General features: G+C 62.3%; 50 protein-coding genes (2 of these 50 cut by a window edge). 32 read left to right on the top strand and 18 right to left on the bottom strand.

Annotated elements, in window-relative coordinates; genetic code table 11:
- Positions 1-2313 carry the 5' portion of a cation-translocating P-type ATPase gene (locus LQ249_RS18865; RefSeq protein WP_232565763.1) on the bottom strand. The gene continues 291 nt to the left of window position 1, outside the view, so only the first 2313 of its 2604 coding nucleotides appear in the window; its start codon is at positions 2311-2313; its stop codon lies off the left edge, out of view.
- A 684-nt stretch (positions 2314-2997) separates the two neighbouring features.
- On the opposite strand from LQ249_RS18865, the gene LQ249_RS18860 reads away from it, so the two are divergent.
- From LQ249_RS18860 to LQ249_RS18845, 4 genes are all read left to right on the top strand, one after another.
- A complete protein-coding gene (locus LQ249_RS18860; protein ID WP_057004399.1) occupies positions 2998-4323 on the top strand; it encodes an OprD family porin in 1326 nt (441 codons plus the stop codon).
- Between the two features lie 1232 nt (positions 4324-5555).
- Entirely contained in the window at positions 5556-6269 is a 714-nt protein-coding gene (locus LQ249_RS18855) for a hypothetical protein (RefSeq protein ID WP_017846714.1), read from the top strand.
- A gap of 127 nt (positions 6270-6396) precedes the next feature.
- On the top strand, positions 6397-6666 hold the full coding sequence (locus tag LQ249_RS18850; RefSeq protein WP_017846713.1) for a hypothetical protein: 270 nt from the start codon (positions 6397-6399) through the stop codon (positions 6664-6666).
- 138 nt (positions 6667-6804) lie between these two features.
- Entirely contained in the window at positions 6805-8922 is a 2118-nt protein-coding gene (locus LQ249_RS18845; protein WP_057004398.1) for a TonB-dependent receptor family protein, read from the top strand.
- On the opposite strand, the gene LQ249_RS18840 is transcribed toward LQ249_RS18845, so the two are convergent.
- Positions 8892-9221 carry a DUF7693 family protein gene (locus LQ249_RS18840; protein ID WP_046383018.1) on the bottom strand — a complete coding sequence of 110 codons (330 nt, stop codon included), beginning with the start codon at positions 9219-9221 and terminating at the stop codon, positions 8892-8894. The genes LQ249_RS18845 and LQ249_RS18840 overlap by 31 nt on opposite strands.
- A 90-nt stretch (positions 9222-9311) precedes the next feature.
- Positions 9312-11129, bottom strand: coding sequence for a sigma-54-dependent Fis family transcriptional regulator (locus LQ249_RS18835; RefSeq protein WP_232565762.1), 1818 nt, complete (start codon positions 11127-11129; stop codon positions 9312-9314).
- Positions 11130-11456: 327 nt separating this feature from the next.
- On the opposite strand from LQ249_RS18835, the gene LQ249_RS18830 reads away from it, so the two are divergent.
- The 6 genes from LQ249_RS18830 (at position 11457) to LQ249_RS18805 (ending at position 17517) form a co-directional block, all read left to right on the top strand.
- Complete coding sequence (locus tag LQ249_RS18830; protein WP_017846710.1) at positions 11457-12551, top strand: ABC transporter ATP-binding protein; 1095 nt, start codon at positions 11457-11459, stop codon at positions 12549-12551.
- The gene (locus tag LQ249_RS18825; RefSeq protein WP_017846709.1) at positions 12551-13648 is read left to right on the top strand and encodes an ABC transporter ATP-binding protein; all 1098 of its coding nucleotides are present in this window, start codon (positions 12551-12553) and stop codon (positions 13646-13648) included. Before LQ249_RS18830 ends, LQ249_RS18825 begins: the two co-directional genes overlap by 1 nt.
- On the top strand, positions 13645-14511 hold the full coding sequence (locus LQ249_RS18820) for a carbohydrate ABC transporter permease (protein ID WP_005789024.1): 867 nt from the start codon (positions 13645-13647) through the stop codon (positions 14509-14511). The genes LQ249_RS18825 and LQ249_RS18820 overlap by 4 nt, the downstream gene beginning before the upstream one ends.
- Before the next feature lie 10 nt (positions 14512-14521).
- Positions 14522-15322: a carbohydrate ABC transporter permease gene (locus LQ249_RS18815; protein WP_017846707.1), complete on the top strand. Its 801-nt coding sequence runs from the start codon at positions 14522-14524 to the stop codon at positions 15320-15322.
- A gap of 10 nt (positions 15323-15332) precedes the next feature.
- Entirely contained in the window at positions 15333-15605 is a 273-nt protein-coding gene (locus LQ249_RS18810; protein ID WP_010567825.1) for a DUF2160 domain-containing protein, read from the top strand.
- A 169-nt stretch (positions 15606-15774) separates the two neighbouring features.
- Positions 15775-17517, top strand: coding sequence for an ABC transporter substrate-binding protein (locus LQ249_RS18805; protein ID WP_057004393.1), 1743 nt, complete (start codon positions 15775-15777; stop codon positions 17515-17517).
- Between the two features lie 120 nt (positions 17518-17637).
- Here LQ249_RS18805 and potE read toward each other — a convergent pair whose 3' ends face one another.
- The 3 genes from potE to LQ249_RS18790 form a co-directional block, all read right to left on the bottom strand.
- The gene (gene potE / locus LQ249_RS18800) at positions 17638-18966 is read right to left on the bottom strand and encodes a putrescine-ornithine antiporter (RefSeq protein WP_046487170.1); all 1329 of its coding nucleotides are present in this window, start codon (positions 18964-18966) and stop codon (positions 17638-17640) included.
- A 342-nt stretch (positions 18967-19308) separates the two neighbouring features.
- Positions 19309-19740 carry a hypothetical protein gene (locus LQ249_RS18795; protein WP_017846703.1) on the bottom strand — a complete coding sequence of 144 codons (432 nt, stop codon included), beginning with the start codon at positions 19738-19740 and terminating at the stop codon, positions 19309-19311.
- 147 nt (positions 19741-19887) lie between these two features.
- Positions 19888-21036: an aldose epimerase family protein gene (locus tag LQ249_RS18790; protein ID WP_046383025.1), complete on the bottom strand. Its 1149-nt coding sequence runs from the start codon at positions 21034-21036 to the stop codon at positions 19888-19890.
- 138 nt (positions 21037-21174) lie between these two features.
- Between LQ249_RS18790 and LQ249_RS18785 the strand changes: the two genes are divergently transcribed.
- Positions 21175-21942, top strand: a complete 768-nt coding sequence (locus LQ249_RS18785; protein ID WP_017846701.1) for an SDR family NAD(P)-dependent oxidoreductase — start codon at positions 21175-21177, stop codon at positions 21940-21942.
- A gap of 6 nt (positions 21943-21948) precedes the next feature.
- On the opposite strand, the gene LQ249_RS18780 is transcribed toward LQ249_RS18785, so the two are convergent.
- The gene (locus LQ249_RS18780; protein WP_046383026.1) at positions 21949-22551 is read right to left on the bottom strand and encodes a glutathione S-transferase family protein; all 603 of its coding nucleotides are present in this window, start codon (positions 22549-22551) and stop codon (positions 21949-21951) included.
- A 114-nt stretch (positions 22552-22665) separates the two neighbouring features.
- Here LQ249_RS18780 and LQ249_RS18775 point away from each other — a divergent pair, with 114 nt between their 5' ends.
- Together LQ249_RS18775 and yghU are read left to right on the top strand one after the other, a co-directional pair.
- On the top strand, positions 22666-23592 hold the full coding sequence (locus LQ249_RS18775; RefSeq protein WP_057004387.1) for a LysR substrate-binding domain-containing protein: 927 nt from the start codon (positions 22666-22668) through the stop codon (positions 23590-23592).
- Between the two features lie 81 nt (positions 23593-23673).
- Positions 23674-24510, top strand: coding sequence for a glutathione-dependent disulfide-bond oxidoreductase (yghU, locus tag LQ249_RS18770; protein ID WP_046383028.1), 837 nt, complete (start codon positions 23674-23676; stop codon positions 24508-24510).
- 12 nt (positions 24511-24522) lie between these two features.
- Here the strand turns inward: yghU and LQ249_RS18765 are convergent, their stop codons facing one another.
- Positions 24523-25395, bottom strand: a complete 873-nt coding sequence (locus LQ249_RS18765) for an undecaprenyl-diphosphate phosphatase (RefSeq protein ID WP_017846697.1) — start codon at positions 25393-25395, stop codon at positions 24523-24525.
- 179 nt (positions 25396-25574) lie between these two features.
- Between LQ249_RS18765 and LQ249_RS18760 the strand changes: the two genes are divergently transcribed.
- Positions 25575-26081 (top strand): GNAT family N-acetyltransferase, encoded by a 507-nt coding sequence (locus LQ249_RS18760; RefSeq protein ID WP_026139989.1) that lies wholly within the window; start codon positions 25575-25577, stop codon positions 26079-26081.
- Here the strand turns inward: LQ249_RS18760 and LQ249_RS18755 are convergent.
- Entirely contained in the window at positions 26078-27022 is a 945-nt protein-coding gene (locus LQ249_RS18755) for a GlxA family transcriptional regulator (protein WP_108525135.1), read from the bottom strand. The genes LQ249_RS18760 and LQ249_RS18755 overlap by 4 nt on opposite strands.
- Positions 27023-27195: 173 nt before the next feature.
- On the opposite strand from LQ249_RS18755, the gene LQ249_RS18750 reads away from it, so the two are divergent.
- The 3 genes from LQ249_RS18750 (at position 27196) to LQ249_RS18740 (ending at position 29711) form a co-directional block, all read left to right on the top strand.
- Positions 27196-27795, top strand: a complete 600-nt coding sequence (locus tag LQ249_RS18750) for a TetR/AcrR family transcriptional regulator (protein ID WP_128191867.1) — start codon at positions 27196-27198, stop codon at positions 27793-27795.
- 26 nt (positions 27796-27821) lie between these two features.
- A complete protein-coding gene (locus LQ249_RS18745; protein WP_177030094.1) occupies positions 27822-28499 on the top strand; it encodes a type 1 glutamine amidotransferase domain-containing protein in 678 nt (225 codons plus the stop codon).
- Between the two features lie 87 nt (positions 28500-28586).
- Positions 28587-29711, top strand: a complete 1125-nt coding sequence (locus tag LQ249_RS18740) for an alkene reductase (protein WP_126587229.1) — start codon at positions 28587-28589, stop codon at positions 29709-29711.
- Between the two features lie 59 nt (positions 29712-29770).
- On the opposite strand, the gene LQ249_RS18735 is transcribed toward LQ249_RS18740, so the two are convergent.
- Entirely contained in the window at positions 29771-30769 is a 999-nt protein-coding gene (locus tag LQ249_RS18735) for an NAD(P)H-quinone oxidoreductase (protein ID WP_232565761.1), read from the bottom strand.
- Positions 30766-31998 carry a YbfB/YjiJ family MFS transporter gene (locus tag LQ249_RS18730; protein WP_232565760.1) on the bottom strand — a complete coding sequence of 411 codons (1233 nt, stop codon included), beginning with the start codon at positions 31996-31998 and terminating at the stop codon, positions 30766-30768. Before LQ249_RS18730 ends, LQ249_RS18735 begins: the two co-directional genes overlap by 4 nt.
- Before the next feature lie 111 nt (positions 31999-32109).
- Here LQ249_RS18730 and LQ249_RS18725 point away from each other — a divergent pair, with 111 nt between their 5' ends.
- Complete coding sequence (locus tag LQ249_RS18725) at positions 32110-32985, top strand: LysR family transcriptional regulator (protein ID WP_057004381.1); 876 nt, start codon at positions 32110-32112, stop codon at positions 32983-32985.
- A gap of 77 nt (positions 32986-33062) precedes the next feature.
- Complete coding sequence (locus LQ249_RS18720; RefSeq protein ID WP_026139987.1) at positions 33063-33449, top strand: DoxX family protein; 387 nt, start codon at positions 33063-33065, stop codon at positions 33447-33449.
- Between the two features lie 54 nt (positions 33450-33503).
- Here the strand turns inward: LQ249_RS18720 and LQ249_RS18715 are convergent, their stop codons facing one another.
- The 4 genes from LQ249_RS18715 to LQ249_RS18700 all read right to left on the bottom strand — a co-directional run bounded on the left by LQ249_RS18715 (position 33504) and on the right by LQ249_RS18700 (position 37134).
- Positions 33504-34322 carry an alpha/beta fold hydrolase gene (locus LQ249_RS18715; RefSeq protein WP_232565759.1) on the bottom strand — a complete coding sequence of 273 codons (819 nt, stop codon included), beginning with the start codon at positions 34320-34322 and terminating at the stop codon, positions 33504-33506.
- 90 nt (positions 34323-34412) lie between these two features.
- Positions 34413-35804, bottom strand: coding sequence for an alginate export family protein (locus LQ249_RS18710; protein ID WP_026139986.1), 1392 nt, complete (start codon positions 35802-35804; stop codon positions 34413-34415).
- Between the two features lie 10 nt (positions 35805-35814).
- The gene (locus LQ249_RS18705) at positions 35815-36711 is read right to left on the bottom strand and encodes a hypothetical protein (protein ID WP_057004379.1); all 897 of its coding nucleotides are present in this window, start codon (positions 36709-36711) and stop codon (positions 35815-35817) included.
- A gap of 111 nt (positions 36712-36822) precedes the next feature.
- Positions 36823-37134, bottom strand: coding sequence for a hypothetical protein (locus LQ249_RS18700; RefSeq protein WP_046383038.1), 312 nt, complete (start codon positions 37132-37134; stop codon positions 36823-36825).
- A 216-nt stretch (positions 37135-37350) separates the two neighbouring features.
- Between LQ249_RS18700 and LQ249_RS18695 the strand changes: the two genes are divergently transcribed.
- From LQ249_RS18695 to LQ249_RS18685, 3 genes are read left to right on the top strand one after another with little or no spacing between them, the layout of a single operon-like run.
- Complete coding sequence (locus tag LQ249_RS18695; RefSeq protein ID WP_126588347.1) at positions 37351-37995, top strand: secretin and TonB N-terminal domain-containing protein; 645 nt, start codon at positions 37351-37353, stop codon at positions 37993-37995.
- A complete protein-coding gene (locus LQ249_RS18690; RefSeq protein WP_017846682.1) occupies positions 37992-38537 on the top strand; it encodes an RNA polymerase sigma factor in 546 nt (181 codons plus the stop codon). The genes LQ249_RS18695 and LQ249_RS18690 overlap by 4 nt, the downstream gene beginning before the upstream one ends.
- 37 nt (positions 38538-38574) lie before the next feature.
- The gene (locus tag LQ249_RS18685; RefSeq protein WP_232565758.1) at positions 38575-39501 is read left to right on the top strand and encodes a FecR family protein; all 927 of its coding nucleotides are present in this window, start codon (positions 38575-38577) and stop codon (positions 39499-39501) included.
- Between the two features lie 1238 nt (positions 39502-40739).
- Here the strand turns inward: LQ249_RS18685 and LQ249_RS18680 are convergent.
- Together LQ249_RS18680 and gspH are read right to left on the bottom strand one after the other, a co-directional pair.
- Positions 40740-41351 (bottom strand): type II secretion system protein GspJ, encoded by a 612-nt coding sequence (locus tag LQ249_RS18680; protein ID WP_046383039.1) that lies wholly within the window; start codon positions 41349-41351, stop codon positions 40740-40742.
- Positions 41348-41800, bottom strand: coding sequence for a type II secretion system minor pseudopilin GspH (gspH, locus tag LQ249_RS18675; RefSeq protein ID WP_057004377.1), 453 nt, complete (start codon positions 41798-41800; stop codon positions 41348-41350). Before gspH ends, LQ249_RS18680 begins: the two co-directional genes overlap by 4 nt.
- Before the next feature lie 92 nt (positions 41801-41892).
- Between gspH and LQ249_RS18670 the strand changes: the two genes are divergently transcribed.
- Complete coding sequence (locus tag LQ249_RS18670) at positions 41893-42324, top strand: type II secretion system protein N (protein ID WP_079444148.1); 432 nt, start codon at positions 41893-41895, stop codon at positions 42322-42324.
- Here the strand turns inward: LQ249_RS18670 and gspI are convergent.
- On the bottom strand, positions 42311-42697 hold the full coding sequence (gene gspI, locus LQ249_RS18665) for a type II secretion system minor pseudopilin GspI (RefSeq protein WP_017849134.1): 387 nt from the start codon (positions 42695-42697) through the stop codon (positions 42311-42313). The genes LQ249_RS18670 and gspI overlap by 14 nt on opposite strands.
- Before the next feature lie 148 nt (positions 42698-42845).
- Between gspI and gspG the strand changes: the two genes are divergently transcribed.
- The 9 genes from gspG to LQ249_RS18620 all read left to right on the top strand — a co-directional run.
- Entirely contained in the window at positions 42846-43295 is a 450-nt protein-coding gene (gspG, locus tag LQ249_RS18660) for a type II secretion system major pseudopilin GspG (RefSeq protein ID WP_108525149.1), read from the top strand.
- Between the two features lie 8 nt (positions 43296-43303).
- Complete coding sequence (gene gspK / locus LQ249_RS18655; protein WP_017849136.1) at positions 43304-44194, top strand: type II secretion system minor pseudopilin GspK; 891 nt, start codon at positions 43304-43306, stop codon at positions 44192-44194.
- Positions 44191-45273 (top strand): type II secretion system protein GspL, encoded by a 1083-nt coding sequence (gspL, locus tag LQ249_RS18650; RefSeq protein WP_046383042.1) that lies wholly within the window; start codon positions 44191-44193, stop codon positions 45271-45273. Before gspK ends, gspL begins: the two co-directional genes overlap by 4 nt.
- The gene (gspM, locus tag LQ249_RS18645) at positions 45266-45778 is read left to right on the top strand and encodes a type II secretion system protein GspM (protein WP_232565757.1); all 513 of its coding nucleotides are present in this window, start codon (positions 45266-45268) and stop codon (positions 45776-45778) included. Before gspL ends, gspM begins: the two co-directional genes overlap by 8 nt.
- On the top strand, positions 45775-48078 hold the full coding sequence (gspD, locus tag LQ249_RS18640) for a type II secretion system secretin GspD (RefSeq protein ID WP_232565756.1): 2304 nt from the start codon (positions 45775-45777) through the stop codon (positions 48076-48078). The genes gspM and gspD overlap by 4 nt, the downstream gene beginning before the upstream one ends.
- A 501-nt stretch (positions 48079-48579) precedes the next feature.
- Complete coding sequence (gene gspE / locus LQ249_RS18635) at positions 48580-49998, top strand: type II secretion system ATPase GspE (protein WP_057004372.1); 1419 nt, start codon at positions 48580-48582, stop codon at positions 49996-49998.
- Positions 49998-51209, top strand: coding sequence for a type II secretion system inner membrane protein GspF (gspF, locus tag LQ249_RS18630; protein WP_232565755.1), 1212 nt, complete (start codon positions 49998-50000; stop codon positions 51207-51209). Before gspE ends, gspF begins: the two co-directional genes overlap by 1 nt.
- Positions 51210-51668: 459 nt before the next feature.
- Positions 51669-52841 carry a substrate-binding domain-containing protein gene (locus LQ249_RS18625; protein WP_046383046.1) on the top strand — a complete coding sequence of 391 codons (1173 nt, stop codon included), beginning with the start codon at positions 51669-51671 and terminating at the stop codon, positions 52839-52841.
- 228 nt (positions 52842-53069) lie between these two features.
- Positions 53070-57546 carry the 5' end (the start) of a filamentous haemagglutinin family protein gene (locus LQ249_RS18620; RefSeq protein ID WP_232565754.1) on the top strand. It continues 8144 nt past the right edge of the window, so 4477 of the gene's 12621 nt are visible here — the first part of the coding sequence; its start codon is at positions 53070-53072; its stop codon lies beyond the right edge, outside the window.

Here is a 57546-nt window from a genome sequence, read left to right as displayed (position 1 = left end):
GGTCAGTGTTCTCGCAAGCTCATCTCGCTCCGACGCAACCGGCGCAAAGAACCTCATACTTGCATACGTCGCGAGAAGCAGTATCAGTAAGCCAATGCCCTGGCAGAGGCCGCGTATCATCACTGCGCTGTCGAACAACCGTTGCTCCTTTCGACGTGGAGGAGCCTTCATCGCATCCGGCTCAAGCGGTTCGGCCTCGAACACGACCGAGCAGGCGGGGTCGATGATCAGTTGCAAGAACAAAATGTGCGCCGGCATCAGCACCATCGGCCAGCCGAAAAGCACTGGAAGCATCGATAGGCCGACGATCGGCACGTGTACGGCCACCACAAACACAATCGCCTTGCGCAAGTTGGCGAAAATGCGGCGGCCATAGCGCACGGCGGTCACCAACGACTCGAAATCATCATTGAGCAAAACCAGCGCGGCCGCCTCGCGTGCGACCTCGGTGCCACGCGCACCCATCGCAACGCCAATATCGGCTGCCTTCAGTGCAGGCGCGTCGTTGACACCGTCGCCGGTCATGGCGACGACATCACCCTGTGCACGGAACGCGCGTACCAGGCGCAGTTTCTGCTCTGGCTGAACACGGCAGAAGATCTGCGTCGTGATCAGTCGTGCGGCCAGTTCAGAATCGTTCAGTGTGGACAGTTCGGTTCCGGTGATCACCGGCGCATCGGTGCCCAGCCCGGCCTGCCTGGCGACCGACATCGCTGTGGCCGGGTGGTCGCCCGTCATCATCACCACACGGATGCCGGCGGCTCGGCATTCGGCAATAGCCTGCGGCACATCTGGACGAATCGGATCTTCGAGCCCGACCAATCCTAGAAACCTGAAGTCGAAGTCGTGCTGTAAACCGGGCAATACCTCGGCGGCGAAGGTCGCCTGTGCGACGCCGAGAACGCGAAGCCCGTCTGCCGCCATCGCCAGCACCTGAGCCGCAATGCGCGCGCTGCGAACGGGATCCATATGGCACAAATCGACGATTGCCTCGGGCGCTCCCTTTGCAGCAATGAGTCGCTCTCGTTGATTCGGCGATTGCCACACCCGCGACATTGCCAGCATCTGGGGTGACAAGGGATAGTCGTCGATCAGCGTCCAGTCGGCGTGGAGGTGCTCGGTGAGCGCGAGCAGGCTCTGCCCGGTCTCGCCGATGGCCGACTCCATCGGGTCGAAAGCATGGCGGTGGCTGGCGAGAACCGCGTACTCAAGCACACCATGGAGTGCCTCCTGCAAAGGCGTGCCGCCGTCAGTACCATCTCTGGCGACTTCATACTCAGCCTCCTCGGACCAAAGGCGCCTGACCGTCATTCTGTTAGCCGTCAGCGTACCGGTCTTGTCGACGCATAAGACGGTGGTCGCACCGAGCAATTCGACGGCAGGGATGCTACGCGCTAACACCTTCTCACGGGCGAGTCGCCAGGCGCCGAGGCCTAGAAAGAGCGTCAGTACAACCGGCAACTCCTCCGGTAGGATTGCCATCGCCAGCGTCAGGCCCGCCAGCATCCCATGCAGCCAGTCACCGCGCAGCAGCCCGAAAGCGATAGCGAGCGCCGCCGCCAGCGCCAGGCCTATGACAGCGACCCGCTTGACCACACGACGCGTTTGCTGTTGTGTCGGGGTGGGTTCCACCTCGATGTCCGCCAGTGACTGGCCAATCCGGCCCAGCGCACTGCGCTCGCCGGTGGCGGTGACACGTCCCTGGGCGGTGCCGCACGTGACCAATGTGCCTGAAAATGCCTGCGCAAGGGTCGCATCCATTGGCGGCGGCGCTGGATCACCAAGTGTATGAGACTGCGGCGCGACCAGCTTGCTGACTGGCATGGATTCTCCGGTCAGCAAGGACTCATCAATTGATAGGTTGGCGCATGTTGTCAGTTGCAGGTCAGCGGGTACGCGATCGCCTTCAGCCAGCATTACAACATCGCCAACGACCAGGTCCCGCGAGGGAACGCTGCACTCTTTACCTTCCCTTAGCACTTTAGCCCTTGGGCTGGAGAGGTCCCGCAACGCATTCAGGGAGCGTTCACTGCGCCGCTGTTGGACAAAGCTGATGCTCATCACGACGAAGACAAAGCCCAGCAACATCAGGGCTTCCTGGACATCGCCCAGCACCATATACAAAGCGCCGCACGCGACCAGCAGGAGAAACATCGGCTCGAAGGCCACGTCACACATCAGGCGCAAGGCGCTGCGTCGACGGGAGGCGGGGAGTTCGTTCGGCCCGTCCTGCGCCAGACGTTGCTGCACCTGCGCCTCGCACAAACCCTCAAGCGGCGTCTGCGAACCTGAATGAGGTAGCTCAGCGTTCACAGCGCGGCCGTTATGAGTGGGTGATCGTGATTCAAATCAAGGGGGGGCAATGGGGCAATGTGTGTCATCAGGTTCTGTACCCCCATGGCGCTGCGATACCTGCAGGCTGGCTCTATAACGATGTGATGTCCTGTCTCGAGGCTTGTAGTCGTATCGACCTCGAGGCATGCGTCTAAGACCATCATGTAATCCGTCCTACAGGTACGCTAGCACAACGTTGCTTTAAATATTGCGGCATTCGCCGCTCTCGATAAGGGAGCTCCAAGAACGCCTGAATCAGTTCGGCCCTTTGCGGATATCCAGGCTCAGAGCGTGCCGTTTTCATCGTGCAGTTGGGACTTTAGATGTATGCGAAACATCGATGTCCAGCTCATTTCACGCGTCCGGCTTTCTTGTATAAACCTGAATTGTTACAGAAATGGAAAATTACTTTCACGGGAAACGAGGTCATTCCATCGGCGGGAAAGTGTTATAAGTTTTTCACCTTAGGCTCTGCCCTGTACTAAAAATAAACCGTTATAAAACGGTACCTTGCGCTGCGCAGTCAATGCGTTGCGACTTAGAAACCTTCTCATCTGCCATCGACTTATGACTCTTCGCTTTTGACCGCCTGACTTCAGGGGAGATCCTGCTGACTGTGCGTTGAGAGACGAGGCAGCTCTATTAAAAACAGGGGAACAAACAATGTCTTTTAAGTGGAATTTGGTGGCGCTGACGGTCTCGCTGGGTGTTAGTCAACTAGCGTCAGCCGCGGGTGTGGAGGACCAAGCGACTGCCAAGGGGTTTGTTGAAGGCAGTAGTTTGAACCTGCTGCTTCGCAACTTTTATTTTGATCGTGACGGTAAGAATTCGGCGGGCGACAAACAGGATTGGTTGCAGGTGATGCAAGGCAACTTCTCCTCCGGCTTCACCCAAGGCACCATCGGTTTTGGTGTAGATGCTTACGGATACTGGGGCGTGAAGCTGGACGGTGGCAAAGGCAATGCAGGCTCTGGCAACTTGCCGGTCGACAGCAACGGCCGGCCGGAGAATGACTTCAGCAGTGCAGGCGCGTCGATCAAGGCACGGTTCTCCAAAACTGAACTGCATTATGGCAACTTGCAGCCCAACAACCCGGTCCTGGCCACGGCGGGTACTCGCGCCACGCCTCAAACGGCGACTGGCTTCAACCTGTTGAGCAGCGAAATTGAAGGGTTGAACCTCGACGCCGGGCACTTCACCAGCAGTAACGGTCCGACCACGACCAACAATAGCCACGAATTGTATGCCGGTTATGCCAACATACCGGCCAAGAGCATTGACTACCTCGGTGGCAAGTACACGCTGACCGATAACTTGTCCATGAGCGTGTTTGCCTCGGACCTCAAGGACGTCTGGCATCAATACTACGGTAATGCCAACTACACGATTCCGTTCACTGCCGATCAATCATTGAACCTGGACTTCAACATCTACCGCACCACCGACTCCGGCCAGTCCAAAGCCGGCTCCATCAACAACACCACTTGGTCGTTGGCGGCGGCGTACTCTTTCCTGAGTGCTCATACCGTCACACTGGCGTTCCAGAAGGTTCACGGCGACACGCCGTTCGACTATGTGGCCGTGGGTAATAACAAGTCGGGTGATCTGGCCGACTCCATCTTCCTGGCCAACTCGGTTCAATATTCTGACTTTAACGGCCCAGGCGAAAAGTCCTGGCAGGCCCGTTACGACTTGAACATGGCGACTTATGGCGTGCCAGGGCTGAGTTTTATGACGCGCTACCTCAACGGTGACAATATCGACGGCACGCACATGCCGGTCGGCAGCGCCTACCGTGCCTATGGTTATGGTGCTGACGGCAAGCACCATGAAACCAACTTTGAAGCCAAATACGTGGTACAGAGCGGCCCAGTCAAAGACTTGTCGATGCGCGTGCGTCAAGCCTGGCACCGCGGTAACGCTGATCAGGCGGAAGGGGATTACAACGAAACCCGTCTGATCGTGGATTACCCAATCTCGATTTTCTAAGCGGACGATCGCCGGTCAAGCCCGGAAGACGCAACGCATTGACGGCCAGTTTCAGTTCTGCTGAAACTGGCCGTTTTGTTTGTATAAAGCGCTTGATGTCTGGGCTTTGCACGGCAAGGTTGAGGTCGCCGATTTTGGCGCCTGAACCTGCGGATCGTTGCGCGGTTGTGTTGGTTCGGGTGCCGACCGACCCTGAGGTCGCTTTGGTCTGCCCCATTGCGGCTGGTCTGCTACCAGCATCATTGTTTAACAATTAATGTGAAAATAATGCAATAGAACGAGTTGAGAGTACTTCCCATACTTAAGCAACTTAGTTGGTTTTGAATTGCGTGGAGTGTGAAAATAGTGTGATATTGATGTGAAGGGATTGCGTACTTGTAAGTGTGTTTGCGAAGAAAGCCGATAAGGCAAAAGCAATCTGTAGATTTGAATGAAAATGTCTTTTGCTCTATGTCTTTAGATGGGCTGTTGAAGGGGGCGGTGGGCACCGGTTGATAGATGGTTTATTCAGCCAGGCCAGGTTTATCTCTTCAGTTTCAACCCATTTTGCGCCAGGGTTTCGAGTGCAGGTCTTGAATCCTATACAGCAACCGTCGTTGTCGATCAAAACGTAATGTTTATAACGGTAATGTGGCGCGAATAGACCAAAACAGAACGCCATGATCGGGAGCCTCATTCAAAATAGCTAAGTATATTTTGCAGTTTAGATCCGATACCTCAGGGATGTAACGATCTGGCAGGCTGCAGGCTCATCAATTTTATGTTTTTGTTAATTGTATTCAATCTCGTTTCTGCTGGTTCAAGCGATAGGTGATGCCGGCGTCACTTCGGTCGTTGAACCGGCGTTGAGCGCCAGAGTCCCCATTTCAATCTAAACAGCAGACGTCTGAAAGGAAGCGGTATTTCAGCGTATGGGCTTTGCAGAGCGTGATTTTAAATATTGAAAGTCACTTATTTTGTATTTGTGACTAAGCCACTCGGTACTAGATCCTGATTGGGTAATCCTGCCGATCGCGATACGGCATAGGGTGCTCGAAGTTGTGTCTTTGCGAAACGCATTAACATGCACTGGGGGCTTCTCATGTCATTCCGGGTTTTCTGTTGCCCAATCCTGCACTTTTTCGGATTTTTCGGATCTATCTCTATCCCCGCCATACTCATACTGCGTGTGGACATAAGAACTAGACCTGGTGCCGATGGATCATACGTTCCCGCCTCTTACCTGCCGATGGATGAACCGCCCGCGCTGGCTCGTCCTCGTGTTTCTGCTCTGCACCACCGCCTGCAGCCAGCAACAGGGGCGCGATATCGCCAGGCAATTCAGCAATGGCAAGCCTGATGAGTTTCTCCAGACCAGCGTCGACCGCATGGCCACCCTCGGCATGCGCGATAACCTGCAAAGCCTGTATTTGCTGATGAACAAGCTGTACCTGCGCAACCCCAACCAGTGGCGGCAGTCGGGTTACCTGGACGCGGTGAGCGCGGCGCGGGAAATCCGTTCGGCCATCGAAAACCGTCAACCGCTGCCCGCCCTGGGGGATCGTCGCGATCTGGCGGCCCTGAGTTACTCCTTGAGCCCCGAGTTTCGCGGCGATCGGGTCGGGGCGTTTATCTATGCGATTGGCAGCATGCTGGTGACTGCACATGGCGGGCGCACCCGGTTCTATATCTCTGACACGATCAACCCGCAATTCGTCAGCAACGCGGCGCGCAATATCGAAAAGGCCACCTGGCTGCTCAGCCAGCGTCAGGATGCCAATGGCGTGCTGCTGCTGTTTTCCAACGAGATCTCGGAGGAGGGCAGCAACCTCAGTTTCGCCGTCGAGTTCGGCAAGATCGTCGCGCGGCTCGACCTGCTGACCCAGATGCTCGATGAGCGCTACCGACGCATTGGCGTCAATTACGCGCAAAGCCTGTTGCTGATGAATTTTCTGCCGGTGCAGTGAGCGTTAGGACCGTTGAGTGCGGTGTTTCCGTTTCCTCTGTAGGAAGTGCCCTATCTTGCACTGCACTGCTTGAAACGCCCATCTGTCGGCAATAGCCTCGGACTTTTCTTAAATATGAGGCCCTACCTTGGGTAAGCGAAAAACGGTTTGGCCCACGGATCGCGAAATCCGCCTGCGATTTATCCTGTTTGCGGTGATTGACGCCGCGAGTGCGCAAGGCGTTTCTGCCGAGCTGTTGTTACCGGCACACAAACTGCTGCAGGAGTCGCCGACCGAAGCGCAATTTCGCGACGCCCTCAACAGCATTCTGACGACCGACGAAATGTACGGGTTCCGCTTTCCGGCGGGGTCGGAGGCGGATGATTTCATGCGCGCGCTGGCGTCCGCCGCGGGCTAGGAGACAGGTAGTTTTTTCAGGGGCCGGGAAGGCTCTGCGCCGTGAATAAGGCGTGACCTGGCGAGCGTCCCGGTCTTCCCATCACAGTTCGCGTGCGAGGCCTTGCCTTCACGCCCCCGCATTCCAAGGACCCGCCCCATGTTGCTGCGCCAACCCCCGCTGCTTTTTGCTGCCCTGACCCTCAGTTCCCTTGTGCAGGCCGAGGACCTGCAACTGGCGCCGGTCGAAGTCACCACCAGCGAAGCCAGCGCGGCTGAAGTGGCGCAGGCGCAGCTCAAGCGCGTGCCCGGCGGCACCAATTACATCGATATGGGCAGCGTGCAACAGGGGCGGGTGAGCACCAACGAGGACGTGTTCAAGTATCAGGCCGGGGTGTACGCCAAGGCGGCGAATAATGAAGGCGTCAAACTCTCGATCCGTGGCTCGGGCCTCAACCGCAGCCCCGGCGCCCATGCTTCCGGGTTGTACGAGACGCTCGACGGCTTGCCGCTGACGGGCCCCGGCGGTACGCCCTATGAACTCAAGGACCCCTTGTGGCAAAGCCGCGTCGAGGTGCTGCGCGGTGCCAACGGTTTTGATCAGGGCGCGCTGGCCCTGGGTGGGGCGGTCAATTACGTGACCCACACCGGCTACGACGCGCCCAAGCTGCAAGTGCGCTACGAAGCGGGCAGTCGTGGTTATGCCCAGCGCGAGATCAGTTCGGGCCAGGTGCTGGGGGATGCCGACTATTACATCAGCCTCACCGATTCCGAATCCGACGGCTATCAGCAGCAGAGCGCCGGCACGGGCAAGGGCGTCGCGGCCAACTTCGGCTACCGTTTCAATCCGAACCTGGAGACGCGCTTTTACTTGCGCTACCGCGAAACCACCAACGACACGCCAGGCAAGCTCACGCGCTACCAGATCAGCCATGATCCGCGTGCCGCCAACAGCCTCAACGCCGCCCGCGATTCAAAACGCCTGCAACCGGGCTCCACCTGGATCGCCAACAAGACCACGTTGCAGCTCGACGACAACGCACGGCTCGAAGTCGGCCTGGCCTATCACGACTACCCGATGGACCTGCGCGAGGGCACCAATCGCCTGAAAGTCGCCTACACCGATATCAGCGGCACGCTGAACTACATTCGCCAGGACACCCTGTTCGGTCACGACAGTAAAACCACGATCGGCCTGCGCACCACCCAGGCGATGCCCAACAATGGCGCGTCGGAATACGTGCGAATTCCTGTCGGCAATACCGCAGGCTACGCCCCCGGCACCAAGACCCGCGACTACAGCTACCTGGGCTCCGACACGGTGCTGCATATCGGCAACGACCTGGAACTGGTCCCGGACCTGTGGCTGACCACCGGCCTGGCCGCGATCTACACCCGCCGCGAAACCCAGGTGACCTATCCCGACGGCCAGGCGCCGCTCAGTCAACATGACTGGGACTATGCGCCGCGCATCGGCCTGCGCTATGACTTCACCCCGCAATTGCAGGTGTACGGCAACCTGAGCCGCTCGGTCGAGCCGCCGCATGCCTGGTCGATGATTTGGGGTTCCAACAAATACTTCGGGCCGGGCAGCGGCCCGGCCACCGGCCTGCAACGCGAAGGTGTGAGTTTGAAAAACCAGACCGCCACCACCCTGGAAGTCGGCGGCCGTGGTGACGCGTGGTTCGGCCAATGGGACCTGGCACTGTACCGCTCGGAAGTGCGCCACGAGTTGCTCACCGTTGAAACCCAGGCCCAGACCCCCACCAGCAACGCGATCCTCGCCGAGGCCAACGCCAGCCCCACGGTTCACCAAGGTGTCGAACTGAGCCTGCTCAGTCCGCTGTGGGACGGCGGCGGCAGCGGTAAGCTCGCCCTGCGCCAGGCTTACACCTTCAGCGACTTCCACTACCGCAACGACGACCGCTTCGGCGACAACACCTTGCCGGGCATTCCCAAGCACTACTACCAGGCACAGTTGCGCTACAGCCATCCGACCGGTTTCTACACCAGTCTCAACACCGAGCATTCCTCGCGGGTGGCGGTGGATTACGCCAATTCCTACTACGCGGCGGCCTATACCTTACTCGGCGCCACGTTCGGCTACGACGCCCCGCAGCAGGACTGGCAAGCCTGGGTCGACCTGCGCAACCTGACCAACCGCCGCTACGCCAACACCGTCACCCCGGGTTATGACGACAAGGGCCTGGACGCCGCCCGCTCCACGCCCGGGGACGGTCGGGGCATCTACACCGGCGTGTCGTGGAGCTGGCGCTGAGACACCGACAACAGGCGCTCGACTTGCGCGTGCTCCCACGTACTCATCAATGCCACTGGGTTGGTGCCATAGCGTTGCCAGCTGTCCAATGAGCCATGCCGCCCGTCGGGTGAGCGGCAGTGCTGACACCCCACCAGCACCGCACCTTGGGTCAGCAGCACCATCCGCCAGCCGTCGGTTTCCACGCTCACCGTGTCATCCGCTGCCGCGCAGGCGCTGATGACCCGCGTTTCCAGGGCCATATCCTTGAGCACTTGATAAGCCTCCCGTGCAGAAACGGTGGCGGCGGTTGCGGTCATCGGCGGTGTCCTCGTGATGGAGCGGCGCAGTGTCGCGTGCGGGCGAGGCGGTTTCAAGCCTGAGGGCAGCGGTCGATTGCTGCCCGGGTTTCAGTCATTGCCTTGGCGCAGGCGCTTGTACAGGGTGTTGCGGCTCACGCCGAGTTCCCGCGCCAGGTGGGAAATATTCCCGCCTGCCGCTTTCAAGCGCCGCGTCAGGTCAATGCTGTCCTCCAGAGGCGCGCTGGTGGGCAGCGGCGCCGTCACGTTCAGATCGACGAAGAAGTCGTCCGGCAGATGCTCCGGGCGGATCGGCTGCTCCTCGGCCATGGCCAACGCCACCTGCAACACACTGCTGACCTGGCGCAAATTGCCCGGCCACGGGTGCTGCTCGAACAACGCCAGCACCTCGGCGCTCAGCCCGGCCCATTGCTTCGGTTCGCGGTGTTGCTGCCACAGTTGTTGGAACAACGCCCGCTTGTCAGTGCGCTCGCGCAGTGGCGGCAACTCCAGGGTCAGCCCGCCAATGCGGTAGTACAAATCCTCACGGAAGCGCCCGGCCTGCACCTGCTCGCGTAGCACATGGTTGGTGGCGGAGATGATGCGCAAATCCACCGGGAACAACTCGCTGCTGCCCACCGGTTGCACGCAGCGTTCCTGTAAGACCCGCAGCAAGCGGGCCTGGGTCGGCAGTGGCATATCACCGATCTCGTCGAGAAACAGCGTGCCCTTGTCGGCCTTGCGGATCAGGCCGACGCTGCCTTTTTGATTGGCGCCGGTGAAGGCGCCTTTTTCGTAGCCGAACAGTTCCGATTCCACCAGCTCAGCGGGAATCGCCGCACAGTTCACCGCGATAAAGGCCTGTTGGCTGCGCGAACTGGCCTGGTGCAGGGCTTTGACGAATACCTCTTTGCCCACGCCGGTTTCACCGTGGATCAGCAGCGGAATGTCCTTTTCCAGCAGGCGCTCGGCCTGGCGCACGGCTTTTTCCACGCGCACATCGCCGAAATGCAGGGTCTTGAGGCTGATCGGTGCGGCTTGCGGCGGCGCCGGTTCGCTGAAAACCCGCGCGTGTACCGGCATCTGCTTGGGCCGCTTCAATAAACACTGGAAACGATTGCGGCCGGCCGCCTGCAAGGAGAACGGCAAACCCTCCGGCTGATTCAGTAACTCCAGCATCGACACCTTGAACAAGCGGTCGATCATCACCCGCGACAGGCTGATGCCCAGCAGGTTGTCGGCGCGGCGGTTGGCCGATAACACCTGGCCGCTTTCATCAAAGATCAGCAGGCCCGCCCATTGGCTGTCGAGGTTGTTCAGCCCGGTGTTGAAGGTCAACTGGAAATGCTCGCCGCGAAACAGGTTGAGGATCAGCCGGTTTTCCACGGTCTGGCTCATCATCTTGACCATGCCCAGGGTGTGGGAGGGCGGCAGGTAGCTGTCGCTGGACACGTCCAGCACCGCGATGATTTCGCGCTGGGCGTCGAAGATCGGCGCCGCCGAACCGGTCATGAAGCGGTTGGCCTTGAGGAAGTGTTCATCGTGTTCGATATGCACCGCCTGGGCACAGGCCAGCGCGGTGCCGATGGCATTGGTGCCGCTGGAACGCTCCATCCAGCTGGCGCCGGGGCTGAAGCCACGGGCCAACTTGGGGTCGATAAAGCGCTGGGTGCCCCACGACGTCAAAACCTGGCCCTGGTTGTCGGCCAGCATGATCAGGCAGTTGGAGTTGCTCAGGATGTTCTCGTAGTAAGGCAACACTTCCTGGTGGGTGGTCTGCACCAGGGAATGCTGGCTCTCCAGCAATTGGCTGATGCTCTCTGCGGGCAGTTGGTCAAAGCTGGGTGGGCTCTGGTGGTCCAGGCCGAATGCGCGGCAGCGGCGCCAGGACTCCTGGATGAGGGTGTCGTGAGTCAGCGGTTCGGCCATGGAGACCTTCTTTTTATTGTTTTTGGGTCTTGCGCAATCTAACGGATGTCACCCGGTCGATGTGGGAGGGGGCAAGTCGAATCGTCGCACCGCCCCTCCCGCATGTGTTCTGCGTTGTTCAGTCAATCGGGTTCAAACAGTGTTGTTCAGAACTGTTCATTGTCAACCCGCTGAGTGTTCAGTTGTTCAGTCCGAATTGTTCATTTTTGTTCGCTCCCGAACCTCGCTTTCAGGGCATTTCCTTGTGGATCAAGCACCTGCTGCGGTTGGCACGAAACTCGCTGTGACCACTGGCCAGATTCATTCCAATAATAAAAAGGGCGTGTCATGTCATTGACCCTGGAACATGTCTCCCGCGTCATCGAAGGCCAGACCTGGATCGACGACGCCAACCTGCGTTTCGAGGCCGGCTCCTTCAATGTGCTGCTCGGTCGCACCCTGTCCGGCAAGACCAGCCTGATGCGCCTGATGGCCGGCCTGGACAAGCCCGACAGCGGCCGCATCCTGATGAACGGCGTGGATGTCACCGCTAAACCGGTGCGCCTGCGCAACGTGTCGATGGTGTATCAACAGTTCATCAACTACCCGACCATGACCGTGTTCGAGAACATCGCCTCGCCGTTGCGCCAGGCCGGTGTGTCCAACGAGCTGATCCAGAGCAAGGTGCTGGAAACCGCGAAGATGCTGCGCATCGAGAAGTTCCTCAAGCGCCACCCGCTGGAGCTGTCCGGCGGCCAGCAGCAACGCACGGCGATGGCCCGCGCGTTGGTGAAGGATGCCGAACTGATCCTGTTCGATGAGCCGTTGGTGAACCTGGACTACAAACTGCGCGAAGAGCTGCGTCAGGAAATGCGCGAGCTGTTCAAGGCCCGCCACACCATTGCGATTTACGCCACCACCGAGCCCAACGAAGCGCTGGCACTCGGCGGCACCACCACCATCCTCCACGAAGGCCGGGTGATCCAGAGCGGCAAGGCGGCCGAGGTCTATCACCAGCCGCAGACCGTATTGGCCGCCGAGTTGTTTTCCGAACCGCCGATCAACCTGATGCCGGGCAGCATCCGCGGCAATGAAGTGAGCTTCGCCAATTTCGTACACTTCCCACTCAATGTTGACCTGCGTCCCATCGGCGAGGGCGAGTTCCGCTTTGGCGTGCGCCCCAGCCATATCAGCCTGGTGCCCAGCAACGACGACGACCTCGAACTGGCGGTGACCGTGGAAGTCGCCGAGATCAGCGGCTCGGAAACCTTCCTGCATGTGCGCAGCGAGCATTTCCTGCTGGTGCTGCACTTGCCGGGGGTGCATGAGTACGACGTCGACGCGCCGATCCGTGTGTATATCCCCACCCATAAACTGTTTGTGTTCGATGGCCAGGGCCGCTTGGTCCAGGCCCCCGGACGCCGTGTCGCGAGGGTTGCCTGATGGCCGAGATCCATTTGCAGAACCTGGCGCACAGCTACAGCCCTACGCCGACAGGTCCCGAGGACTACGCCATTCGGGAAATGAACCACGTATGGGAGCAGGGCGGCGCCTACGCCTTGCTCGGGCCTTCGGGCTGCGGCAAATCAACCCTGCTCAATATCATCTCCGGCCTGCTCAGCCCGTCCGAAGGGCACGTGCTGTTCGACCATAAAGTGGTCAACGAGCTGACCCCGGAAAAACGCAACATCGCCCAGGTGTTCCAGTTCCCGGTGGTGTACGACACCATGACGGTGTTCGACAACCTGGCTTTCCCGTTGCGTAACCAGGGCATGGCCGAGGCGAAAATTCACAGCAAGGTGCAGGAAATTGCCGAAGTCCTCGACCTGCAAAGCCTGCTGAGCAAAAAGGCACGCAACCTCACCGCCGACGAAAAACAGAAAGTCTCCATGGGCCGGGGCCTGGTGCGCGACGACGTCTCGGCGATCCTGTTCGATGAACCGCTGACGGTGATCGACCCGCACCTCAAATGGAAACTGCGGCGCAAGCTCAAGCAGATCCACGAGCAGTTCAATATCACCATGGTCTACGTGACCCACGACCAGCTGGAAGCCTCGACCTTCGCCGACAAGATCGCGGTGATGTACGGCGGGCAAATTGTGCAATTCGGCACGCCGCGGGAGTTGTTCGAGCGGCCGAGCCATACGTTTGTCGGCTATTTCATCGGCAGCCCTGGGATGAATCTGATCGAAGTGCAGGCCGAGGCCGGCGGAGTGCGCTTTGCCGACACCCATCTGCGGTTGTCCGAGGCCGTGCAGCAACGCCTCGCCGACACGCCCTACACGACCTTGCAGGTGGGTATCCGCCCGGAATTCATTCATGTGTGGGATGAGCATAATCCTGACGCACTGCAAGCCGACGTCACCCATATTGAAGACCTCGGCACCTACAAGATCCTGACCCTGAACCTGGACGGCGCCACCCTGAAAGTGCGTCTGGCCGAAGACAAACCGGTGCCCGAAGGCACCGCCTCTATCAGCTTCCCCGCGCAGTGGCTGATGCTCTACGCCGACGATTACCTGCTGGAGGTGCGGCCATGAACAAGGTGCAGAACAACAAGGCCTGGTGGTTGGTGTTGCCGGTGTTCCTGCTGGTGGCATTCAGTGCGGTGATCCCGATGATGACGGTGGTCAACTACTCGGTGCAGGACATTTTCGACCAGTCCAGCCGCTATTTCGTCGGCGCCGACTGGTACAAACAGGTGCTGCTCGACCCGCGTCTGCACGACTCGCTGCTGCGCCAGTTCATCTACTCGGCGTGCGTGCTGCTGATCGAAATCCCGCTGGGCATCGCCATCGCCCTGACCATGCCGACCAAGGGCCGCTGGTCGTCGCTGGTGCTGATCATCCTCGCCATTCCGTTGCTGATTCCGTGGAACGTGGTGGGCACCATCTGGCAGATTTTCGGCCGCGCCGATATCGGCCTGCTCGGCTCTACCCTCAATGCGATGGGCATCAGCTACAACTATGCGGCCAACACCATGGACGCTTGGGTCACGGTGCTGGTGATGGATGTCTGGCACTGGACCTCCCTGGTGGCGCTGCTGTGCTACTCGGGGCTGCGCGCTATTCCAGATGTGTACTACCAGGCGGCGCGTATCGATCGGGCGTCGGCCTGGGCGGTTTTCCGACATATCCAGCTGCCGAAGATGAAAAGTGTGCTGCTGATCGCGGTGATGCTGCGCTTCATGGACAGTTTCATGATCTACACCGAGCCCTTCGTACTGACCGGTGGCGGGCCGGGTAACGCCACCACGTTCCTCAGCCAGACGCTGACCCAGATGGCTGTCGGCCAATTCGACCTAGGCCCGGCCGCGGCGTTTTCCCTGGTGTACTTCCTGATCATCCTGTTGGTGTCCTGGCTGTTCTACACCGCCATGACCCATTCCGACGCCAACCGCTGAGGCCACCAACATGAGCAAGCGCAAAGTCATACCGCTGCTGATCTACATCCTGTTCCTGCTGGTGCCGATCTACTGGCTGCTGAACATGTCCTTCAAAAGTAATACCGAAATCCTCGGTGGGCTGACGCTGTTTCCGCAGGATTTCACCCTGGCCAACTACAAGGTGATTTTCACTGACCCGAGTTGGTACACCGGCTATCTCAACTCGTTGTACTACGTGAGCCTGAACACGCTGATCTCCTTGAGCGTGGCGCTGCCGGCGGCGTATGCGTTCTCGCGCTATCGCTTCCTGGGCGACAAGCACCTGTTTTTCTGGCTGCTGACCAACCGCATGGCGCCGCCGGCGGTGTTTCTGTTGCCGTTTTTCCAGCTGTATTCGTCCATCGGCCTGTTCGACACGCATATCGCGGTGGCCCTGGCGCACTGCCTGTTCAACGTGCCATTGGCGGTGTGGATTCTTGAAGGCTTCATGTCGGGTGTGCCCAAGGAAATCGACGAAACCGCCTACATTGACGGCTACTCCTTCCCCAAGTTCTTTGTGAAGATTTTTATCCCATTGATCGGCTCCGGTATCGGCGTGACGGCGTTTTTCTGCTTCATGTTTTCCTGGGTCGAACTGCTGCTCGCACGCACCCTGACTTCGGTCAATGCCAAGCCCATCGCGGCGGTGATGACCCGCACCGTCTCGGCGTCGGGGATCGACTGGGGCGTACTGGCGGCGGCGGGGGTGTTGACCATCCTGCCCGGCATGCTGGTGATCTGGTTTGTACGCAACCACGTGGCCAAGGGCTTTGCCCTCGGCCGGGTCTGAGGAGTCGATGATGGAATGGATGGCCTGGACCACCCCCACTGCGCTGTTCTTTGGCGGTATCGCCCTGATTCTGGCGGGCATGACCACTTGGGAATTGCGCGCGCCGAGTATCCCTCGGCGCGGGTTTCTGCCGATCAGCACCACCCGTGGTGATCGTTTGTTTATCGGTCTTCTCGGTAGCGCCTACCTGCACCTGCTGGTGATCGGCGTAACCGACTGGAGCATCTGGGTGGCGTCCGCGCTCTCCCTTGTATGGCTGTTGTGTGTGATGCGTTGGGGCTAGTGCGGATGCCTCTATTCCCTGTAGGAGCGAGCTTGCTCGCGAAATTCGTCAACGATAACGCGGCGTTTCTGGGAGTGCGCGGTGTCTGGGCGTTTTTCGCGAGCAAGCTCGCTCCTACAAGGGGTGTGTGGCGTTTGTAGTCCCTTTTGAAATCAACCAGGAGGTCTCTATGTTCGATAAAAACAATAAGCTGCGACATAGCATTTCATTGGCCGCCGTATTGGCCCTCAGCGGTTTGAGTGCCACGGCCTGGGCCGATGCGTATGAAGAAGCGGCGAAAAAATGGATCGGTAGCGAGTTCAAGCCGTCGACCCTCACGGCCGACCAGCAGCTCGAGGAACTCAAGTGGTTCATCAAGGCCGCCGAACCGTTCCGTGGGATGAAGATCAACGTGGTGTCGGAAACCCTCACCACCCATGAGTACGAATCCAAGGTGCTGGCCAAGGCCTTCAGTGAAATCACCGGTATCAAGCTGACCCACGACCTGCTGCAGGAAGGCGATGTGGTGGAAAAGCTGCAAACCCAGATGCAGTCCGACAAGAACATCTATGACGGCTGGGTCAACGATTCCGACCTGATCGGTACGCACTTTCGCTACGGCAAAACCGAATCCATCACCGACCTGATGGCCAACGAAGGCAAGGACTTCACCTCGCCGACCCTGGATATCAAGGACTTTATCGGTATCTCCTTCACCACCGCGCCGGACGGCAAGATCTACCAGTTACCCGACCAGCAATTCGCCAACCTGTACTGGTTCCGCGCTGACTGGTTCGAGCGGCCGGAGCTGAAAGCCAAGTTCAAGGAAAAATACGGCTACGACCTCGGCGTGCCGGTGAACTGGTCGGCCTATGAAGACATCGCCAAGTTCTTCAGCGAGGACGTCAAGCAAATCGACGGCAAGCGCATCTATGGGCATATGGACTACGGCAAGAAAGACCCGTCCCTCGGCTGGCGCTTCACCGATGCCTGGTTCTCCATGGCTGGTGGCGGCGACAAGGGTTTGCCCAACGGTTTGCCGGTGGACGAGTGGGGCATTCGCGTCGAGGACTGCCACCCGGTGGGCTCCAGCGTCACCCGGGGCGGCGACACCAACGGCCCGGCGGCGGTGTTCGCCACGCAGAAATACGTGGACTGGATGAAAGCCTACGCACCGCCGGAAGCGGCCGGCATGACCTTCTCCGAATCCGGCCCGGTGCCGTCCCAGGGCAACATCGCCCAGCAGATCTTCTGGTACACCGCGTTCACGGCCGACATGACCAAGCCGGGCCTGCCCGTGGTCAACGCCGACGGCACACCGAAATGGCGTATGGCGCCGTCGCCCGTCGGGCCTTATTGGGAAAAGGGCATGAAGAAGGGTTATCAGGACGTGGGTTCCTGGACCTTCCTCAAGTCGACGCCTGAGAAGCAGAAGCTCGCGGCCTGGCTGTACGCGCAGTTCGTCACCTCGAAAACCGTGTCGCTGAAGAAAACCATCGTCGGCCTGACGCCGATCCGTGAGTCGGACATCAATTCCCAGGCCATGACCGACCTGGCGCCGAAGCTTGGCGGCCTGGTGGAGTTCTACCGCAGCCCGGCCCGGGTCGAGTGGACCCCGACCGGCACCAACGTGCCGGACTATCCACGCCTGGCGCAACTGTGGTGGAGCAACATTGCGGCGGCGGCCAGCGGCGAGAAAACCCCGCAACAGGCGCTCGACAACCTGGCCAAGGAGCAAGACGCGATCATGACGCGCCTGGAGCGCTCCAAAGTGCAACCGGTGTGCGGTCCGAAAATGAACCCGGAACGTGACGCCCAATACTGGTTCGACCAGCCCGGCGCGCCGAAGCCGAAACTGGCCAACGAGAAACCCAAAGGCGAAACCGTGGCCTACGGCGACCTGCTCAAGCAGTGGGAGGCGGCGCGTAAATAATCAGTTCAGGCAAACGCGGTAAACACTGTAGGAGGGGGCTTGCCCCCGATAGCGGTGGTTCAGTCAATACATGTATCGACTGGCGCAATCGGGGGCAAACCCCCTCCCACATTTTGATCTTCATCTGCCAGGGGAGTCTGCCGGTTCCCCGACAAACCGTTTGGCCAGAAAGCCATACAACAGATACCCGAACGCCAGCACCAGCATCGCGCCAAATACCGCCTCTTCACCGCAGGCATAAATCGCATACAGCGAATACCCCACGGCCACCAGCACCACCAGCGTATTGCGCGCCTGCACCGTCGCGCTGGCGTGTGCCTTGTACATCATCACCAGCAGGCCGGTGAGGGCGGTCACGTAGGGCAGCAGGTTGGTCACCACCGCCAGGTTCACCAGTTTGCTGAACTGCGCGCTGGCGCTGGGCGAGATGGTCGACAAGGCAATCAGGCTTTGCAGCGTGGCACACGCCAGCAGCCCCAGCACCGGTGCATTCGCGGCGCTGATGCGGCTGAAAAAACGCGGAAACAGGCGTTGGTCCGCCGACATCTTGGCTGTTTGCGCCAGGGTGAATTGCCAGCCCAGCAACGAGCCGATACAGGCCACCACCGCCAACGCCATGATCAGCTTGCCGACCCAGGGGCTGAACATCTGTGCGTAAACCAGTGCGAACGGTGCGGAGGACGCCGCCAGTTCGGCATTGGGCACGATGCCCTGGATCACCGCGGTCGACAGCACATACACCACAGCCACCCCAAGCGTGCCGAGCAGGCAGGCCAGGGGCACGGTGCGGTTGGGGTTCTCCACCGCGTCGTAGCCCTGGGCGGCCGACTCCATGCCAAGAAACGCCCACAGGGTCAGAGGAATACTCGCACTGACGGCGTCCCACAGGTGCCGTTGGTGTGGGTTCCAGGCGGCCGTGAACACCTCGGGCTTGAAATAGAACCAACCGATCACGCAGAGTCCCGCCACTGGAATGATCACGCCCCATACCGTGACCACTCCGATGCGCCCGGTGATGCGCGGGCCGCCGAAGTTGGCCACGGTGGTCAGCCAGATCAGCGCCAGGCTGCCGACGAACAACGGTCCCGGCCCGCTGCCCAGCCACGGAATGAACGACGACAAATAACCCACCGCCGAAATCGCAATCGCCACATTGGCAATGATCAGCGACAGAAAATACAGAAACGAACACAGGAAAAACCCCGACTTGCCGTGGGCCTCCTCGGTATACGCCGACATCCCGCCGCTGCGGGTACAGAACAGCCCGCATTGAGCGAAGCCGTAGGCGATCGCCATCGAACCGAGCGCAGTGACGACCCACGACAGCAGCGAAATCGCGCCCAGTTGCGCCATGCTGGCCGGCAACATGATGATCCCCGAGCCCATCATGTTGATCGCTACCAGGGTGGTCAGGCCCAACAGGCTCATCTTCTTGCTTGGTGCGGCCATCCAGAACTCCTTGTGATCAACGCAAAACCTGAGCTGTGCTTTTGCTGCGCCAACCCTGCGCGGCGGCAGTCGGGCGACATTGTCACGCGCAGGATGCCCGTCTCGGTGCGACGGTGTTCGGCTTTGGCGGTGAAGGCGCGTTATTCGATCAAGCGGCTATTCATCGTGGGCCATGCTGATCCCACTGATGAAACTTGCGCAAGGAAAAAGCCGAAATAGGCAGGATTGGCGTAGGGACAGCGGCGTCCCTGGGTAGGACGCTCGCTACTGTGCTCACTCAACGGTTCGATTTATCACCCCGACGCCTGAGCCGCACATTCAAGGGCGGCTCAAAGGGAGGGATCAGGCCATGGCCTGCGGTTGGATGCGCAGTTCGCCGTCGACATCCTTGGCCAACCCACTGGCCAGAAACAACGGGGCGAGGCGCTTGTGCAGCTGTGGCTCGACAAACTCCTTCACCGTCGGCAATGCCAGCACGCCACTGAGCGGCAACTCCGCCTTGGTGTACGACAGCCACGCCTTTTTCAACATCAACAGCACATCGCTGCCGGCCGTCGAGGCAAAGCGGCGGTGGGTGGGTTTGGTGTCGAGGTTGAAGGTGTGCTGGAACTCATAGCCGGTTTCCTCCCCGCCAGCGGCAGCACAGCGCACGCAGGTGCAGGGGCCGTCGCCGAATGCGTTGCGCAGGTAGGCGTTGAAGTCCACCACGGGTTTGAGTGACAGACGCTTATCCACCTCGAACAGGTCCCCGGTCATTTTTTCGTCAGTGTTCAACGTCCAATTCCTTGCTGGTAGGCGGCTTTTCAAAGCGCGGCACAATAGCAGCCAAGCACGGTTTTGGGGACTATTTGCATCACATTAGCGCCGGACGCCGGCTTGCCGGCGACAGCGTTTCGGTCGCCGGCAAGCCCGCCGCCATCCTCAATCGGCGGAAAACTTGAAGAGGGTGCGCTGGGTGTAGGTCTGCCCGGGGTCCAAGCGTGTCGAGGCAAACGTCGGTTGGTTCGGCGCATCGGGAAAGTGCTGGGTCTCCAGTGTGAAACCGCTCCAATGCAGGTAGGTTTTGCCTGCCTTGCCCTTCACCGAGCCATCGAGGAAGTTGCTGGTATAGAACTGCACCCCAGGTTCCGTGGTGTAGAGCTGCAAACGGCGGCCGGAGGCGGGGTCGTACACGTCGGCGGCGAGTTGCTTGATGTCGCCTTGGGTATCCAGCGCCCAGTTGAAGTCAAACCCGCCCTGTTTCGGCTCGGCGAATTTGAGTTGCGGATGCGCGTCCTTGATGTGCTGGCCGATGGCGGTGGGCTGGAGAAAGTCCATCGGCGTGCCCTTGACCGGTGCCACTTCGCCGGTGGGAATCAAGGTGGCATTCACCGGCGTGTAGTGGCTGGCGTGCAAGGTCGCCACCTGCTTGAGGATGTCGCCGTTGCCCGCGCCGGCGAGGTTGAAATAGCTGTGGTTGGTGAGGTTGAGCACCGTCGGTTTGTCGGTGGTGGCCTTGTAGTCGATGTGCAATTCGTTGTTGTCGTTGAGCCGATAGGTGACTTCGGTGGTCAGGTTGCCGGGAAAGCCCATCTCGCCGTCCTTGGACAGGTAGGTCAGGGTCACGCCGACCGAATCCTTGTCCTTGACGGGCTTGGCTTGCCACACGCGCTTGTCGAAGCCCTGGGCGCCGCCATGCAGCGAATTGGGACCGTCGTTGAGCGGCACCTGATAACGCTTGCCGTCGAGCTCGAACGCACCGCCGGCCAGGCGATTGCCGAAGCGGCCAATGGTCGCGCCAAAAAACGCCGTACCGCGCTGATAGCCCTGCACATCATCGAAGCCGAGCACCACGTCCTCGACCTTGCCGTGCTTGTCCGGCACTTTCAGCGCCTGCAACACGCCGCCATAGGTGATGACCGTGGCTTGCATGCCATGGCTGTTGCGCAATATGTACTGCTCGACAGCGGTGCCGTCGTTGGTTTTCCCGAAGGGTTTGTGTTCACTGGACAGACCGGCGGCCTGCGCGCCACCGCTGGCGATCAGCATGGACAAGGCGAGGCCGGACAACAGGTATCGAGGGTGCTTCATGGTCGAACTTCCTTTTGTTGTTTTGAGTGGAATAGTTCTACTAATGTGCGATATTTTGTCGGTGAGGCCGCAAATTTATAGCCTTAAACGCCGATTTCGTAAAATAAAATAAGACTAATTGATCGAGGCAACCTTGATATGAGTACTGAACAGGCCGTTTATCCCGACCTCAAGGGCAAGACCGTATTGATTTCCGGAGGCGCTTCGGGGATCGGCGAATTCATGGTGCGAGCCTTCGCCGGGCAGGGGGCCAAGGTGGCGTTCGTCGACCGCGCGCAAGGCCAGGGCGAGCGCCTGGCGGCGTTGTTGAGTGCCCAGGGGCACACCGTCGAGTTCGGTCACTGCGATATCACCGACGAGATTGCCTACAAGGCCGCGATTGCGCGCTTCGAATACGCCCTGGGGCCGATCACCGTGTTGGTGAACAATGCCGCCAACGACGTGCGTCATACCCTGGAGGAAGTTGATTCGGAGACGTTCGACAAGCTGATCGCGGTCAACCTCAAGCACGCCTTTTTTGCCGCCAAGGCTGTGGTGCCGATGATGAAACGTGCGGGTGGCGGTTCGATCATCAACCTGGGCTCCGTTGGCTGGATGATGGCCTCCGCCGGCTACCCGGTGTACGCCGCCAGCAAGGCCGCCGCCCACGGCATGACGCGGGCGCTGGCGCGTGAGCTGGGCCCGGACCGTATCCGCGTCAATACGCTGGTGCCGGGTTGGGTGATGACCGAAAAACAATTGACGATGTGGGTCGACGACGCCGCCAAGGAACTGATCAGCCGCAGCCAGTGCCTGCCTGGCAGCGTATTGCCGGAGCACATCGCCAGCATGGCGCTGTTTCTCGCCTCGCAGGCGTCAGCGATGTGTTCGGCGCAGAACTTCATTGTCGATGGCGGCTGGGTGTAACTCCGGTCACTCGATGGGGTAGCGCTTGAAGGCCGGGTGCTGCTCCAGGCGTTCGGCGTGGCGTTGCACATGGGGGAACGCATCCGCCTTGACCACCGAGGCCACGGTGAACTGGCTGAAGGACCAGGCGACCGCCACCGTCAGCGAGGCTTGGGTCAGCGCTTCGCTGTCGGCCTGGCTCAGGTGTTTGTCCAGCAGCGTATACGCGGCCAGCAATTGCCCGCTGACGCGGTCGAGCCACGGCGCATGCTGCTTCTCGGCCGGCCGCAGGTTGTGTTCATAGACGATCTGCACGCTTTTCTCACAGGCCGCCAGGGCCAGCCCGAGCAACTGCAAGTCCTTGGCGCGTGCCGCGGGGGGCTGCGGCAGCAGCTTTCTGTCAGCTGGCGCGAGGGTTTCGAGGTAATCCAGGATCAGGCTGGAGTCCATCAACACGGTCCCATCGTCCAACACCAGGGTGGGCGCCTTGACCACGGGGTTGATCCGCGCGAATGCGTTGTAGGTGCTGAACACGGACAAGGGCTCATGCACAAAATCCACCCCGTACAGTTCCAGGGAAATGGCCACGCGACGTACATAAGGCGAGTCCAGCATGCCGACCAGTTTCATAAAGCCTCCTTGGTAATGGGTAGTTGGCAGGATTGGTTAATTTAGGTAACTTTAAAGCGGCTGTAGGTCCTGCAATATCGATTATTTTTACCGTAAAAGGTTAGCTTAGCTTACATGAACGCATTTCCTCCCTTGACCTGCCTGCGCAGCTTCGAAGCCACCTCGCGATTGGGCAGCGTGACCTTGGCGGCCAGGGAACTGCACGTTACCCACTCAGCCATCAGCCAGCAGATCAAGGTGCTGGAAGAGCTCGTCGGTCTGGCCTTGTTCGTGCGCGAAGGTCGCGGCCTGCGGGTGAGCGAAGACGGGCGCCTGTACGCCTTGCAGATTCGCAAGGCGCTGGGAGATATCGCCGAAGCCACGCGCTTGATCCAGGCCCAACCCAAGACCGATGAACTGGTGGTCGCGGTGCTGCCCTCGTTCGGCTGCTCCTGGCTGGTCCCACGCCTGCCGACGTTCCAGGCGTTGTACCCGCATATCCGCATTCGCTTGCAAGCCAGCCTGAGCATTTCCAACCTGCATCAGGAATCGGTCGATATCGGCATCCGCATGGGCGAGGGCGATTGGGACGGCGTGGAGCAGCGGCTGTTGTTTCACGATGAAGTGATCGCCGTGGCCGCGCCTCATTTCAATCACGGGCAGTTGCCGCAGACACCAGAGCAGATCGTCGACAGCCCGGTCATCCATAGCACCGAGTCCTGGCTGCCATGGTGCGAGGCGGCGGGCGTCGAGATGTCCGGCGAGCACGCCGGCTTATGCAGCAATGACTCCAACCTGATCCTGGAGGCGGTGCGCCTGGGGCAGGGCATCGCCCTGGAGCGGCGCAGCCTGGTGCAGGACGCCATCGCCCGTGGCGAACTGGTGCAGCTCGGCGATATCAGTGTGCCCTACGCGTATCCCTACTGGCTGGTCTGGCCGCCCCGCGAAGGTTCGCACACCAAGCAGCAGGCGTTTTCCCAGTGGTTGTTCAAGGAAGTGGACAGTTACCTGGGGCAATTGAAAGGCGTTACCGATAAGTGTCCACCCAGCGCTCAAGGATGAAGGCTGGGTTGTGACGCAACCCCAACCTTTGGTTTAGTCTGGGTCGATTCGTTGACCTCAAGCACATCAGGAGTCGTGAGCATGACCGAATACGTACCCCCCAAGGTCTGGACCTGGGACACCGAAAGTGGCGGCACATTCGCCAGTATCAACCGGCCCATCGCCGGAGCGACTCACGACAAGGTACTGCCGGTCGGCAAGCACCCGCTGCAGCTGTACTCGCTGGCCACGCCCAATGGGCAGAAAGTCACGATCCTGCTCGAAGAGCTGCTGGCCCTCGGGCATACCGGCGCGGAATACGACGCCTGGCTGATCAAGATCGGCGACGGCGACCAGTTCGGCAGCGGCTTTGTCGCGGTGAACCCGAACTCGAAAATCCCCGCCTTGCTCGACCGCAGCGGCGCCACGCCGATTCGCGTATTCGAGTCCGGCGCGATCCTGCAGTACCTGGCGGAGAAATTCGGGGCGTTCTTCCCGACCGAACCTGCGGCCCGCGCCGAGTGCCTGTCGTGGCTGTTCTGGCAGATGGGCAGCGCGCCGTACCTGGGCGGTGGCTTCGGGCATTTCTACGCCTATGCGCCGAGCAAGATGGAGTACCCGATCAACCGCTTTGCCATGGAAACCAAGCGCCAGCTGGATGTGCTCGACAAGCGCCTGGCCGTGAGCGAGTACATTGCCGGTGACGACTACACCATCGCCGACATCGCCATCTGGCCCTGGTACGGCGGCCTGGTCAAAGGCCGCCTGTATGACGCGGCGCAGTTCCTTTCGGTGCAGGATTACAAACATGTGCTGCGCTGGGCCGATGCAATCGAGGCGCGCCCGGCGGTGCAGCGTGGACGACGGGTCAACCGGGTGTCCGGGCCGCTCGAAGAGCAACTGCCGGAGCGGCACGATGCGCGCGATTTCGAGCGCTGAGGTCGATGAGGCTCAGCTCAACAACCCGGTGCTGACCGCCACGATCAGGAAGATCCCCAGCAGCGCACGGTAGATCACGAACGGCCAGGTGGAGAACCGCTCCAGGAACTTCATCAGGCCCCAGATCGCGAAGAACGCCGAGACGCTGGCGACTACCAGGCCAAACAGCAAGTGCGGCCAGGCATGCACCGGCATATCGGCGTGCAGCAGCACCCACAGCTCCTTCAAGCCGGCGAGGGCGATCGCCGGCAGGCCCAGCAGAAAGGAGAAACGCGCAGCCTCTTCACGCTTGAAATTGAGGAACAGCGCGGCGGTCAGTGTGGAGCCGGAGCGCGAGACCCCGGGAATCAAGGCGCCAATCTGTGCGATACCGACGATCAACGCATCGCGCAGGCGCATTTCGCTCACCTCCCGCGTATGCCGCGCACGCAGTTCGGCCGCCGCCAGCAATACTGCCATCACCACGCAGGCGATGCCGATCACCATCAGCCCGCGCAGCGGCGAGTTACAGGCATTCAAGGTCGACGACAACGCCAGGCCGGCAATGCAGATCGGAATGGTCGCCAGCACAATCGCCACCGCCAGCTTGAACCACTGATTGTTGTAGTCACCCTGGCGCACCGCGCCAATGCTGCCGGTGACCACCTGGCGCACATCGCGCCAGAAGTAACTGACCACCGCCGCCAGCGCCGCCAGTTGCATCGCCGCCGAAAACGCCGAGCCCGGGTCTTGCCAGCCGAGCAGGGCGGGGACCACACGCATATGGGCGGTGGACGACACCGGCAACAATTCGGTAATGCCCTGGATCACGCCCAGGATGAAAATCTGCAGGTAATCCAGGGAGGCGAAGCCCACATCCAGGCCGGCGGAACAGACGTTGGTCAAAGTACATGTCCTTGAGAAAAAAGAGGCAGCCGGCGAAGTTTATTCGAAATGTTTCGAAGGTTCGGACGGGGCGGCAGCTATTTGCAATCGGTTCAGCAAGTAGAAAGGTTCATGCCGCTATTGGACTGGGGCAGCGTTTTGTGAACAATGGCGCCCTGCGTTTTTTCACCGAGAGCCTCATGCCTGAAACCACCGTCGAATTGATCCAGACCGGCCCGGAAGCGTCCGAGCTGATCCGCAATCTGTACCAGTACTACGCCTATGAGTCCTCGGACTGGGAGCAGGAAGATGTCGAGGCGGACGGCCGTTTCTACATCCATGACGAACACCTGAACCGCTATTGGCACGACCCGCAGTGGAGCGCCAACCTGCTGCTGGTCGACGGTTATATCGCCGGCTTCCTGCTGATCGAAGGCAGTGAATTGCCGGGCATCGATGCCCTGGAACTGGCCGACCTGTTCATCCTCAAGCGCTACCGGCGAAAGGGCATCGGCAGCGCGATCGCCACCCAGGTGCTATGCAGCGGCGCGGCCAACTGGCTGGTGCGCTTCTATGACCAGGATGAAGTGTCCCAGGCGTTCTGGCGCACCGTGCTGGATAACCTGCCACGCCCGGTGCAGACCCTCGAACTGGACGATGATCCGCAACTGACCAGTTACCTGATCACGCGGGCGTCGTTGCACTAAACGCTGCGCTCGCTGAAAAAAGCCTGCTGCATGGCCTGGGGCGGCTGCCCGAAGGCACGCAGAAACGCCTGGCGCATGCGCTCGCGGTCGCCGAAGCCGGTTTCGCGGGCGACCACCTCGACCGGGTGGCGGCTGGTTTCCATCATCGCCCGCGCCGCTTCCACCCGCAGGGATTCGATGGCCTTGGCCGGTGTCTGCCCGGTTTCTTCGCGAAACACCCGGCTGAACTGGCGCGGGCTGAGCCGTGCGACATCGGCCAGGGCTTCCACCGACAGGTCGTGGGTCAGGTTCTCGCGGGCATAGGCCAGGGCCAGTTGGATGCGGTCGGATTTGGGGTCCAATTCCAGCAACGCCGACAACTGCGACTGTTCGCTGCCCCGACGCTGGGCAATCACCAGCTTGCGCGCGATACGCCGGGCGAGGTCGCTGCCCAGGTCGTTCTCCACCATTGCCAGCGCCAGGTCGACCCCGGCGCTCATGCCGGCGCCGGTCCAGATCTGGCCGTCGACGATGAACAGTTTGTCTTCTTCCAACTGAATATCCGGGTAGCGCTTGCGAAACGCCGGTGCGTGAATCCAGTGAGTGGTGGTGCGCTTGCCCGCCAATAACCCGGCCTCGGCCAGCACAAAGATGCCCATGCACAGCGAGGCGACACGCCGCGATTGAGCGGACGCGGCCTTGACCAGCGCCAGCAGGTTGGCCTCCGGCAGGCGAAATTCCAGGTAACCGCTGACGATCAGGGTGTCATAGCCCTGCGGCCGGATCGACGTGGTGTTCACCGAGAACCCCTGGGACGTCATCACCGCGCCGCCGCTTTCCGACACCAGGTGAAACTCGTAGGCCGGCTCGCCGCGCAGCAGGTTCGCGCACTCGAACACCGAGCCCAGGCTGAGGCTCAGGGACTGGAAGTTCGGGTAAACCATCAGCGCAACGCTATGCATCGCCATACTCCAACGCGGGCGGGAGGGGCGATTGTCGGCGCGTGCCGGGAAAACGGCAACCGGGTTCGGCGCATGTCCGCAATCCTTGCGGATATGACATTGTGGGCGCCCGGCCCGGCTCCTAACATTCACCCCATGCACTAGACGACTGGTCTAATCGGACGGAGTGAAGCATGCACAGCGCCAGCAAAAGTCCACGGCAGACCATTCTCGACGCGGCGCAATCGATTGTCGGCGCCAAAGGGTTTTCTGCGGTGGGGTTGAACGAAATCCTGCAAGCCGCCGATGTGCCCAAAGGTTCGTTCTATCACTACTTCCACTCCAAAGATGCATTCGGTGTGGTATTGCTCGACCACTACTTCGATCACTACGTAGAGGGCATGGCGCAACTGTTCGAGCAGCCCGGGTTGTCCCCGCGCGCCAAGTTGATGCGCTATTGGCAAGGCTGGATCGACAACCAGACCGGCTGCACCGACGCGGGCAAATGCCTTGCCGTCAAACTCGGTGCGGAAGTGTCAGACCTTTCAGAACCCATGCGCTTGGCCCTGGATCGCGGCACGTCGAGGACCATCGCCTTGCTTGCCGACGCGATCGGGCGCGGCGTCGAGGACGGTTCGCTGACAGTGGCGCAAGCCCCGCAAAGCCTGGCCCGGAGCCTGTATGCGTTATGGCTGGGGAGCAGCGTCATGAGCAAGATCACCCGTACATCCGCGCCGTTTGATCAGGCGCTGCTGCTGACCCGACAGCTGTTGGGTTGCCCTGACACACACTGACCTTAACCCTATCGAGGCACTGGAACATGAAAGTATTAATGGTACTGACCTCTCACGACCAGCTGGGCGATACCGGGCGCAAGACCGGTTTCTGGCTCGAAGAATTTGCCGCACCGTACTACGTGTTCAAGGACGCCGGCGCCGATGTGGTGCTGGCGTCCCCGGCCGGCGGCCAACCGCCACTGGACCCGGTGAGCGATCAAGCGGATGCGCAGACCGAACAGACCCGCCGCTTTGCCGCCGACCCGGCCGCGCAGCAGGCCCTGGCCAGCACCGTCAAGCTGGACACGATCAACACCGCCGACTTCGACACCGTGTTCTATCCAGGTGGCCACGGCCCACTGTGGGACCTGGCGGAGTCGCCGGTGTCCATCGCCCTGATCGAGGCGTTCGAGCGGGCCGGCAAGCCCATCGGTTTTGTCTGCCACGCACCGGGTGCCTTGCGCCACGTCAAGGCGGTCAATGGTGAGCCGCTGGTCAAGGGCCGTCGCGTCACTGGCTTTTCCAACGCGGAAGAAGCCGCGGTCGGCCTGACCGATGTGGTGCCGTTCCTGATCGAAAACGATTTCAAGGCACTGGGCGGCAAGTATGAGAAGGGCGCCGATTGGCAATCCTTTGTGCTTGAAGACGGTTTGCTGGTCACCGGGCAGAACCCTGCCAGTTCCAGCGCTGTTGCCAAGGCCCTGCTGAAGCTCACCGCATAAGTTAATCAACGGTTTTAAACCTGCATGGATTGGCGGCTCTCAAGAGCCGCCAACGGTTTCGCTCGTCCTGAATTTGGAATCTTTCAAATGACCCACAGTGTTTTAAGTACCCCGATAAAACTCGGGCATCACACCTTGGCCAACCGCGTCGTCCTGCCACCGCTGACGCGTCAACGCAGCGCGCAACCCGGCGATGTCGCCACCGAGCTGATGGCCGAGTATTACCGTCAACGGGCCTCGGCCGGTTTCATGGTCAGCGAGGGCACCCAGATCGAGCCGCGTGGCCAGGGTTACGCCTGGACGCCGGGCATCTACACCCCGGCGCAGATCGACGGTTGGCGCACCGTCACCGACGCGGTGCATGCCGAAGGCGGGGTGATCTTCGCCCAGCTCTGGCATGTGGGCCGGGTGTCCCACAATGCGTTGCAGCCTGACGGCGCCGCGCCCGTCGCACCGTCCGCGCTCCAGGCCGAACAGGCGAAGGCGTTCATCGCCACCGGGCCTGGCCAGGGTGAACTGGTCCAACCGCCCGTGCCCCGTGCCTTGACCACCCTTGAGGTCAAGGCATTGGTCGGGCACTACGCACAGGCGGCACGCAATGCGTTGGACGCCGGGTTTGACGGGGTGGAGATCCATGCGGCCAACGGTTACCTGGTCAACCAGTTCATCTCGGCCCACGCCAACCAGCGCGACGACGAGTACGGTGGTTCGCTGCACAACCGTCTGCGTTTTTTGCGGGAGATTGTCGAGGCTGTGAGCCAGGTGGTCGGCCCGCAACGCCTGGGCGTGCGCTTTTCGCCGTTGTTCAGCGGCACCGACGAGGACCGCGTGTACATCGGCCTGGTGGAAGACGACCCGCACCACACCTACCTGGAAGCGATCAAGGTGCTGCAAGCGGCGGGCATCGCCTATGTCTCGATTGCCGAAGCCGACTGGGACAACGCCCCCGACCTGCCCGACACGTTCCGTCAGGCCGTGCGTGACACCTTTACCGGGCGGATTATCTACGCCGGGCGTTACACCGCCGAGCGCGGTGCGCGGTTGGTCGACGCGGGGTTGGCCGACCTGATTGCGTTCGGGCGGCCCTTCATTGCCAACCCGGACTTACCGCAACGGCTCTTCAATGGCTGGCCGTTGAATCCGCTGCGGGCGGAGGGGATGTATGGTGGCAATGAAGTGGGCTATATCGATTACCCGGTGCATGCCCAATAGGTCATTTCTTGTGCGAGCTGTCGGGCCCTGCCAAGGCCCGACAGTGACGGCATCAGGCGTCACGCCACCTGCAACACAATCTTGCCGATATGATCCCCACCTTCCATCCGGGCATGGGCCTGGGCGGCGTCGGTGTAGGCGTAGACCTTGTCGATGATCGGCAGGCAACGCCCGGCGGCCAGCACAGGCCATACCTGTTCGCGCAGCTGTTCGGCGATCACGGCCTTTTCCTCGCGGGTGCGGGGGCGCAACAGTGAACCGGTTATCACCGCGCGTTTGCCGAGGATGGTCAGCAGGTCGACGTCATGCGCCTTGCCGCCGCCGAGAAAGCCGAGCATGACCAGGTGACCGTCCATGGCCAGGGCCTTGAGGTTATTGTTCAGGTACGAGGCCCCCATGATGTCGAGGATTACATCAACCCCCTGATCGGCGGTCTTCTGTGCGATGACGTCGGCGAAGTCCTGCTCGCGGTAGTTGATCGGTTCGGCGCCCAGCTTGGCGATGGCGGCGCATTTGTCGGCGCTGCCGGCGGTGGCGAAGGCCTCGATACCGAATTCGCGGCAGAGCATCAGCGCGGTGGTGCCGATGCCACTGGTGCCGCCGTGGATCAACACGCGCTGGCCTTTATGCGCGCCGGCGAGGCCGAACAGGTTGGACCACACCGTGAAGAACGTTTCCGGCACGGCGGCGGCTTGAATCCAGTCCATGCCCTTGGGGATCGGCAACGCCTGGCTGGCGGGCACCGCGCAAAACTGCGCATAGCCGCCGCCATTGGTCAGGGCACACACCTTGTCGCCAATGGCGTATGCGCTGACGCCGTCGCCGAGCGCCACCACTTCACCGGCCACTTCCAGCCCCGGAATCAGGCTCATGCCGGGTTTCAGCGGGTACTTGCCGGCGCGTTGCAGGGCGTCCGGGCGATTGACCCCGGCCGCCTGCACACGGATCAGGATCTCGCCGGGGCCCGCCACCGGTACGGCGACCCGCCGCGGTTGCAGGACGTCGGGGCCGCCGGGCTGGGTGATTTCGATCAGGGTCATTTCGTGCGGGAGCGTCATTCGAGAGTTCCTGTGGCGATGAGCGTATGGGTTGGGACCGCCTCTGACGGGCGGCGGTTCAGCAGGATCATGCCCAGTTCCAGCAGCAGCGCGACCACGATGGCCCCGGCCGCGATCATGAACAACAGGGCATGCTGGCCGCCGCTGCCGTTGAACAGCGCCGAGTAGGCAAAGCCTGCCAGCGCCTGGAACGTGGCGAAAGATACCGTTGCGCGGCTCCAGGCGAGCTGTTGATGGTGATGGTTGGGCACCAGCTCATGAACCCGCGCCAATGCCAGCGGCACGATACCCGGCGGGAACGAACCGAGGATCACCGCCAGCAGCGCCAACGCGGTGAACGAACTGGAGATCGGCAGCAGGCCGATCGTAATCGCCTGCACCGCCAGCACCAGGCGGATGCTCAGGCGCGCACCGAGCTTGTCGGCGAGAAATCCATACGTGACCGGGCCGACAATCGCCCCCAGGCCGTACATTACCCAGATCATCGCCCCGACGTGCGGCCCGGCCCCCAGGCCACGGGCGACGTAGTCCACCAGGAACACCATGGCTGGCACCAACCCGGCGGCCATGAACGCGTATTGCCCAAACAGCAGGTATACGCCCGGCGGGGTCGCGACGGATGCGTTGGCTTGCGGTGCCGCTTCATGCAGGGTGCCCGAAGGCCAGCCGAACCAGCTCGCTGCCGTCAATACCAGCGCCAACAGGCCCAGGCCGAACCACGTCTGTTGCAAACCCAGGCTCAACAACGGCGGCACAATCGTCCCGGAGCCTGCAATGCCCAGGCCGATGCCGAGGAAGATCGCGCCGCTGGCCAGGCCCCGACGCGCCGCGGGTACGTGGGGCAACACCGTCGCCGCCACCAGCACCATGATCGCGCCCCCGGCGATGCCCGACAGCAGGCGCCAGGCGAAGAACCAGAGCAACGACAAGGGAAAGCCACAGGCAAAGAACGCCAGGGTCACGGCCACAATCATCAGCCGCAAGGCGGCCGTGTTCGAGGTGCGCCGGGCGAGGGGCCGTCCGATCAGTGCGCCGACCAGGTAGCCCACCAGGTTGGCGGCGCCGAGGTACACCACGTCACTGGCGGCAAACCAGTGAGCCTGGATCAGCGAGGGGATCAGCGGGGTATAGGCGAAGCGCGCCAGACCGATGCTGACCAGGCTGGCGCACAGGCCGGCGAAGATCGGTAACCACAGTGCGCGGCGGGGCGGGGTGTGAGTGTCGGGCATGACGGCGGTCCTGAGGGTTTTCTCTGGCGCTCAGCATAGCCCCGTTGCATGATGCAATAACGCTGCGAGTATGCGGCGCATCGATGCATATATGCAGCATAAGGAGAGGGCATGAATTGGGACGATGCACGGGTCTTCCTGGCGGTGTGCCGCGAGTCGACCTTACGTGGCGCGGCGCGGGTGCTGGGGGTTGACCAGGCCACCGTCGGCCGACGGATCAACGCGCTGGAAAAGTCCTTGAGCGCCACCCTGTTCCTGCGCACCTCCGAAGGCTACGCGCTGACCGCCGTCGGCGAAGCCGCCCTGCGCAGCGTGGAAAAAATGGAGCGCTCGGCCCTCGAGCTGGAGCGCCAGATACAAGGCTTGGACGAACGCCTGACCGGCACCGTGCGGGTCAGTACCACCGACTCGTTGGCCATCGATTTTCTGATCCCGGCGATTGCCCGCTTGCACGAGCAGCACCCCGACGTGCGCGTGCATCTGGACGCGTCCACCCAGTTTCTCAGCCTGGCCAAGCGCGAAACCGACATCGCCGTGCGTAACATGCGCCCGGACAGCCCTGACCTGATCGCGCGGCGTATCGCACGTTGGCCGGTTGGGTTGTTTGCCTCCCAGGCTTATATCGATCGCCACGGCGCACCGGAGCCCGGCAGCCTGTTCGAAGGCCATGATCTGGTGGTGTACCACGCCTATCTGCAGAGCCAGAAGGACATGACCCTGGTCTGCGAACCCCTGGGCCGCGGCCGCATCGCGGCCACCCTGAGCTCCGGCCTGCTGGTGCGCCGTTCCATTGCCGCCGGCATCGGTATCGGTGAGATGCCGGTGTGTACCGGCGAACGCGACGGGCTGGTGCGTCTCTGGCCGGAGCGGACTCGGCCGATGCCTTACGACGTCTGGCTGGTGACCCACGCCGACCTGCGCCACACCGCGCGGGTGCGGGTGGTGATCGATGAAATCGTCGCGGGGTTTGCCGGCACCGGGGACTGAGGTCAGCACACGCTTGCAAGCTCGCCGGCATCTTTGCGCACACAATCGGCGGCAGTCATCTCACGGACAGGTCGCTTATGAACGAATCAAGAAATCAGGATGTGGGTCTGCTGTTTCTGCGGGTCAGCGGCGCACTGTTTCTGTGTTGGGTGCATGGCATGCCCAAACTGCTCAATTACAGCGAGCAATTGAAACTGATCGAAGACCCGTTTCACCTCGGCGCTCACGTTACGTTGCTGCTGGCGATTGGCGCCGAAGTGCTGTGCCCGCTGTTGATCATCGCCGGGGTGCTGGTGCGCCTGGCCTGCCTGCCGATCCTCGCGGTGCTGTTGATCGCGATGCTGGTGGTGCACCCGGAGTGGACGTTGCTGGAAGGGCAGTTCGGCTGGCTGCTGTTGATCATTTTCACCAGCGTGCTGATCGCCGGGCCGGGTCGCTTCACCCTCGGTCAGCGTTTTGCCTGAGCAAAAAAAGGCCGGGCAAGCCCGGCCAAATAAGGAGAGCGGGATCTAAGCGGTTCAGCGGTTCAGGAACGCCAGCAGGTCTTCGTTCAATGCCTGGGCGTGGGTCACTGCAAACCCGTGCGGCGCGTCTTTGTAGACCTTCAGCTCGGCACCCTTGATCATCTCGGCCGCTACCTTGCCGGTGGTTTCGAACGGTACGATCTGGTCGCCATCGCCGTGGATCACCAGGGTCGGCACGTCGATCTTGGCCATGTCCGGGCGGAAGTCGGTCTCGGAGAAGGCGGTGACGCAATCCACGGTCGACTTGAGCGATGCCAGCAGGGCGATCTGCAGGGTTTGCGTCAGTACGCCGGCGGAGACTTTCTGACCTTTGTTGATGCCGAAGAACGGCAGGTTGAAATCAGCAATGAACTGCGCCCGATCCTTCAGCAGGCCGGCCTTGATACCGTCGAACACATCGGTGGGCACACCCTGCGGGTAGTCCGGTTTCTGACCGAACAGCGGCGTCACCGCGCCCAGCAGCACCAGGCCGGCGACACGGGCACTGCCGTGGCGGGCGATGTAACGTGCGACGTCGCCGCCACCCATGGAAAAGCCGACCAGGGTTACGTCCTTGAGGTCCAGGTGTTCGATCAGTTGGGCGATATCGTCGGCAAAGGTGTTGTAGTCGTTACCGCTCCACGGCTGATCCGAGCGCCCGAAACCCCGGCGGTCAAACGCAATGGTGCGAAAGCCGCGGCTGCTCAGGTATTCCATCTGGTATTCCCACATGTCGGCATCCAGCGGCCAGCCATGGCTGAACAACACGGGTTTACCGCTGCCCCAGTCCTTGAAGTAGATCTGGGTACCGTCTTTGGCAACGAATGTGCTCATGGAAAACTCCTTGGTTGAGGAACGAAAAACGTCAGGATCACTATTGCCCCAAACCGGGCAACGGGCTTGTATGGGTGTGCTTGCTTGGGTTCACCAACTGAACTTGAGCTCTACCCCCAAATAATTACTGTCGTCGCCTCCGGCATCGCGCAAGGTCCGGCCGACTGCGTAATGCACCGCTTCAACCGCGCCGCTGAGGTTTGGCGTAAATACATAGTCGGTACGCAGTTGAGCGTAAGCGCCGGTCCAGCGATCACCCTGGCCTGCGGTGCCGGCGACCGGCAAGTTCGGCTGGGTGTAGACCGCGTCGCTGGTGGTCTGCCGCCAGAGCAGGCCGACGGCGGTCTGCACGCTCAGCTTGTCGACAGGCTGAACGGTGATCGAGGGCTTGACGTGAATCAGGTTGCTGTAGCCCGTATAGCCCGCCAGGGAAAAATAGTAGCCGTTGGGAAACAGCGGGTTGAAAGTGCCGAGGGTGCCGTCGCCGGCTTTACGGTCGCCCGAGGCAATATCCAATTGCAGGCCGATGCGCGGTTTCCACGCCAGGCTATCGAAGGTGTATCCGGTGCGGCTGCCGCCGGCCCAGGCGCGAATGTCCTTGTGGCCTACCGAGCCGCTTTGCAGCATGGCTTCGATGTCCCAGTCGAAACCCTGGGCCGCCCCGCCCAGGCGTGCGTCGACGAAATGCCGGGTTTCATCGCCGTCCGCATCCAGATAGTGCGCGGCGCTGCGCTCATACACGCCGTAGTAGGCTGACAGTTCATTCTTGCCGCCTACCAGTCGCTCGACCCGCAGCATATGAAAGCGCGCATCGCTGTTGGATGTGTCGTCGAAGTGCCGCCCGTCCTGATACTGCACCGGCTGGCTGGCGATGCCGATAAAGCGCCACTGACGGGTCTCCCAGTCGGCCCACAGCGCATCAAAGGATTGCCGTACATTCGGGCCGTCCCGCGACGAGATGAAACGCTGCAAGTCAAAGGCAAAGTCCTGGCGGCCGATACGGCTCTTGAAGGTGCCGGCGTCGAAGGTGTTGATGTATTCGGCGAAGGCCAGGCGTAGGTCCACGCGGTTCTGATCGGCGCCGCCGATCGTGGTCTTGTCGTAGGCCCGCACATCTTCGAGTTGGGTGAACACACGCCAGTTTTCATTCAAGTGCAGGTCAGCATGGACCTGGAAGCGTTGGAGCAAGTAGCTATCACGGGCCACGTTGTGTACGCCAAAACCGCTGGCATCGTTCATCTCGAAGCGCTCGCGCAATGTTGCGCCGAGGGACAGGTAGGTGAATGGGTTGGCGCTGGACAGCGGGAGGTACTTCAAGCTGTCCAGTGGCTGCGTGCGCAGCGCCGGATCGCTGAGTACGGACCAGTCTTCCTGCCAGCGGTTGGTCTTGATCGCCGGTCGCGTGGCCAACTCGTCTGCATGGCCACTGCTGGCGAGCAGCGGCCACAGCACAGCCAGGCCCCAGCCGGTGCGTCGAGTCATTGGCATGGGCTCAGTGCACCGTATTGAGCTGGTGAATTTCCGCGATATAGCCGCCCGGGAATTCAACCAGCGCGCTGCGCCGGTTTTTACTGGTGAAGGCCGGCACCAGCACTTTGGCACCCGAGCCGGTGGCTTTACCGAGCGTGGCGGTCAGGTCCGCCACTTGGTAGCCGGTGGTTTCATGCCCAAACGGGTAGGGCAGTTGGCCGTTAGTGACCAGCACCGTCATGCGTCCGAACGGCGATTCGATCTCGACGCGCCGGTAGGTGCCGCTGACCTGGCCCACGTCGACCGCGGATGCGTGCTTGTCATCGGCCAGCACCTTGCCATGGGAGAAGCCCAGGAACGACCGGATGAACGTGTCGGCGCGATCGGCGGAGAGGTAAACGCGGTTTTCCGGTAGGGTCTGGAACGCCGCGTAGTCTGGGGTCTTGGTGTGCCAGTAGAGCTGCATGTTCACACCACCTGGCCATTGGATCACCGCGTCCCGGCCAATCGGGTCGGGAAAATCGCTGACGATCACCGCCGCACCGTTGTCCCGGGCGGCTTTGAGCGCTGCGTCCATGTCCTTGACCAGATAGCCGTTGCGCTCCTGGCCGAACGGATGCGGGATGGGGGTGGTGAAGCCAAACAGCGACACTGTGCCTGCTGGCGTCTGCAGCAACTGCGAGGTGGTGCTGCTGGGCACCGGCAGCACATTCACCACCACCTGGGGCGTGCTCCTGCCGCCGAAAGTGGCGAGGAAGCTCTGGGTGAAACGGTCCACATCGGCCGGGGCGACGTACACATGGCTAGTGTCATATTGCGGTGCCACGGCGACCGCTGGCGTCGCCGCAAAGGCGCAGTTCATCATGGCGCCGGTCAACAGCGTCAATGCCAGCGATACCGTTCTCACTTTTTTGTACATGCCTACTCTCCCGCCTTTTTGGAAAGTCAGGAGATTAGGGGGTAGGGCAGCCAAGCGAATTGTATGGGCGTGCTCGGTTGAGCGGTTCAGCCTTGATGGCTTGTCAGAGGTTCAAGGCCGCTGCGGTTTGACCGACGTCCCGAACGTATTGCCCATGCGAATGCTGGTCGCCGCCGGGGTGGACAGTCCCACCTGATTCGGCGGCCGCTTCTGCACCGGTACGTTCTGCGCCTCGCGGTTTTTCTGCGCCGCCTTGGCCGCGTCCGCGTTGTTGCCCATCTGCTGGCCCAGGCAGCCATAGTCAGGAGCCTTATAGCCATCCACCGTCACCTCGGTGCAGCCTTTGGCGGCGGTTTCGGCGTGGGCGAGCAGGGGCAGCGCGGTACACAGCAACAGGCTGGCGAGGGTGGGGAGTCGCTTCATGGGGCCTCCTGGCGGGCCCGGGGAATTGGGCCGATAAGGCTTGAAAGTGTAGTGCAGCGGGTTTCCCATCACCGTGATGTTTTTTTTGCTATCACCGTAACATCAGGTTCATAAACTGGCCTCAGGATGACGGTTTTCAAGGACACGTCGGCCGTGCAGCGATGCAGAGCGGGGGGGGAACAGTGGGGCTTGCGGCGCGCCATCGGTGCCCTGGCCTTGCTGTTGCTGCTGGCGCTGGGTACCCCGGCGAGGGCAGAGCCGCCGCTGTTGATACTGGACCTGCCGGCACAAGATCTGGAACACGCACTGCAAGCGTACAGCCGCGCCACCGGCATGGCGGTGCTGGTCGACCGTGAACTGACGCGGGGCCGGCGCTCCATCAGCGTGCGCGGGCGCTTCACGGCGCAGGAGGCTTTGGCGATGTTGCTGACGGGGAGTGGCCTGATGGCGCGCTATGCACGCAGTGACGCGTTCACCTTGCAACTGCCCGAGGTCAGCCAACCCCCTGCCGCCCGTGGTGCATCGGCACGCAACGCAGCACGGATCAACAACAGCTATGCCGCGGCGTTGCAACAGGCGATCGAAACCAGCCTGTGCCGTTCGCCGTTGACCCACCCCGGCAGCTTCAGAGCGCTGGTGCAGGTCTGGGTCAGCCCTCAGGGGTTGATCGAATACAGCCGGTTGGTCAGTTCCACCGGCGATGAACAACGCGATGAAGCCCTGGTGCGCAGCCTGGGCGCTGCCCGGGTCGAACGCCCGGCGCCGAGCTCGCTGCGCCAGCCGGTGACTTTACTTTTGATGCCCGACACAACAGGAACGCGCATGGAATGCACAGCAGGGAAAGGAGCCTGGGGCGGATGAAAGATTCCGGGCACAGCACGATGGTCAGCCTGTTCCTGGCGTCCTACGAGGAGTTCAAGGTGCGTCTGCGCAAGCGCCTGGGCTCGGAGGACCTGGCCAACGATGTGCTGCACGAAACCTACCTGCGCGTCGATCGCATGGACATGCCGCCGAACCTGGCGCAGCCCAATGCCTACCTGTACCGCATGGCCTTGAACATCGCCGCCGATCGCCGCGAAGCCGACGCCCGGCTGTTGACCGGCAGCGAAGTCGAAGAGCTGCTGCAAAGCGCCGATGAAGCCCAGGACCCCTCGCGGGTAGTGGGCGGGCAGAAAGAAATCCAGTCCCTGGTCAAGGCGCTCTACGAACTGCCGGCGCGCCGTCGCAAGATCCTCATCGCCGCGCGCCTGGAAGAAGCGCCGCACCTGGAAATCTCCCAACGTTTCGGCATTTCCACGCGCATGGTCGAAAAGGAAATCAAGGCCGCCCTGGGCCACTGTGCCAAGCGCCTGGAAAGAAAAGTGATCCAGCGGTTCGGTCCCGGGGCCGGAAAACCGTCTTAGTGTTGAGTCCCTGATAAATCCGTGAGTATTTGCGCGCTTGAACATTTTTAGCCTCTCCACCGCCCGGGCAACCCCCGCCAGCCCATTGCACGATGAAGCCCGCGACTGGCTGCTTCTGCTGACCTCGGGTCGGGCCACCGTAGCCGATGCCAAGGCCCTGAAAGCGTGGTGCGCCCAGAGCCCGGAGCATGCCCAGGCGTTCGAGCAGGCCAAGACGTTATGGCGGCAAGTGGGCACAGCGGCTGAACAGGCGCAGCCCCCGCGCCATTTTGGCCGGCGAGCCTTCCTCGGCGGCGCAATAGCGGCGTCGGCGGCGTTGGTGATGGTGGGCGTCGGCGCCTCGGGTGGGCTGGCCGGCTTGACCGCGGACTATCGCACTGCGGTCGGCGAGCAGCGCCAGGTACTGTTGAGCGACGGCGTGAGCCTGGAACTCAATACCCAGACGCGCATCAGCCGGGTGGGGCAGGGGATCGAATTGCTCGAAGGCGAAGTCGAAGTGCTCGCCCATGTGGCCCAGCCGCTCAAGGTCCAGGCCGGCGCCGGCTGGGTCAGTGCGGCGCAGGCGCGGTTCAATGTGCGGCATACCGATCGCAACGTGTGCGTCACCTGTATCGAAGGGTGGCTGTCGGTGGATGTCGCCGGACGCACTGTACACATGGAGAGTGGCCGGCAACTCACCTATGGCGCCGCCGGGATCGGCGCGGTGGAGACGGTGGACGCCCAGGCGGTGGTGGCTTGGCGCGAGCAGGTGCTGGTGTTCAACAACGCGACGCTGGCGACGGTGGTGGACGAGATCAATCGCTACCGGCCGGGGATGTTGGTGTTATTGAACAAACAACTGGGCCAGCGCCGGGTGCAGGCGCGGTTCAGTTTGCAGCAGTTGGCGGGGGTGGCGTTGTTGATTCGTGATGCGTATGGGGCGAAGTGTACGGAATTGCCGGGGGGGGTGGTGTTGTTGAGTTAGGTTGACCGGGCATTTTTTTTGGATTGGGTTGGATTGAGTACATATCCGTTATTTAGGTTACGGCGGCTTATGGTTCCGGTCCGTACAAAAAGCCCCAAAGTAACCAAAGGGCTCTTGCCCCACCACTTGGTGCCTCGCCTAAGATCAAAAGCCAAAGCGAGGCGGCCTTATAGCCGACCTGATCCTGGAAGCCGAACCGGGTCAAAAATGTGGGAGGGGGCTTGCCCCCGATAGCAATATGTCAGCCACTACATGCATGACTGACCCACCGCTATCGGGGGCAAGCCCCCTCCCACATTTGGATCTCCATAGATCAGATAGACCTTGCTCTGCTTTTGATCTGCTCTTGATCTTGATCTTGATCTTAGGCGCCCCGTAAAACCACTCGGTGCCTCGCCTAAGATCAAAAGCCAAAGCGAGGCGGCCTTATAGCTGACCTGATCCTGGAAGCCGAACCGGGTCAAAAATGTGGGAGGGGGCTTGCCCCCGATAGCAATATGTCAGCCACTACATGCATGACTGACCCACCGCTATCGGGGGCAAGCCCCCTCCCACATTTGGATCTCCATAGATCAGATAGACCTTGCTCTGCTTTTGATCTGCTCTTGATCTTGATCTTGATCTTAGGCGCCCCGTAAAACCACTCGGTGCCTCGCCTAAGATCAAAAGCCAAAGCGAGGCGGCCTTATAGCCGACCTGATCCTGGAAGCCGAACCGGGTCAAAAATGTGGGAGGGGGCTTGCCCCCGATAGCAATATGTCAGTCACTACATGCATGACTGACCCACCGCTATCGGGGGCAAGCCCCCTCCCACATTTGGATCTCATAGATCAGATAGACCTTGCTCTGCTCTGCTTTTGATCTGCTCTTGATCTTGATCTTAGGCGCCCCGTAAAACCACGCTGGCCGAACGCAGGTATTACGCAGCGGGTAAACCGGCAGGGATGCCGGTTTAGCCGTCCCGGGCCATGGATGGCCCGTGACGGCGGCCCGCGGAGTAATGCCTGCGTTCGGGCACACCGAGCCTAGGCGAGGTGCCGAGTGGTGGGGCAAGAGCCCTTTGGTTACTTTGGGGCTTTTCCAAAGTGACCCGCTGTAAGAGCGGAACCCTAAGCCGCCGTTACCAAAAAAACGGATATGTCCCCCATCAAAACCCCAAGCCGCCATTACCAAAAAAACGAATATGCACTCAGCCGCCGCCATTACCGAAAAAACGAATATGCCCCCATCACCCACCCCTACCAAAGCGGCCCCACCACCTGCCGATACCGCTCCACCCCCTGCGCCGTCTGCCGCACCAGGCTCACCTCCAGCCCCAGCGGATCTTCCCGCCGATTCCCGCTCAACTGCCGCCAGCCCTTGTCCGCCTCCCAAACCCGCACCTGCAGATCACTGACCCCGGTCAACACCACCACCCCATCCTTAGCCGCCGGCAACGGAAAGCGATCCCGCGCCGGTGCGGCTGCGCGGTACAGGCTGTCGCCCTTGAGCCACCACCGCACCCGTTGCAGCCCATCCGCCGCGACTGGCGCGCTGCGGATCACGTCCAGGCGAAAGCCCTTGCTGTCGGAACTGCGCACCGTCACCGCCGCCAACCCGCTGGGCTTGGTTTTATCGGCTTGCAGAGAAGCCGGCACGCTCAGCTCCACGCTGGCGCGCATGTTGAGATCGCGCTGCAACTGGTTCAGCGCCCGCAACAACGCCTCGGTCTGTTCCGTGCTGGCCTGCAAGTGCTGATCCGCACGGGTCACGCTGTCGAGGCCGCGCCAGGCGATGAGGCTGACCAGCGCCATCAGCATGATCGCCACCATCACCTCAATCAGCGTGAAGCCTTTCTGCGAGGCACTCATGGCTGGCTCACCACGCGCATCAAACCGGCGGCATCACGTTGCAGGCTGAGGCGGTGTTGCCCGTCGGACAGCTCGACCCGCACCGGCGGGTTGATCCATTCGGCGTCGAGCACCAAGGTTTGCCGGGGCTCGATCGTGACCTGCATCGGCGTGCTCTCCCATAGGCGCGGGCGCAGTTGGGCGTCGCCCTGGAATGACTCCACGCCGAGGCCGTCATCGCTGCGACGGTTGAAGCGGAAACCCTTGGCGTCCGCGCGCCAGGTGATCGGCCGCCCATCGGCGCGGGCTTCGGCCTGGGCTACTTGCAGCAACTGACTCAAACGCTCGGCATCCTTGCGCAGCAGGTGCAGCGGGTCGGGCTTGATGGTCAGGCTGATGGCGGCGCTGGCAATGCCGATGATCACCAGCACCACCATCAGTTCGATCAGGGTGAAACCTTGCTGTTTCATGGGGCGGCACCTGGAAAGCTGGCGAGGTTATGAAATAAAAACGTGCGAATTGGCCTGTAGGCTGATGCCACGGACAAACAGGAGGTCCACCCATGGCACTTGCCCTTCGTTTTTCTCCCGCCCTCGGCGTGCAGGCACTGGCCGTGGTTGCCGCGTTGGCCGGCGTGGCGGTTTGGACGCCGTTGCTGCTCACTTCCGCCGAATCCCACACGCCGCCGGCGGCCGCCGAGGTGTTGGCGGCGCGCAGCGATAACCCGGCGTTGCAGTGGTTTTCCACGGCGCCGACGGCATTGCAGGTCAAGGTCTCGGGGGTCTTGGCCGGAGCGCGGGGTGCGGTGGCGATCCTCAGCCTCAACGATGGCCCGCCGCGCAGTTTTCTGCTCGGCGAGCGCCTCAGCCCCGGCGTGCGCTTGACGGCCATCGCGGGCGACGGTGTCGAGATCGAACGCGGCGGCGAGAAGGTGCGCGTGCAGCTCGACACGTTGCCGCAGGCGCCCGCATTGCCACGCCTCACTCGGCCTTGACCTGCGGCCTGGCCAGGGTCGTCGCCAGGCGCGCCAACGGCGGCGCCTCGCGGCTGGCGTCCCGCACCTGCACATCGACCTGCACCAACTGACTGTCGGGGCTGTTGCTGAGGGTCTGCTCGCAACGCAGTTTCAAGCGGCCCTGATCGCACGCGAAGGTCTTCTTACCGCTGCTCAACCGCCCCTCCAACTGCAACTCCGCCAGCCGGCTTTGCGCCGCCAGCATCGCCATCGACTTGTCGCGCAACAGGCCGTTGCTCTGGGTCATCAACCCGGCCACGCGCACGGCCGCGGCCATGGCCACCGCGATGATCGCCAGCGCCACCAGCACTTCAATCAGGGTAAAACCTCGCTCGTTGCGGTGCCTGCGCATGGCGTTCTCAAAGCCTGGAAACAGGTGCGCAGCCTAGCGCTGGCAGTTGACCGATTGGCGACCGAAACTCCCGAGGATTTTCAATACGACTGACATGTGTTCTTGCAACACTGCGCCCCGAAATGCACTCAAGCCAAGGAATGTCGAGATGGATATCGCACGCCTAACATCCCCACTGCCAGGCCCTCGCGGCCAGCGTGGCTTCACTCTGATCGAGATCATGGTGGTGGTGGTCATTCTCGGGATTCTGGCGGCGATGGTGGTGCCCAAGGTACTCGACCGTCCGGACCAGGCGCGGGCCACCGCGGCGAAACAGGACATCGGCGGGTTGATGCAGGCGCTGAAACTCTATCGCCTCGACCACGGCAGTTACCCGACGATGAACCAGGGCCTCAAAGTGCTGGTGGAACGCCCGGCGGATGCGAAAAACAGCAACTGGCGCGCCTACCTCGACCGTCTGCCCAATGACCCGTGGGGCCGTCCTTATCACTATCTCAACCCAGGCGCCAACGGCGAGGTCGATGTGTTCTCCCTGGGCGCCGACGGCCAACCGGATGGCGACGGCGTGAATGCCGATATCGGCTCCTGGCAGCTGTAAGGCGCGCGATGAAACGGGATTCGCCCGCAGCGGCGAAGCAGCGCGGCATGGCGATTATCAGCGCGTTGCTGATCGCGGCGGTGGTGGCGGTGATCGCCGGCGCCATGCTCACGCGCCAGAGCGTATTCACCCGCAGCGTGGAGGCCGAGCAATTGCGCATTCAGGGTCAGTGGCTGTTGCAAGGTCGCCTGGAACACAGCCGCCTGTTGCTGTGGGAGGCGCGCCAGAAGGACGTGCTGACGCGCCTCGATCAGCCGTGGGCGCGGCCCCAGGGCGGGGCGTTTGAAGGGCGCCTGGAGGACGAGCAGGGCAAGTTCAACCTGCGCAACCTGGTCAATCGCCAGCGGCTGGACGCCGAACAACTGCAAGCTTTCGAGCGCCTGTGCCGCCTGATCGACATCGACCCGGCCGTGAGCCGACGTATCAGCCGGCGAGTGATCGCCTCCTATGATCAACGTACCGACAAGACGCTGCTGCCGGCGCGCTACCCGATGCTGCGCAGCCTGGATGACCTGAGCGGTATCGAAGGGCTCGACCCGCTGCTGCTGCGACGCCTGCAGACCTTCGTCGGCGTGCTGCCCGGCAATACCTGGGTCAACGGCAACACCGCCAGCGCCGAAGTGCTCAGCGCGGTGGTGCCGGAACTCAGCCTGGCCCAGGCCCAGGCATTGGTGGCCGAGCGCGACAGCGGGCGCTGGTTTATCAACCGTGGCGATTTCGTCAACCGCCTGCACCTGCCCCAAGTGGCGGTGGACAGCGTGCAGGTGGGCATTACCAGCGAGTGGTTTCGCCTGCAGGGCCAGGTACGCCGTGAACAGCGCCGGGTAACGATCGACGCGTTGTTGCATCGCCCCGAAGACCGCCGGCCCCAGGTGATCTGGTCGCGGGTGGGCGCATGAAACGCCTGCGGATCGGCTTGCCGCCACTCGATCAACTGACGGTCGACAGCCAGGTGCAATTTGCCTGGCTGGAGCGTGGCGCCGTGGTGAGCGAGGGTTGCGAAAGCCTGTTGCAGTTGGGCCGGTCCAAGCCGTCGGTGGAGTGCTTTCTGCACCCCGCCGACAGCCTGTCGACCAGCCTCGAGCTGCCGCCGCTGGCCGCCACCAAAACCGCCGCCGCCGTGGCCTGTGCCGCACAGGCGTTGATCCTCGGGCCGGTGGAGCAGATGCAGGTGGCCCACGGCCCGCGCGACAGCGATGGGCGCGTGCAGGTGGCCTGGGTGTCCAAGGCCGGGTTGGAGCGCCTGGGCCAGGTGTTGGTGCAGGGCCAGTTCAGGTTGCGCGGCCTGTACCCGGCGCCGTATGCCTTGCCGCTCGGCACCGCGGCCATGCACGACGGTTATTTGCTGACACGCCATAGCCTGCACCAAACGGCGGTGCATCCGCTCGGGCAACAGGTGTTGGATCAAGGGCTGGAGGTGCCGCTGGCGCCGGAGGCGCAACGCTGGAGTGGCGCCGTGCCTGGCTGGGGCTTGCACGGCCGCCTCAACCCACCGGCGAGCGGTGGCTGGGGCAGGGCGTTGGCCGCTGTCGCCCTGGCCACTGCCGTCTGGACCCTGGGCCTGAACCTGTACGCCGCGCGCCAGGCGGGCGAAGGCCAGCAGCTCAAGGCGCTGCTGAGTCAGCAGGTGCGCCAGGCCTTCCCCGAATTACCGGTGATCCTCAACCCCTTGCAGCAGGCCCGCCAACAGTTGGCCGCCCGCCAAACCGGCGCCGCCGCCGACCCCGCCCAGCGCTTTGGCAGCCTGCTGCAAGTAGCCGGCAGCAGCCTGCCGTTCATGGTCGGCAACGTCGACAACCTGAGCTTCGAACAGGGCCGCTTGCACGTGGGCTTGCTGGCCGACAGCCGTAGCCCGACGGCGCCGGGCGATGGGCAAGCGGCGCTGGCCCAGGCCGGGTTTAGCGCGACCCGCGATGAGCATGGCTGGACGTTGGGTCCGGTGGAAACCGCCGAAAAACCGGGAGCCGTCGATGAATAAGTGGCGCCGTCTACGCAGCCAGGCCCAGGCGTTCTGGAGCGGCCTGGCCCTGCGCGAACAACGCATGCTCAGCGGCGCCGGCCTGGTGCTGGCAGGTCTGTTGACCTGGCTGGTGCTGATTCAGCCGCCCTTGAAGACGATCGCGTATTGGCAGGCCGAAACCCCCAAGTTGCGCACCCAGGCCGCCACCTTGCACGCGCTGTTGCAGGGCGTCGCGGCGCCGCGGCCCGCCGATGCCGCCACGCTGCAACAGGCCCTGGACAGCGCCGGCCTGCAAGGTCGCTACCAGTTGCAGGCGCTGGATGCCGGCGCCTGGCGCCTGAGCTTCGACAACGCGCCGGCCGATGCGGTGATGGACTGGTTACTGGGCAATCCCCGTTCGTTTTCCCTGGAGGTGTCCGAGGCGCGCTTGCGGCGTAGCGCGGACGCTATCGACAACTCGGCCGGCACTGTGTCCGGGACCGTTCGCATGGATCAGGCGCTTGGCGCTAAGGAAGCTTCATGAAGTGGTCAGTCCCCAACCCTGCGCCTTTTCGCAAGATCGCGCCGCTGCTGTTACTGGCCTTGAGCGCGTGCAGCAACACCCCGTCGCCGACCAAGCCGTTGCAGGTGGACAGCGAACTCGGCCAGCCCCTGGCCGACACCCGGCGCAGCAGCGAGAGCGTGCTGGAGCGCCAGCGCGAGCCGGCGCCCAAGCCCCGCGTCCAGCACCCGCTGACCAACAGCGCCCGTGGCCACGCGCCGGCTGCGGTCAAGACGCGCAACCCACTGGGCGATCAGCCGGTGCAGTTGAATTTTGTCGATGCCGATATCCAGGCGGTGGTGCGCGCGCTGTCCCGTGCCACCGGCCAGCAGTTTCTGGTCGACCCTCGAGTCAAAGGCAGCCTGACCCTGGTCAGCGAAGGCCAGGTGCCGGCGCATCAAGCCTACGACATGCTGCTGGCTGCGCTGCGCATGCAGGGCTTCAGCGTGGTCGACGTCGGCGGCGTGGCCCAGGTGGTGCCGGAGGCCGATGCGAAGTTGCTCGGCGGGCCGATCTACAGCGCCGGCAGCAGCGGCATGCAGACCCGCACCTTTCGCCTGCAATATGAAAACGCGGTGAACCTGATCCCGGTGCTGCGCCCGATCGTGTCGCCGAACAACCCGATCAACGCCTACCCGGGCAACAACAGCATCGTCATCACCGATTACGCGGAAAACCTTGCGCGAGTGGCGCAGATCATCGACGGCATCGACACCCCCAGCGCCATCGACACCGACGTGGTGATGGTGCAGAACGGCATCGCCGTGGACATCGCCGCCATGGTCAGCGAACTCCTGGAAACCCAGGGCGCCGACCAGACCCAGAAGATCAACGTGATCGGTGACCCGCGCTCCAACTCGATCATCATCCGTTCCGGCAGCCCCGAGCGCACCGAGCTGGCGCGCAACCTGATCTACAAACTCGACAATGCCCAGAGCAACCCGAGCAACATGCACGTGGTCTACCTGCGCAACGCCCAGGCCGGCAAGCTGGCGCAGTCGCTGCGCGGCTTGCTCACCGGCGAGAGCGAGTCCGGCGTCAGCGACGAGGCGCGGGGCAAGCTCAGTGCCATGGGCGGCAATGCCCAGAGCACCCAGGGCAACAGCACCGCGCAGAACAGCAGCGGCACGCCCACCGGCAGCGGCGTGCAGGCCGGGTATGGCCAGGACAAACCGGCGACCGGCAGCAGCCCCAGCGATCAGAACACCGCGTTCAGCGCCGGCGGCGTGACGATCCAGGCCGACGCCACCACCAACACCTTGCTGATCTCCGCGCCGGACCCGCTGTACCGCAACCTGCGCGAAGTGATCGACATGCTTGACCAGCGCCGCGCCCAGGTGGTGATCGAAAGCCTGATCGTCGAAGTCAACGAAGACGACGCCAGCGAGTTCGGCGTGCAGTGGCAGGCCGGCAACCTCGGCGGCAAGGGCGGTTTTGGCGGGGTGAACCTGGGGGGCAGCGGGGTGAATGGCACGTCGACCAGCAAGACCAGCATCGATGTGCTGCCCAAGGGCCTGAATATCGGCCTGGTCGATGGCAGCGTCGACATCCCCGGGATCGGCAAGGTGCTCGACCTTAAAGTGCTGGCCCGCGCCTTGAAGAGCAAGGGCGGCACCAACGTGCTGTCGACACCGAACCTGTTGACCCTGGACAACGAAGCCGCGAGCATTTTTGTCGGGCAGACCATTCCGTTCGTCACCGGCAGCTATGTGACGGGCGGCGGCGGCACCAGCAACAACCCGTTCCAGACCGTGCAGCGCGAAGAAGTGGGGCTCAAGCTCAACGTGCGCCCGCAGATTTCCGAAGGCGGCACGGTGAAGCTGGATATCTACCAGGAAGTCAGCAGCGTGGACGCGCGGGCGTCGGTGGACGCGGGCACGGTGACCAACAAGCGGGCGATCGATACCAGCATCCTGTTGGACGACGGGCAGATCATGGTGCTCGGCGGGTTGTTGCAGGACGGCTACAGCCAGAGCAATGACGCGGTGCCGTGGCTGTCGGATATTCCGGGGTTGGGCGCGCTGTTTCGCAATGAAAAGCGCAGTGTGAACAAGACCAACCTGATGGTGTTTTTGCGCCCTTACATCATTCGCGACAGTGGCGCGGGGCGCAGTATCACGTTGAACCGCTATGAGTTCATGCGCCGCGCCCAGGGAGGCTTGCAGCCGGAGCGCAGTTGGGCAATGCCGGATGTGCAGGCACCGCAGTTGCCGTCGGTGGAGAAGGCGATTCCGGGGGCTGGGCCGAGGGCGGTGATCAGGGCGGTGCCGGCTCGTGATTGATGTTGAGCGAGTGCATATCCGGGGCTTCGCTAACGGCGGCTTATGGTTCCGCCCTCACGGCGGGTCACTTTGGAAAAACCCCAAAGTAACCAAAGGGCCCTTGCCCCACCACTCGGCACCTCGCTTGGGCTCGGTGTGCCCGAACGCAGGCTTGCGTGGTTTAAGATCAAAAGCGGCTCGCTTCGCATCGTGTTTACGCGGGGGGGCGGTGTTTTTTCATGGCCTGGATTTGTGCCACAACTCCGCTGCAATCAATGCAGTGCCCAGACGGGTGCAGTCGGATTTGACTGAGAATTCCTGGGCACTCACCGCTTCAAAATGTGGGAGGGGGCTTGCCCCCGATAGCGGTGGTTCAGTTACAGATGAATTGACTGACACACCGCTATCGGGGGCAAGCCCCCTCCCACATTTACAGTGCGCGGCGGCCCGCCGTGAGGGCGGAACCATAAGCCGCCGTTACCGCAGCAACGGATATGTACTCAATCCAAAAGGGTCAACCCCATGAGCCTGCTGCCCTACGCCTGGGCCAAATCCCAACGCATCCTCCTGCGTCCCGGCGAGGCCGGCCTGCTGCTGACGGTCTGCCCGTCCACCCCCGGCTGGTCGATCAGCGAAGTGCAACGTCAGTTCGGCCAGAGCCGCCTTGAACAGGTGCGCGACGACGAACTCGACGGCCTGCTCGCCAGCGCCTATGCCGACACCGGCAGCGCCGCTGCGGTGGTCGGTGCCGCCGAAAACGAAGTCGACCTCGACCGCCTGATGCAGGACATGCCCGAGATCACCGACCTGCTCGACACCCAGGACGGCGCGCCGGTGATCCGCATGATCAACGCCTTGCTGACCCAGGCCGCCCGCGATGAGGCCAGTGATATCCATATCGAACCCTACGAAACCCACTCCGTGGTGCGCTACCGCGTCGACGGCACCCTGCGCGACGTGGTCTCGCCGCGCAAGGCGCTGCATGGCGCGCTGGTGTCGCGGATCAAGATCATGGCCCAGCTCGACATCGCCGAAAAACGCCTGCCCCAGGACGGCCGCATCGCCCTGCGCGTGGCCGGGCGGCCGATTGATATCCGCGTGTCGACAGTGCCCACCGGGCATGGCGAGCGCGTAGTGATGCGCTTGCTGGACAAGCAGGCCGGGCGCCTGCAACTGGAGACCCTGGGCATGGAGCCGCAACTGCTGGCGCGCCTCGACACGCTGATCCGCCAGCCCCACGGCATCGTGTTGGTCACCGGGCCCACCGGCAGCGGCAAGACCACCAGCCTCTATGCCGCGCTGGCGCGGCTGGATGCGAGCACCAGCAATATCCTCACTGTCGAAGACCCGGTGGAGTACGACTTGCCGGGCATCAGCCAGATCCAGGTCAACGCCAAGATCGACATGACCTTCGGCCTGGCCTTGCGTGCGATCCTGCGCCAGGACCCGGACATCATCATGATCGGCGAAATCCGCGACCTGGAGACCGCCCAGATCGCCGTGCAAGCCTCGCTCACCGGCCACCTGGTGCTCGCCACCCTGCACACTAACGATGCGGTGTCGGCGGTCAACCGCCTGATCGATATGGGCGTCGAACCGTTCCTGCTGGCGTCTTCACTGTTGGGCGTGTTGGCCCAGCGCCTGGTGCGGCGCCTGTGCCCGCACTGCAAGCAGGCAGACCCGGCCGTGCCGGGCACCTGGCGCCCGGTGGGCTGCGCGCAGTGCAACCAGATCGGCTACAGCGGGCGTACCGGTATCCATGAATTGTTCTGCGTCGACGACGAGGTGCGCAGCCTGATCCACCAGGGCGCTGGCGAGCAGGAGCTGCGTCTGGCGGCACGCCGCGCCGGCATGTTCAGCATGCGTGAAGACGGCGAGCGCTGGGTGCGCAGCGGCACCACCGCGGCCGAAGAAATCCTGCGCGTAACACGGGACGCCTGATGAATCGCTATCGCTATGAAGCCGCCGACGCCAGCGGCAAGGTCGAGGCCGGGCACCTGGAGGCGGACAGCCAGAGCGCGGCGTTTGCCGCGTTGCGCAGCCGTGGCCTGACCGCGCTTCTGGTGCAGGTCGAAGGCAATCAACAGGCCGCGGGCGGCAGCAGCCTGTTCAGCGCCAAGCTGTCGGACAACGACCTGGCCTGGGCCACGCGGCAACTGGCGAGCCTGCTCGGCGCCAGCCTGCCGTTGGAAGCGGCGCTGAGCGCGACGGTGGAACAGGCCGAGAAAAAACACATCGCCCAGACCCTGGCCGCTGTGCGCGCCGATGTGCGCGGCGGCATGCGCCTGGCCGATGCCCTGGCGGCACGGCCACGGGACTTTCCGTCGATCTACCGTGCGCTGATCGCGGCGGGGGAGGAGTCCGGCGACCTGGCCCAGGTGATGGAGCGCCTGGCCGACTACATCGAGGAGCGCAACAACCTGCGCGGCAAGATCCTCACCGCATTCATCTACCCCGGCGTGGTGGGGCTGGTGTCCATCGGCATTGTGATTTTCCTGCTCAGCTACGTGGTGCCCCAGGTGGTCAGCGCGTTCTCCCAGGCGCGCCAGGACCTGCCGGGGCTGACCCTGGCGATGCTCAACGCCAGCGACTTTATCCGCGCCTGGGGTTGGCTGTGTTTTGCCGGGATCGTCGGCAGCTTCTGGGGCTGGCGCTTGTACCTGCGCGACCCGGTGGCGCGCTTGAACTGGCACAGCCGCGTGCTGCGCCTGCCGCTGATCGGGCGCTTTGTGCTGGGCCTGAACACCGCCCGATTTGCCTCGACCCTGGCGATCCTCGGCGGTGCTGGCGTGCCGCTGTTGCGCGCCCTCGAAGCCGCGCGCCAGACCCTGTCCAACGAGCGCCTGAGCCAGTGCGTCAACGACGCCACCGCCAAAGTGCGCGAGGGCGTCAACCTCGCTCCGGCGCTGGCGGTGGAGAAGGTGTTCCCACCGGTGCTGATCCACCTGATCGCCAGCGGTGAAAAAACCGGCTCACTGCCGCCCATGCTCGAACGCGCGGCGCAGACCCTGTCGCGGGACATCGAACGCCGTGCCATGGGCGTGACCGCGTTGCTCGAGCCATTGATGATCGTGGTGATGGGCGCGGTGGTGCTGGTGATCGTGATGGCGGTGCTGTTGCCAATCATCGAGATCAACCAACTGGTGACCTGAATGTGGGAGGGGGCTTGCCCCCGATTGCGATGGGTCAATCTATGCATCTTTGGCTGACACTCCCTCATCGGGGGCAAGCCCCCTCCCACATTGGACCCTACCTGTTCAGTTGATTTTGGGGTGGGCCGATACCGCCAGCCCGCAACCTCGGGTTCATCGTTTCGTCACAGCCAAACCCCTCGCCGCAGCCTACGCCGCCTTGACGAAACCCCCACTGAAACCGCGCTGTCACCTGCCTCCAAACCGCTCAAAACCATGACCAAAACACCCGAGAATCTTTTTAAAAATCAAGCGCTTCCTCCCGAGGTTTTTTCCCTTAGCTGTCATCGGAAGCTGCGAAATTCTCTAGCCATGGCCTCACCCCCAGCCACCCCCGGAACACGGCTTGGGACCGAAGCCATGGCGTCATGCAAGAGCCATCTACCTCAAACGTACAAACACGACGAAAGGAGATTCTTCATGTTTAAGCGCACTATGATCGCGGCCTCTTTGGCAGTTGCAGCACTGGCTTCGGCCCAATCCATGGCCGCAGTGGTCGGTGGCGGGGCCACCTTGCCGGAAAAACTCTACGGCAGCACTGCCACATCGACGACGGCTACCGGCATCCTCTCTGCCAGCATTCCAGGTTTTAGCCCCTACATCGGTGTAGGCAGCGGCGACGGCAAGAAGGCGTTCTTCGGTAACGATTCGACCAAGCTGAAATTGGCCTCGGGTATCACCGTTGACTATGCCGGTAGCGATTCGGTGGTGAGCGCCGCGGAACTGGCTGCTTACAACGCTGATACCGTTAAAGGCCGCGCCGCCTATGGCCCGCTGGTTCAAGTCCCGGCTGAAGCCACTTCGGTGACCGTGCCTTACCACATCGACGGTAAAACCTCGCTGCAGCTCACCAGTGCTCAGTTGGCTGATATCTTCGCCGGCAAGATCACTAACTGGAAAAACGTGCAATTCAACGGGGCTGCCGGCCCAGACCTGCAGATCAAAGTGGTCTACCGTCAGGAAACCAGCGGGACCACCGAGATTTTTACCAACCACCTCAAAGCGGTAAAACCCGCGTCGGTACCGAATGTCAGCAACAGCTTCGTCACCGCCATCGGCTTTGACCCCGCCACCAGCGCTCCGGTCGGTTCAAGCTACCTCGCTGTAACCGGCAGCCAAGGTGTCGCCACCGCGATCACCAATAACAACGGTGCCATCGGTTACGTCAGCCCTGACTACGCAGCGTTCAACAGCGCCGCCGCCGTTGCCTCGGTCAATGGCTTCCTGCCGACTGAAGTGAACGTTCAAGCTTCTCTCGATACTATTGCGCCACCGACCGTCGGTTCCGCCGCCGCCACCGACCCGTTGAACTGGGTCCCTACGTTTGCCAACCCGACTGCGGGCTACCCCATCGTCGGCTACACCAACCTGGTCTTCAGCCAGTGCTACAAAGACACCGCTGACAACACCCGCATCCAGACTTTCCTGAAACGTCACTACACCGGCGTGAACAACGCGGCTATCAGCAGCCACTCGTTCATTCCGTTGTCCACTACCTGGCAGAAAGCGGTCTACGACAACTTCGTTGCCACCACCAGCTCGCTGCGCATCGGCGACACCAACACCTGCAACGGTATCGGTCGTCCGCTGTAACACCCCGTCTCGACAGGGTTGGCCCCACAACCGGCAATGACTTCGCGTCATTGCCGGTTTTGTCGTTGTGCATCGCGACCCGCCAGTTGAACCGCGTTGTATGAACATTGTGTGACATCAGTTCGGTCGCACCCCTCGGCAACCGCCTTAAGCAATAACCACAACACGTGCCCGCGCAGTGTTCGCGCGCCCGTCGTTCGCCTGCCCCGTCAAAAGGACCTGTAAGTGATGCGTTCCCGTCTGAAGCTGCCTGCCAACCGCGCTGCCAACGTGCCTGCCACTGCCGGTCAACCGGTGTTGCGCCTTAAACCCCTGGCCCATGTGATCGCACTGCTGGTATTTACCGGCGGTGCCCACGCGGCGCAGCCCCAGGCGTTCAGTTCGGGTTGGTTTGCCGCCAAGGGCGTGACGCAGGCCGATGGCGGCGCACGCCCTGGCGCGACGTCACCGGGAACGCCGCCGCCGTTGGCCCAGCAACAGGTGCTTGGTCAGCAGTTGCAACGCTCCTTTCAGACCCTCAACACCAGCGTCGCCGCAATTGCCGCGCAACAGGCGGCGCAGGCCGCTGCCCGCAATAACGCCAGCGCGGGGCCGGAGACGATCCATAACGGTCTGGGCGGCAACGGCTTGAATGTGGTGATCGGCGCGGATGGCAAGCCGCTGTTTGTCAACGCCGAGGGGCCGGTGCAAACCGATGCCAACGGCAAGACGCTGGTCTCGATCAAGCAAACGGCCGATAAGGCGATCCTCAATTGGGACACCTTCAACATCGGTCGCAACACCACCGTGCAGTTCCAACAGAACAGCGATTGGGCCGCGCTCAACAAGGTCAACAACAGCACGGCGCCGAGCCAGATCCAAGGGGCTCTCAAGGCTGACGGCACGGTGCTGATCCTCAACAGCAACGGCGTCGTGTTCAGCGGCAGCAGCCAGGTCAACGTGCGCAACCTGGTGGCTGCCGCCACGGGCTTCAGCGATGAGCAATTCACCGCCAAGGGGCTGTACAGTTCAAGCAACAGCGCGCCCGGTTTCACCCAGGCCGCCGGCAAGGTGACGGTCGAGCGTGGTGCGCAGATCCAGACCCAGGTGCCCGCCACCTCCACTGCGGGCGGCGGTTATGTGCTGTTGCTCGGCAAAGAGGTGGAGAACGCCGGGACCATTTCCACCGCGCGAGGCCAGACCACCCTGGCGGCGGGCGACAGCTTTGTGATCAAGAAGGGCTACAGCACCGATGGCAATGTTGCGTCCACCACGCGGGGCAATGAAGTCAGCGTCACCGGCAGCGGCAAGGTCAGCAACAGCGGGCTGATTCAGGCCTCTACCGGTGACATCACCCTGGCTGGCCAGCAGGTGTTGCAAAACGGTGTGTTACTCACCAGTTCGTCGGTGGAAGCCCGGGGTACCCTGCATGTAAAGGGCACGGGCAACAACGCTAGCGTGACCCTGGGCGAGGGCAGCCTCAGCGCGATTTTGCTCGACAGCAGCAGCGCCCTCGACAGCCAGCGCGCCGGGCTGATGACGCCGTCGCTCGATCAGAACGGCAACATTGTGCCGGCCGATACCTACCGCCGTGACCAGTCCCTGGTGGAAATCACCAGCGACGGCACGGTGGATTTTCGCAGCGGTTCCGTGACCCTGGCCACTGGCGGCCAAGTCGGTATCAAGGCTGCGCAGCGCACCCTGGTGCGCGACGGCGCGGTGATCGACGTGTCCGGCGCCACCGGGGTCAAGGTGTCGATGGCGTCCAATAGCGTCAAGGTCAATATCCAAGGCAACGAGCAGCGCGATGCGGCGGTCAATCGCGACGACAAGTCCCTGAATAACAACGATGTGTGGGTGGATGTCCGCGACTTGATTTTTGTCGCGGCTGGCACCAATGGCTATGCCACCGACCGCTGGTACACCGCGGGTGGCCTGCTGGAAGTGGGCGGTTATTTGGGCACCCGTAACCACGGCATTGGCGAGTGGATGGCCCAGGGCGGTACGGTGACCTTCAGCGGTAAGGACGTGGTGACCCAACAGGGTTCGCAGATCAACCTGTCCGGCGGCACCCTCGATGTGCAGGCGGGCAAGGTCCAGCAAACCTGGCTCAAAGGGCCGGACGGGCGTTTGTATGAACTGTCCACCGCGCCGGGGGACTTGCTCTACAGCGGGATTTACAAAGGCTATGAGGACCACAGCCAGCGCTGGGGCGTGACCGAGTATTACTACAACCCTTTGATCGCCCCGCGTGAGCGTTCAGAAGGTGCCTACACCGTGGGGCGCGATGCCGGACGCTTGGTCGTCAGTACCGCCAGTGCGGTTCTGGAGGGCCAGGTTGTGGGTGACACCTATCAGGGCGAACGCCAGACCCAGGCCGCGCAAAAAGGCCTGGACGGTTATTTGCAATCGCAAAAAGCCGTGGCCCGCGGTGCCCAATTCGTGGTCGGTAGTTACGTGCCGTATTACGTCAAGGACAGCGCCACGTTGCAGTACGCCCTGGGGGCGGATGCCGGCACCGTGAAAAACGTCGTGCTCGGGCAGCGGGCGGCGGCTATCGCCGCAGGTCTGGACTTGACCACCGCACTGCCGGCTGATCGGGTGTCCACGCTCTATCTGGACACCGATGCCTTGAACGCGACGGAGCTGGGCGCGATCAAAATCGCCAGCACCGGTTCGATTCTGGTCAACAGTGCGCTGGAGGTGGCCGCAGCCGGCGACATCACCCTGTTTGCTCCGAAAATCGAGGTCAATGCCAACCTGACCGCGCATTCCGGCAGCCTGCAGTTGGGTAACGTACAAACGCAGATCACCCCCGCCGGCAAAGTCGATGTGACCCTCGGCGGGCGTGGCAGCCTGACGGTGAACAACGGCGTGTCCCTGGATGCCAGCGGCTTGTGGAGCAATCAGCGGCTGGGCACCGGCGATGGCAGCCGTTTGCCCTATCTCAACGGCGGCAGCGTGGCGTTGCGCAGTAGCGGTGATATGACCCTGACGGCAGGTAGCCAGGTCGACGTGTCATCCGGCGCAGCCCTGGATGCCAAGGGCCAGCTCACTGGCGGCAAGGGTGGTGACCTGACGCTCGCGGCCAACGCCAATAGTGGCGACAGCCGAGGCAGCCTGGCCCTCGACGGTGAGTTGCTCGGGTACGGGGTCAATGGCGGCGGGCGCCTGAGTGTGCAGGCCGGCCAGGTGCTGATCAGCGATTCGGCGGTTGCCCCAGGTACCGGGACGTTGCAGCTCGGCAGTGGGTTCTTCAATAAGGGCTTTGGCGCCTATGACATCACGGGCAATGAAGGTCTGGTGGTCGCCGATGGCACCCAGCTTGCCGTGACAACCCCGGTGTACCGCCTCAATGACAACGCACAAAGCGTGGCGAGCGGTGCAGCGCCACGCACTGCGCTGGAGATCTGGACTCCGCCGCAGTATCAGGAAAACCCCACCAAGGGCCTGTTGACCCCCCGCAAAGGCGCGAGTGTGAGCTTGCAAGCCGGTACGTTGTTGTCGACAGCGGCGCAGATGGCGTCGGCGCAACTGCGCATCGGCCAGGGCGCGCGGATTGAGGTTGATCCGGGTCAAGCGATCAGTCTACGCAGCATTGGCCAGTTGACCGTGGATGGCAGCCTGAATGCCTGGGGTGGCAGCATCACGCTGGGCGCTGTCAGCGTGCAACCCAACGTGGCCGATGGCGTTGAAAACCAGGGCCATGGCCGTTCGATCTGGATCGGTGAACACGCAGTACTGGACGTGGCCGGGCGGGCGTTCACCGCCGTGGACAGTCTCGGCCGGCGCTACGGTACGGTCGGCCAGGGCGGCACTATCGTGATTGGCGGGGTGATCGACCCGGCCACCGGGATCGCCTCCGCCGCCAACTTGTTTGTGGTGGTGCGCGAAGGCGCGCGCCTTGACGCTTCCGGCAGCCAGGCGGTGCTGGACCTGGACGGTGCCGGCCCGAGCGTGATCGCCAGCCGTGGCGGCAACATCTCCCTGGCATCCAACACCGGCGTGTACCTCGACGGTACGCTCAAGGCCGGCAGCGGTGGTGCCGGTGCGGCGGGTGGTTCCCTGAGCCTGGCGTTGGAAACGCCGCTGTACGCCGAATCGGCCGCGGCTCGCGTGCGGCAAGTCCGTGAATTGATTGTCAGTGCCGCCGATCCGGGCGTGCCGTTGCCCGCCGGCAGCACCCCCGAATCGGCCGCGGGCAGCCTGGTCTACGGTCATGGCCGGCTTACGGTCAGCCAGGTCGACGCCGGCGGCTTCGATAACCTGTCGCTGTTGAGCAATGGTCTGATCAGCTTCGACGGTGACGTGTCCCTGCGTCTGGGGCAGAGCCTGAGCCTGTATTCCGGGGCCATGGCGTTGACGGATGGCGCGCCCCGACAGTCCCAGGTGCTCCTGGCGGCGCCTTATGTACGCCTGGCCGGGGTTGGCAACAACAGCCAGGGCAGCGACGGCGCCGTTCGTCCGACGGTCCAGGGTGGCGTTTCCACGCAGGGTACAGCCGGGCTCTTGAGGGTTGAAGCGGCAAACGTGCTGGATGTGCGTGATAGCCTCAACTTCGGTGCCCATGCCGAGCGCTCCAAGGCGTTGGCCAACGGCATTGACCGACGCGCCTTCGATCAGGCCCAGTTGGTCAGCCTGGGGGATATGCGCTTTCTGGCCCGCAGCGCGAACAATACTAAAACCGCCTTGACCACCCAGGCCGACTTGAGCCTGACGGCGGCGC

The organism is Pseudomonas sp. 7-41 (assembly GCF_021233075.1).
Lineage (GTDB): Bacteria > Pseudomonadota > Gammaproteobacteria > Pseudomonadales > Pseudomonadaceae > Aquipseudomonas > Aquipseudomonas veronii.
The sequence above is the reverse complement of the archived record's forward strand: the minus strand, read 5'-3'. Positions and strand labels throughout refer to the sequence as shown.

Bases quoted from the DNA above. Each gene is read 5' to 3' on its own strand.
- LQ249_RS18860 (WP_057004399.1), top strand. From the start codon at position 2,998: ATGTCTTTTAAGTGGAATTTGGTGGCGCTGACGGTCTCGCTGGGTGTT.
- LQ249_RS18855 (WP_017846714.1), top strand. From the start codon at position 5,556: ATGAACCGCCCGCGCTGGCTCGTCCTCGTGTTTCTGCTCTGCACCACC.
- LQ249_RS18845 (WP_057004398.1), top strand. From the start codon at position 6,805: ATGTTGCTGCGCCAACCCCCGCTGCTTTTTGCTGCCCTGACCCTCAGT.
- LQ249_RS18840 (WP_046383018.1), bottom strand. From the start codon at position 9,221: ATGACCGCAACCGCCGCCACCGTTTCTGCACGGGAGGCTTATCAAGTG.
- LQ249_RS18835 (WP_232565762.1), bottom strand. From the start codon at position 11,129: ATGGCCGAACCGCTGACTCACGACACCCTCATCCAGGAGTCCTGGCGC.
- LQ249_RS18830 (WP_017846710.1), top strand. From the start codon at position 11,457: ATGTCATTGACCCTGGAACATGTCTCCCGCGTCATCGAAGGCCAGACC.
- LQ249_RS18825 (WP_017846709.1), top strand. From the start codon at position 12,551: ATGGCCGAGATCCATTTGCAGAACCTGGCGCACAGCTACAGCCCTACG.
- LQ249_RS18820 (WP_005789024.1), top strand. From the start codon at position 13,645: ATGAACAAGGTGCAGAACAACAAGGCCTGGTGGTTGGTGTTGCCGGTG.
- LQ249_RS18815 (WP_017846707.1), top strand. From the start codon at position 14,522: ATGAGCAAGCGCAAAGTCATACCGCTGCTGATCTACATCCTGTTCCTG.
- LQ249_RS18810 (WP_010567825.1), top strand. From the start codon at position 15,333: ATGGAATGGATGGCCTGGACCACCCCCACTGCGCTGTTCTTTGGCGGT.
- LQ249_RS18805 (WP_057004393.1), top strand. From the start codon at position 15,775: ATGTTCGATAAAAACAATAAGCTGCGACATAGCATTTCATTGGCCGCC.
- potE (WP_046487170.1), bottom strand. From the start codon at position 18,966: ATGGCCGCACCAAGCAAGAAGATGAGCCTGTTGGGCCTGACCACCCTG.
- LQ249_RS18790 (WP_046383025.1), bottom strand. From the start codon at position 21,036: ATGAAGCACCCTCGATACCTGTTGTCCGGCCTCGCCTTGTCCATGCTG.
- LQ249_RS18785 (WP_017846701.1), top strand. From the start codon at position 21,175: ATGAGTACTGAACAGGCCGTTTATCCCGACCTCAAGGGCAAGACCGTA.
- LQ249_RS18780 (WP_046383026.1), bottom strand. From the start codon at position 22,551: ATGAAACTGGTCGGCATGCTGGACTCGCCTTATGTACGTCGCGTGGCC.
- LQ249_RS18775 (WP_057004387.1), top strand. From the start codon at position 22,666: ATGAACGCATTTCCTCCCTTGACCTGCCTGCGCAGCTTCGAAGCCACC.
- yghU (WP_046383028.1), top strand. From the start codon at position 23,674: ATGACCGAATACGTACCCCCCAAGGTCTGGACCTGGGACACCGAAAGT.
- LQ249_RS18760 (WP_026139989.1), top strand. From the start codon at position 25,575: ATGCCTGAAACCACCGTCGAATTGATCCAGACCGGCCCGGAAGCGTCC.
- LQ249_RS18755 (WP_108525135.1), bottom strand. From the start codon at position 27,022: ATGCATAGCGTTGCGCTGATGGTTTACCCGAACTTCCAGTCCCTGAGC.
- LQ249_RS18750 (WP_128191867.1), top strand. From the start codon at position 27,196: ATGCACAGCGCCAGCAAAAGTCCACGGCAGACCATTCTCGACGCGGCG.
- LQ249_RS18745 (WP_177030094.1), top strand. From the start codon at position 27,822: ATGAAAGTATTAATGGTACTGACCTCTCACGACCAGCTGGGCGATACC.
- LQ249_RS18740 (WP_126587229.1), top strand. From the start codon at position 28,587: ATGACCCACAGTGTTTTAAGTACCCCGATAAAACTCGGGCATCACACC.
- LQ249_RS18735 (WP_232565761.1), bottom strand. From the start codon at position 30,769: ATGACGCTCCCGCACGAAATGACCCTGATCGAAATCACCCAGCCCGGC.
- LQ249_RS18730 (WP_232565760.1), bottom strand. From the start codon at position 31,998: ATGCCCGACACTCACACCCCGCCCCGCCGCGCACTGTGGTTACCGATC.
- LQ249_RS18725 (WP_057004381.1), top strand. From the start codon at position 32,110: ATGAATTGGGACGATGCACGGGTCTTCCTGGCGGTGTGCCGCGAGTCG.
- LQ249_RS18720 (WP_026139987.1), top strand. From the start codon at position 33,063: ATGAACGAATCAAGAAATCAGGATGTGGGTCTGCTGTTTCTGCGGGTC.
- LQ249_RS18715 (WP_232565759.1), bottom strand. From the start codon at position 34,322: ATGAGCACATTCGTTGCCAAAGACGGTACCCAGATCTACTTCAAGGAC.
- LQ249_RS18710 (WP_026139986.1), bottom strand. From the start codon at position 35,804: ATGACTCGACGCACCGGCTGGGGCCTGGCTGTGCTGTGGCCGCTGCTC.
- LQ249_RS18705 (WP_057004379.1), bottom strand. From the start codon at position 36,711: ATGTACAAAAAAGTGAGAACGGTATCGCTGGCATTGACGCTGTTGACC.
- LQ249_RS18700 (WP_046383038.1), bottom strand. From the start codon at position 37,134: ATGAAGCGACTCCCCACCCTCGCCAGCCTGTTGCTGTGTACCGCGCTG.
- LQ249_RS18690 (WP_017846682.1), top strand. From the start codon at position 37,992: ATGAAAGATTCCGGGCACAGCACGATGGTCAGCCTGTTCCTGGCGTCC.
- LQ249_RS18680 (WP_046383039.1), bottom strand. From the start codon at position 41,351: ATGAGTGCCTCGCAGAAAGGCTTCACGCTGATTGAGGTGATGGTGGCG.
- gspH (WP_057004377.1), bottom strand. From the start codon at position 41,800: ATGAAACAGCAAGGTTTCACCCTGATCGAACTGATGGTGGTGCTGGTG.
- LQ249_RS18670 (WP_079444148.1), top strand. From the start codon at position 41,893: ATGGCACTTGCCCTTCGTTTTTCTCCCGCCCTCGGCGTGCAGGCACTG.
- gspI (WP_017849134.1), bottom strand. From the start codon at position 42,697: ATGCGCAGGCACCGCAACGAGCGAGGTTTTACCCTGATTGAAGTGCTG.
- gspG (WP_108525149.1), top strand. From the start codon at position 42,846: ATGGATATCGCACGCCTAACATCCCCACTGCCAGGCCCTCGCGGCCAG.
- gspK (WP_017849136.1), top strand. From the start codon at position 43,304: ATGAAACGGGATTCGCCCGCAGCGGCGAAGCAGCGCGGCATGGCGATT.
- gspL (WP_046383042.1), top strand. From the start codon at position 44,191: ATGAAACGCCTGCGGATCGGCTTGCCGCCACTCGATCAACTGACGGTC.
- gspM (WP_232565757.1), top strand. From the start codon at position 45,266: ATGAATAAGTGGCGCCGTCTACGCAGCCAGGCCCAGGCGTTCTGGAGC.
- gspD (WP_232565756.1), top strand. From the start codon at position 45,775: ATGAAGTGGTCAGTCCCCAACCCTGCGCCTTTTCGCAAGATCGCGCCG.
- gspE (WP_057004372.1), top strand. From the start codon at position 48,580: ATGAGCCTGCTGCCCTACGCCTGGGCCAAATCCCAACGCATCCTCCTG.
- gspF (WP_232565755.1), top strand. From the start codon at position 49,998: ATGAATCGCTATCGCTATGAAGCCGCCGACGCCAGCGGCAAGGTCGAG.
- LQ249_RS18625 (WP_046383046.1), top strand. From the start codon at position 51,669: ATGTTTAAGCGCACTATGATCGCGGCCTCTTTGGCAGTTGCAGCACTG.